We start from the raw sequence: 56,490 nt of genomic DNA on the forward strand, positions 1-56,490 counted from the left end.
AGCCGCCGCCCACGCAGGCCACGACATAGTCGGGCAGCTTGCCGTGGCGGGTCTGGAACTGCTCGCGCGCCTCGCGCCCGACGATGGACTGGAAGTCGCGCACCATCTTCGGAAACGGGTGCGGGCCCACCACCGAGCCGATCGCATAGAGGTAGTTCGTCGGGTCCTTGAGGTATTCCTCAAACGCGCTGTCGACGGCTTCCTTCAACGTTGCCTGGCCAAAGGTCACCGGTACCAGCTTGCAGCCCAGGATGCGCATCTTGGTGACGTTGGGGTGCTCCTTCTCGATATCGACCTGGCCCATGTGGATCTCGCAGGGGATGCCCACCAGCGCGCAGGCCGTTGCCAAGGCCACGCCATGCTGGCCGGCACCGGTCTCGGCGATCACCTTGGTCTTGCCCATGAACTTGGCCAGCAGCGCCTCGCCCAGGCAGTGGTTGATCTTGTGTGCGCCGGTGTGGTTGAGGTCTTCGCGCTTGAGGTAGATCTGCGCGCCGCCCAGCTGCTGCGACAGGCGCCGGGCATGGAAGATGGGGCTGGGGCGGCCCACATAGTCCTGGAACAGATGCTGGAGCTCATCCTGGAAATCCTGGCGCTGCACGATCTGCGCGTAGGCCTCGGCGATATCGTCCATCGCCTTTTTCAGGTGCGGGGGCACCAGCTGGCCGCCGTAGTCACCAAAGAAACCATTGGCATCGGGCATCTCGGCAAAGTTCATCATTGTTGTCATCTGCTCTGTCTCTGTGAACGCAAAGCTTCGTTGATACCACAGCGTCCTTGGCTACAGCTTGCAGGTTTTCCCGGTGCCACAATAGCTGCCATGAAAGCTGACGCCGTTCGTGACATCGCCCTGGCCCATGCCATCGAAACCTCGCCGCCCCATGAGGCCCTGCCCAGCGCTGCGCGCTGCGAGGCCATCACGCAGGAGGTGCTGCACACCTTGGGCAAGCCCGCACTGGGTGGCAAGGCCGGCCAGGCCGCCTTTGCCCAGTTTTTGCAGCTGCGCGCCCAGCGCATCATCCAGGCCAGCCAGTTGCCCGCCGATGTGCGCCAGCTGTGGCAGCATGCCCCGGGCCTGGCGCGCTGGACGCCGCTGGCCATCGGCCTGCTGGCGCTGTGCCTGGGCTTTGCGAGCCACCGCATCACCGATCCGCACCGGGTCGATCTGCTGTCACTGTCGCTGATGGGCATCGTGCTGTGGAACCTGCTGATGTATGCGGTGCTGCTGGTGCGCAGCATGGTGGGCCTGGCGCGGCGCCAGCCCGCCCGGGTGGCGCTCTGGGAGCCGGCCCAGCTGCCCGCTGGCGGCCAAGACACACCCACCGCAACCGCCGACGAACACCCCGGCTGGCTGGCACGCCTGCGCGGCAAGGCCATGCCCGCGCTGCGCGGCAGCGGCCTGCGCAAGATGGCGCTGCGCTTTGAACGCAACTGGTGGCAGGCCAGCGAAGGCGTGCGCAACGCCCAGTGGCTGCAGTGGCTGCACCTGGGTGCGGCGCTGGTGGCAGCCGGCGCACTGGCCTCGCTGTGGCTCACCGGCCTGACCAAGGAATACCAGGTCGGCTGGGAGAGCACCTTCCTGTCGGCCGCGCAGGTGCAGCACTGGCTCAACATCCTGTTCGCCCCCACCCAGTGGCTGCAGTGGACAACGCCGTGGAGCCTGGCCGACATCCAGGCGCTGCAAGGCTGGGTGACCAGCAGCATGCCGGCGCAGTACCAATCGGCAGCGGCCCAGGCGCCGCAGCCCGGTGTACTCAGCGCGCCGGTCACCTATGTGGGCGAGCGCTGGGTCTGGGCCTATACCGCCTTGCTGTGCGCCACCGTGGTGCTACCGCGTTTGCTGCTGGCCCTGTGGCAGGGGCTGCGCGCACGCTGGCGCCGCCAGCACCTGCAGCTGCCGCTGAACCAGGCCTACTTTGCCCGCCTGCAGCGCGACTTTGGCGGCCTGGCCACGCGCCTGGTGCTGCTGCCTTTCAGCATCGATGTGACGCCCGAGCGCCGCGCGGCGATCGGCCACCATGCGATCAGCCTCTATGGCGCTGGCGCCCATGTCGACTGGCTGCCCACCCTGGCCTATGGCGCGGCGCTGCCCGGCATCGATGTGCCCGCAGGCGCGCAGGCAGTGCTACTGGTCAGCCTGTCGGCCACACCAGAGGCCGAGGTACATGGCGAGCTGCTCACCCAGCTGCACAACCGCCACGGCGCCAATGGCCAGCTCTGGCTCTGGGGCAGCGATTTTGCCGCCCGCAATGCCGGCGCCCCCCGCCGCCTGCAGGAGCGCGAAGCGCTGTGGCAGGAGTTTGCCCGCCAGCATGGCATCAACGCCCAGCTGATCACCACCGGCACCTGACGAGATCCGCACGATGACCGAGACCACGAACGACCCCCAGCATTCCGCCGCACTGGCACCCGATGCCGCCGGTGCCGGCGACCAGTCGATTGCCTGGTGCCTGCTGTCGCACACCAATATCGGCAAGACCACCCTGGCCCGCACCCTGGTGGCCGAGGACATTGGCGAAGTGCAGGATGCCGCCCATGTCACCAGCCAATCGCAGCGCTACCTGCTGCAGCGCACCGAGCAAGGCGACGAACTATGGCTCTGGGACACGCCGGGCTTTGGCGATTCGGTGCGGCTCTACAACCGCCTGAAGCAGCAAGGCAACCCGTTGGGCTGGTTTCTGTCCAATGTCTGGGACCGCTGGCGCGACAAGCCCTTCTACATGAGCCAGCGCGCCTTGCAGGCCGCGCGCGACCATGCCGATGTGATGCTCTACCTGGTCAATGCCGCCGAAGACCCGGCCGACGCCGGTTACTGGGCCAGCGAGATGCGCATCCTGCAGTGGATGGACAAGCCCGTGCTGGTGCTGCTCAACCAGATTGGCAGCGACACCAGTGCCGCGCAAACCGCCGCTGATTTGCAGCGCTGGCGCACGGCAACGGCCGAATTTGCCGGCACCGTCCGCTCGGTGCAGGTGCTCGATGCCTTTACCCGCAGCTGGTGGCATGAGAAGCAGGTGATGCAGTCCATCGCACCGCTGCTGCCCGATGCCAAGCAGCCGGCCTACCAGCGCCTGCTGCAGACCCGCGCCGCGCGCCAGCAGCAGCGCGAAGCGGCCAGCCTGAAGGCGCTGGCCGAACAGCTGCTGCTGGCGGCCACCGCGCAAGAGACGGTGCAGGCCAGCGACAACAAGCTCTGGCAGCGCGCCTGGAACAAGGTCAGCGGCTCGGTCGCGCAGGCGATCCGGGGCAGCGGTGCTGAGGGCGCCGAGCTCAGCCCCGAACAAACCGCCGCGATGCAACGGCTGACCCAGTCACTGCAGCAGGCCGACCTGGCCAGCACCCAGGCGCTGCTGGAGCTGCACCAGCTCGACGGCCAGGCAGCCAGCCAGATCCAGCAACAGCTCAAGGACCACCTGAAAACCAGCACACCGCTGGACCCGCAGACGGCCAGCCTCTGGGGTGCGCTTACAGCCGGCGCAGCCACGGGCTTGGGCGCGGACATGGTTGCTGGTGGCATGACCCTGGGCGCAGGTGCGTTGGTGGGCGCCCTGGTGGGTGCCGTCACCTTTGCCGGCGCCGCCTGGAGCGCGAACAAGATGTTCGACCAGCAGGCCCAGCGCTTTCACCTGTCGCCCGAGTACCTCAGCGCCCTGACCGGCCAGCTGCTGCTCAAATACCTGGTGATCTCGCACTTTGGCCGGGGGCGCGGGCGCTACACCAGCCCCAGTGCACCGGCGCAGTGGAGCGAGGCCGTGCAGGCCGCCGTGCAGCTGCGCGCCACCCAGTGGCAGCAGCAGTGGAAGGCGCTGGGCAGCCTGGCGCCTGGCGAAGCACTGAGCGATGAGGCGCGTGCCGCCCACCTGCAGGCGCTGCAGCTGCAGTTGGGTGACTGTCTGCACCAGGCGCTGGACCGTCTTTACCCTGGTATGGATCGACCGGCCGCCAGTGCTAATACAAATATTAAATAAAAACAAGCAATTACAAAATAACCAGTAATAAGGAACATCAATTCGCATTGACCCGGTTGTTTTTTGTGCATGCCCGCCGCAGCATGGAACTGCCATGGCCCTGCGGCCTGGCATACCTACCAACATAACGACAGGAGAGTTTTTATGCGCAACACCTGGAAAGCCTGGATCAGCGGTATCGCCCTGTGCAGCACCGCAGCCGTTTTTGCCCAGACCCCGGCCGCAGGCACGGCCCCGGCCGCCAAACCGGCGCCAGCGGCCAAAACCACCGCAGCGGCGCCTGCCGCCGCACCGGCCGCTGCAGCAGACAAGGCCAAGGCCAAAACCCCCGCTCCTGGTGGCGGTGCCGGCAAGGTCTGGGCCAACACCAACTCCAAGATCTACCACTGCCAAGGTGACCGCCACTACGGCACCACCAAGCAAGGCGAGTACATGACGGTAGCGGATGCCAAGGCCAAGGGCATCCAGGCCGCCAAGGGCAGCAAGGCCTGCAGCAGCTGACCGGTCCCCCAACACACTCCACCCCCGCGCATGCTGGCGGGGCTTTTTTATGCCCCGCGCCGCTGCAGCAGCCACTGCCACCAGCGCTTGCCGTAGCCGGCAATGCCCTGCGGGAACAGCAAGACCAGCAGCAAAATCACCGCGCCCAGGGTGGCGCGCCAGTAGTCGGTGTTGCGCGCCACGGCATCGTGCAGCCAAGTAAAGCTGAAGGCGCCCAGAATCGGGCCGACCAAGGTCTGCACACCGCCCAGCAGCACCATGACCAGGCCATCGACCGACTTGGCCACCGACATCGTCTCCGGCGAGATGCTGCCCTTGGAGAACGCAAACAAGGCGCCTGCCAGCCCGGCCACCGAGGCGGCCAGCACAAAGCCCATCCACTGCACTTTGGCCACCGCAATGCCGATGGCCTCGGCGCGCAGCGGCGCATCGCGGCTGGCGCGCAAGGCATAGCCCAGCGGGGCATAAAGCACCCGCCACAGCGCCAGCACGCCGGCGGTGGCCAGCAGCAGGGTCAGCAGGTAGAACCAGCGCTTGTCCTCCAGCCATGCCGCTGGCCAGACACCGGTCAGGCCATTGCTGCCGCCGGTGACCGAATCCCACTGGAAGGTGGTGGCCCAGATGATCTGCGCAAAGGCCAGGGTCAGCATCGAGAAATACACGCCCGTCAGCCGCACCGCAAACCAGCCCGTCAGCACGCCGCCCAAGGCCGCCAGCAGCGGCGCCAGCAACAGCGCCCACAGCATCGGCAGGCCCGCCGCGTTCAGCAGCAGTGCCGCGCCATAGGCGCCCAGGCCAAAGAAGGCGGCATGGCCAAAGGAATGCAGACCGGCCGGCCCCATCAGAAAATGCAAGCTGGTGGCAAACAGCGCGGCAATGACCAGGTCCACCATCAGCACCAGGGTGTAGGACTGCGCATCCACCGCCCAGGGCAGTGCCAGCAAGGCCAGCAGCACGGCGGCACCCACGGCCTTCAAAGCAGGCGGCGGCGCACGCAGCGGTTGCTCGCGCAGGCCATGGCTGCGGCTGGCCGCCTGCGGTTGGCCCAGCAGCCCCCAGGGGCGCAGCACCAGCACCACGGCCATCACCAGAAAATCAGCAACCAGGGTGAGCTGCGGAAACGCGATATCGATGCCGGCGATCTGCACCACGCCGAGCCAGATGCACAGCGCCTTGACGGTAGACACCAGCAGTGCCGCGACAAAGGCACCGGTGAGCGAGCCCATGCCGCCGACGACCACGACGACAAAGGCGGAGCCGATGGTCTGCAGATCGAGCTCCAGGGTCGCCGGCTCGCGCGGCAGCTGCAGCGCACCACCCAGCCCGGCCAAGGCGGCCCCCAAGGCAAACACGGCCGTGAACAACCAGGCCTGGCGCACGCCCAGCGCGCCGACCATTTCTCGGTCCTGCGTGGCGGCGCGCACCAGCATGCCAAAGCGGCTGCGGTGCAGCAGCAGCCAGGTGGCGCCCAGCACCAGCGGGCCCACCGCGATCAGGAACAGGTCATAGCTCGGAAAGGCGCGGCCCAGAATATCGACCGCACCGCCCAGCCCCGGCGCGCGCGGGCCCAGCAGCTCATCGGGCCCGCACAGCCAGAGCACCGCATCCTTGATCACCAGCACCAGCGCAAAGGTGGCGAGCAGCTGGAACAGCTCGGGCGCCTTGTAGATGCGGCGCAGCAGCAGCACTTCGACCAGGCCGCCCAGCAGCCCGACGGCGATGGCCGACAACGGCAGCGACAGCCAGAAACCCCAGCCACCGCCCAGCGGCGCCATGGCCTCGGCCAGCGCATAGGCCGCATACAGGCCCACCATGTAGAAGGAGCCATGCGCAAAGTTGACGATGCGGCAAACCCCAAAAATCAGCGACAGCCCGGCGGCCACCAGGAACAGCGACGAGGCGCCGGCCAGGCCGTTGAGCAGTTGCACCAGCAGACCGGAAAAACTCATGCGGCATCCTGCGCTTGTGGCCATGCCTGGCCGTCAGGCTGCCCCAGCCAAACGGGCAACCGTGCCCGCAGGCTTGCGGTGCGTGCGGGGGCCAGGCAGCGTTCCATCACCTTATTGCGGGCGCATCTTGCGCACTTCGTCATCGCTGGGCAGGTAGTCCTTGCCATCGCGGTAGACATAGTCCACCAGCTCGCCCTTGCCACCCACGTTCTTGAGCTTGCCCACATAGGCGCCCATGGTGGACTGGTGGTCCTGCGCGCGCCAGGTGATGGGGCCAAAGGGCGACACGACCTGCAGGCCTTCAAAGGCCTTGATCAGCGCCTCAGTGTCGGTGCTGCCGGCCTTCTTGATGCCCTCGGCCAGCGACTTGATGCCGGCATAGCCGACGACCGAGCCTTGGCGCGGGTAGTCCTTGTACCTGGCCTGGTAGGCGTCGAAGAAAGCCTTGTGCTCAGGCGTCTTCAGGCTGTGCACCGGGTAGCCGGTGACGATCCAGCCATTGGGCGTTTCGGCCTTCAAGGTGTCGAGGTACTCGGGCTCGCCGCTCAGCACGCTGACAACCTCCCGCCCCTTGAACAGGCCGCGCGTATTGCCCTCACGCACAAACTTGGTCAGGTCGGTGGCAAACAGCACGTTGAAGATCGCATCGGGCTTGGCATCGGCCAGCGCCTGCACCACGCTGCCGGCATCGACCTTGCCCAGCACCGTGGCCTGCTCGGTGACAAACTCCACATCCGGCTGCGCCGCCTTCATCTTGGCCTTGAAGGTGGCGACCGAGGACTGGCCGTATTCGTAGTTGGGGTAGACCAGGGCCCAGCGCTTTTTCTTCAGCTTGAGCGCCTCTTCGACCAGCATCGACACCTGCATGTAGGTGGAGGGGCGCAGACGGAAGGTGTAGGCATTGCCATTGCTCCAGACCATCTTGTCCGTCAGCGGCTCGGTGGCGAGGTAGAAGAACTTGCGCTGCTTGGCAAAGTCGGTCAGCGCCATGCCGGTGTTCGACAGAAAGCCGCCGGCCAGCACATCGACCTTTTCGCGTGCGATCAGCTCCTCGGCCACGCGCACGGTATCGCCCGGGTTGGCGTTGTCGTCGCGGGTGATCAGCTCCAGCTTCTTGCCGTTCACGCCGCCCGCGCGGTTGACCTCGTCCACCGCCAGCTCCATGCCGCGCTTGTAGGGCTCCAGAAACGCGGGCTGGTTCTTGTAGCTGTTGATCTCACCGATCTTGATCACACCGGCCGCCTGGGCAGCCGAGGCCCCCAGACCAGCGAGCAGCAAGGCGCTGGCAGTGCGCGACAACAGCGGGTAACGGGCAGAAATACGCATGCAAAAGTCTCCAGGTGAGACCGGCCTCGCAGCGGAGGCAGGCGCTGATATTCAGGCCGCTATTGTGACGGCTTCCGCGCGCTGCCAGCACCCTGGGTGGCAAAGGGCAGACAGCATGCGGATGCCAGGGCGGTTTTGACCGCTTGGTGCGACAGGTTTTGGAGATGCCTGCACCGCGTTAATTATCTCGTATTAATTGCTATTCGATTACATGTATTCGTATTTCATCTAATACTAATCTTATTAAGAATTAGCCATCATCGAGTCCTCTCTCCAGACTTTGGACCCGTGGGCATATGGCATTGATTCAGACCTTCATCGCGTTGCTTGGTGATAGCGCAGTTCTCCGCAGCAAGGAGGACCTGGCCGGCCATGTGACCGACTGGCGCGGGCGCTACCAGGGCCAGGCGCAGTGCGTTGTGTTCCCGTCGACGACGGCGCAGGTGGCCGAGGTGGTCAAGCTCTGCCATGCAGCGCAGGTGCCGGTGGTGGCCCAAGGTGGCAACACCAGCCTCTGCGAAGGCGCGATTCCCCGCACGGACCTGCCCGAGACGGTGGTCATCAACCTGGGCCGCATGCGCCAGGTGCGTGCGGTCGATCCGGCCAACAACTCCATGGTGGTCGACGCGGGCTGCGTGCTGCAGACCGTGCAAGAGACCGCCCGCAGCCATGGGCGCCTTTACCCGGTGAGCCTGGGCGCCGAAGGCTCCTGCCAGATCGGCGGCAATATTGCCACCAATGCCGGCGGCACGGGCGTGCTGCGCTACGGCAATACCCGCGAAAACGTGCTGGGCCTTGAAGTGGTGCTGCCCGATGGCCGCATCTGGGAAGGGCTCTACGGCCTGCGCAAGAACAACACCGGTTTTGATCTCAAGCATTTGTTCATTGGCTCCGAAGGCAGCCTGGGCATCATCACCGGCGCCACGCTCAAGCTGCACCCGCTGCCCACCGCGCGTGCGATGGCCTGGCTGGCGGTGGAATCGCCCCAGGCGGCGATCGACATGCTGGCCCGTTTCCAGAGCCGCTGCAGCGCCTCGCTGTCGGCCTTTGAGATGCTCAACGATGTGCAGCTGAACATTGTGCTGAACCATGTGGCCGACCGCCGCGCGCCACTGAGCCCCAGCTACCCCTGGCATGTGCTGGTGGAGCTGACCGATACCTGCGACGAGGCCCTGCTGGCCGCCGCGCTGGAAGAGACCCTGTCGGCCGCCGCCGAAGAGGGCATGCTGCTGGATGCGGCCATCGCCACCAACGGCAAGCAGCAGGCCGACTGGTGGGAGGTGCGCCACAGCGTCTCCGAAGGCAACAAGAAGGCCGGCATCGGCATCAACACCGACCCGGCCGTGCCGCTGTCGGCCATCCCGGCCTTCATCAGCCAGGCCACGGCTGCCGCGCACCGCATTGTGCCGGGCGCGCCCATCATCATCGTCGCCCACCTGGGCGATGGCAATGTGCACTTCATCCCGCAGATGCAGTTTGCGCAGTGGCAGGCGCTCTCGCCCGCCGAGCAGGACCAGCTCTCGCGCCGCGTCAAGCAGGCGGTCAACGAAGTGGCCTGCGCGCTGGCCGGCACCTTCAGCGCCGAGCATGGCATCGGCCAGGTGCTGACCGACGAGATGGCGCTGTTCAAGCCCGCCGTCGAGCTCGATCTGATGCATGCGATCAAGCGCGCCATCGATCCGCAGCAGCGCTTCAACCCCGGGCGCCTGCTGCCGCCCGCTCCCTGATCCCTTCCCTCCCTTGACTTCCCCTGCCTCTTCCTTCGAAAGGACACTTTATGACTGAGATCACTACCTCCCGTCGCACCGCACTGAAGGCGGCCGTGGCTGGCGCAGGCCTGATTGCTGCACCTGCCGTACTGCGCTATGCCCGTGCAACATCCAAGCGTATCGTGGTGCGTGATGACGGCGGTATCTACACCAAGGCCTATGGCGCGGTGTACTACAAGCCTTTCACGCAGAAGACCGGCATCGAAGTGGTGGGGGTGCAGGCAACGGCCGAGCCCGTGGCGCAGATCCGCAGCATGGTCGAGACCAAGAACTACACCTGGGACATGGCCAAGATCAGCCAGCCCGCGATCCTGCTGCTGACCGAAGGCGGCAAGGTGCTGCTGGAAAAGCACGGCCTGGAGAACGACCCCTTCGTCAAGACCATCCCGGCGCAGTACATGTCGCCCTACGGCGTGGGCACCAATGTCTACAGCACCGTGCTGGCCTACCGCGAAGAGGCCTTCAAGGGTCGCGCTGCACCCAAGTCCTGGGCCGATTTCTGGAACGTCAAGGACTTCCCCGGCCGCCGTGGCATCCGCAAGCACCCCTTCGACACGCTGGAGCAGGCCGCGATGGCCTCGGGCGTGCCAGCTGCGCAGCTCTACCCACTGGATCTGGACCGCGCCTTCAAGGCCCTGGATGCGATCAAGCCTAAGGTGGACGTCTGGTGGAACTCCGGTGCCCAGGTCGAGCAGATGCTCAAGTCCGGCGAAGTGGACATGATCGCCACCTGGGTGTCGCGCCCGCAGTCGGCCAATGCCGATGGCGCCAAGATCGGCATCGTCTGGAACCAGAACATCTGGGGCGTGGACAGCTGGTCCATCCTGGCCGGCACGCCCAATGCCGACGCCTGCCGCGAGTTCATCAAGTTCGCGTCCGAGCCCCAGCGCATGGGCTCGCTCAGCCAGTACTTTGCCGCCGGCGTGACCCAGCCCGAGGCCTTCAAGTACATCAAGCCCGAGCTGGCCAAGGACTCGCCCACCTATCCCGACAACATCAAGAACGGCGTGCAGATCGATGCCAAGTACTGGGTGGCCAACCAGGCTGCAGTGATCGAGAAGTTCAACGGCTGGGTGCTGAAGTAAGCACGGCCCGCCACTGATGACGAACCCTGCGGAGCTGCGGCACAGCCTGCCGAGCTCCGCACAGGCACCTCCAGGTTCATTCGTTGCACCGCGGTGCAATGGAGTCCATTGAAATGAAGAACATAAAACTGTCGATTGCGGGTCTGACCAAGCGCTACGGCTCCTTTGTCGCGCTGCACCCCACCAACCTGGAAGTGCCTGAGGGCGAGTTCCTGACCTTGCTGGGCCCCTCGGGCTCGGGCAAGACCACCTTGCTGAGCATGATCGCCGGCCTGTCCGTGCCCGATGGCGGCCAGCTGCTGATCAACGGCAAGGATGTGACCTATGGAGCGCCCTATGAGCGCGACATCGGCATGGTGTTCCAGAACTATGCGCTGTTCCCGCACATGACGATTGCCGAGAACATCGCCTTTCCGCTGAAGATGCGCAAGCTGGACCGCGCCACCGCGATGAAGCGCGCGCTGGAAGCGCTGGAGCTGGTGCACCTGCCCCATGTGGCGCAGCGTTTTCCCAAAGAGCTGTCGGGCGGCCAGCAGCAGCGTATTGCACTGGCGCGCTGCCTGGTCTACAAGCCCTCCATCGTGCTGATGGATGAGCCGCTGGGCGCCCTGGACAAGAAGCTGCGCGAGCACATGCAGCTGGAGATCAAGCGCATCCACCGCGAGGCCGGCACCACCATCGTCTATGTGACCCACGACCAGGAAGAGGCGATGACCATGTCGGACCGCATCTGCCTGATGAACGGCGGCCGCATCGAGCAGCTGGGCTCGCCGGCGGACCTGTACTTCCGCCCGCGCACGCCGTTTGTTGCGGATTTCTTGGGTGAGAGCAATCTGTTCAAGGGCACCGTGGTGTCCAGCCAGGGCGGCCAGGCCCGCGTGGCCTTAAACGGCACCAGCACCGAGCTGCTGGCATCGGCCGACCAGCCGCTCACCACCGGCGCCAAGGTCTGCGTGATGGTACGCCCGCAAAACATGGCGGCCGCCGCTGCGGCCCAAGGCGCCAGCGAACGCTTCAGCGGCCAGCTGCTCGACACGATGATCACCGGCAGCCTCACCAAGCTCTACCTGAAGGCGCCTGCCCTCAGCAGCGAGCCGGTGGTGCTGTCCTTCCCGACCTCCATCGCCAAGCATGACCATGCGCTGGGCAGCACCGTGGACTTTGGCTGGTCCAGCAGCGATGCCGTCGCCGTTCCGGAGCCCGCATGAACAGCGCCGCCACCCCCCGCGCGGCCTGGGTAAGGCCGCTGATGATGGCCGCACCGCTGGTCATGCTGTTTCTGGTGCTGCTGGTCTATCCGGTCGGCCAGTTGCTGCTGCTGAGCATCTACAGCGATGGCAGCTTCAAGTGGAACAACTACAGCCAGCTGTTCAGCTCCTCGGTCTACCTGGACACGATGTGGATCACGTTGAAGATCTCGCTGGTCACGGCGCTGCTGTCCATCGTCGGCGGCTACCCGATTGCCTACCTGGTCTCGTCCTTGCAAAAGGACAAGAAGAGCCGCTGGGTGTTCTGGATTCTGCTGTCCTTCTGGACCAGCTTTCTGGTGCGCGCCTTTGCCTGGATCGTGGTGCTGGGCCGCAACGGCCTGGCCAACCAGCTGCTGCTGGCGCTGGGCCTGCAGGATGCGCCCTCGAACATGCTCTACAGCTTTGGCGCCGTGCTGGTGGGCATGGTCCATGCGCTGATGCCGCTGGCCGTGCTGACCATGCTCTCGGTGATGGAGAACATCGACCGCAACCTGCCGCGCGCCGCGCTCACCTTGGGCGCACGCCCGGGCACGGCCTTCTGGCGTGTGTACTTTCCGCTGTCCATGCCCGGCGTGGCAGCGGGCGCCATCATGGTCTTTGTCACCGCCGTGGGATTCTTCATCGTGCCCCAGCTGCTGGGTGGCCGCAAGGAGACCATGATCACCCAGCTCATCATCGAGCAGGTGATGCAGGTGATGAACTGGGGCTTTGCCGGTGCCATCTCGGTGCTGCTGCTGATCGTGGTGCTGATCGTGTTTGCGATCTATGACAAGGTGCTGGGCCTGTCGACGATGACGGGCGCGCAGTCCGACAAGAGCAACCACAGCAGCGGCTTCATGCGCCAGCTGTCCGAGACGGTGCTGGGCCTGCTGGGCAGCATCAGCGACCGGCTGATTGCGCTGGTGCCTCGCTCGCGCAAACGCGATCTGCAGCAGGGAGATTCCTTCGTGCTGCGCGCCAGCGTGGTGGCCCTGCTGGTGTTCCTGAGCGTGCCTGCGTTGCTGATGATCCCGATCTCGTTCGCCGACAAGTCGGGCCTGAACTGGCCGCCCCAGGGCTTCACCCTGCAGCACTACCAGGACATGCTGGCCTCGCCGCTGTGGATCAACGCCACGGTGCGCAGCTTTGTTGTGGGCTTTTTTGCCGCGCTGGCGGCCATGGCCGTGGGCACGCCGGTGGCCTTTTTGCTGGTGCGCAGCCAGATGCGCGGCAAGGCCTTGCTGCTGGCCTTTGTGCTGTCGCCGCTGATCATCCCGCGCATGATCATTGCCGTGGGCATGTTCTATTTCTTCTCCAAGGTGGGCCTCGTGGGCACCTCGCTGGGCCTGGTGCTGGGGCATACCGTCATCGCCATCCCCTATGTGGTGATGACCATGATGGCCGTGCTGCGCAACTACGACACGCGCCTGGACATGGCTGCCCAGAGCCTGGGCGCGCGCCCCTGGCAGACCTTGCGCTATGTGACCTTCCCGATCATTGCCGCCGGCCTGACCTCGTCCTTCCTGTTTGCCTTTGCCACCTCGTTTGACGAGCTGACCATCTCGCTGTTTGCCTCCGGTGGCCTGAGCTCCACCCTGCCCAAGCAGTTCTGGGATGAAGTGACCCTGCAGATCTCGCCGGTGATCGCCGCCGTCTCGACCTGCCTATTCGCCTTCATCGGCATTTTGATCACCTGTGCGGACTGGCTGCGTCGCCGCTCCGCCGCTTCTTTGAATTGATGAACCATGACTACACGTATCACCTCTGAGCAACTCCGCGGCATCTTCCCTGCACTGGCCACGCCGGTAACCGCCGACGGCCAGATCGACACCCAGGCCGTGCGTGCGCTGCTGGACCACCTGCAAGGCAGCGGCATCAGCGGCACCGTGCCGCTGGGCGGTACCGGCGAATACGGCGCGCTGTCGCGTACCGAACGGGCCCGCATGGTCGCTGCCGTGCGCGAGCACCAGGCCGCCGACCTGCCGGTGCTGGCCGGCGTGCTCGACCCCGGCTACCACGACGCCATTGCCTCCGGCCAGGCGCTGGCCGATGCCGGCGCGGATGCGCTGATGGTGCTGACGCCCTACTACACCACGCCGTCGCAGCAAGGCATTCGCGACTACTTCCTGCGCTATGCGGATGCGTCGCCGCTGCCGGTGGTGATCTACGAGATCCCCTACCGCACCCGCATCTCCATCGCACCCGAAGTGCTGCATGAGCTCTCGCGCCACGAGAACATCATCGGCATGAAGGCCTGCAACACCGACATGTACCACTTCCTCAAGGTGGTCAAGGGCGTGGATGCCAGCTTTGCGGTGCTGAGCGGCGAGGACACCATCTTCCCCGCGCAGATGCTCTGCGGCGCTCAGGGCGGCATCATCGTGACCGCCAACCTGCTGCCCAAGACATGGACACGCATGTACGAACTGCTGAGCAGCGGCAAGACCCAGGAAGCACTGGCACTGCACCAGGAGTTGATTGGCCTGTTGGATCTGGCCTTTGCCGAGACCAACCCCGGCCCGATGAAGTCGGTCTGGGACCTGGTGGGCGTGCAGGCCCCGCACCTGCTGGCCCCGCTGGTCGATTGCAACCCCGAGCTGTCTGCCCGCCTGCGCCAGGTGCTGACGGCCCAGCTGCAGGCCGAGCGCCAACTGGCCTGAGCGAGCACCCGCCATGCTGCCCGCCATCAAAGACTACCGTGCGCTGGCCCGCCGGCGCCTGTCCCGCTTCGCTTTTGACTACCTCGAAGGCGGCGCGGAAGACGGCCGCAGCATGGCCCGCAACCTCGCCTCCTGGGGCGATGTCACCTTCTTGCCGCGCACGATGGTCGATGTCAGCCAGGTGGATACCAGCATTGAGCTGTTTGGCCGCAAGCAGGCCATGCCGGCCTTTGTCGGGCCCACCGGGCTGAACGGCCTGTACTGGCCCCAGGCCGAGCAGGTGCTGGCGCGCGCGGCGCATGCCGCCGGCCTGCCCTTTGTGATGTCGACTGCCTCCACGTCGCTCCTGGAAGATGTGCGCGCCGCCAGCCCGGGCGATCTGTGGCTGCAGCTCTATGTGCAAAAGGACCGCCGCATAGCGCAGAGCATGATGGCCCGCGCGCAGGCAGCAGGCTTCAGCGCGCTGATGCTGACGGTGGACACCATGGTGCATGGCAAGCGCGACCACGATGTGCGCAACGGCTTTCGCATGCCCGTGCCCTGGACGCCCCGGCTGCTGGCCGACCTGCTCAGCCACCCGCGCTGGTGCCTGCGCATGCTGCGCCAGGGCGGCTCGCCGCAGCTGGTCAACCTGGCGCGCAGCGCCGGGGTGGAGAGCAATATCCAGAAGCAGGCCGCCGCGATGAGCCGCGAGATGGACATGGCCCTGCGCTGGGAAGACCTGGCCTGGGTGCGCCGCCACTGGAAGGGGCCCGTCATCGTCAAGGGCCTGCTCAGCGCCGACGATGCCCGGCGCGCGCTGCAGGCCGGCGCCGACGGCATCGTGGTCAGCAACCACGGCGGGCGCCAGCTGGAGTGCGCACCCGCACCGATGGCCCAATTGCCGCAGATTGCCGACGCCGTTCATGGCAAGATGCATATCTTTGTCGATGGCGGGGTGCGCCGAGGCAGTGACATCGCCAAGGCCCGGGCGTTGGGGGCCGATGCCGTCCTGCTGGGGCGTGCGCCCCTGTACGGGCTGGCGTCGCGCGGGCCGCAGGGCGTGGCCGAGGTTCTGGAGATACTGCGCACCGAGCTGGAGACAACCCTCAGATTGCTGGGCGCGCCCCAGGCCACAAGCCTGGACGCGAGCTTCCTGCAAAAACATTAGACAGTGACCCGAGACAGCCGCTTTTTACGATGCCTAAAACCACACACAGCATTGCCGAGCCCGTAGCAAGCGTTGAACCCTCCGCCCGCGAATCCTCGCTGTTTGTGGGCTCCCTGGCCAAGGCCTTTCAGGTGCTGGAGGCCTTTCGCGACACCCACCGCGAGATGTCGCTGGCCGAGATTGCCCGGGCCGCCCAGCTCGACCGCAGCGCCACCCAGCGCATCATCTTTACCCTGGAGAAACTGCGCTACATCCGGCGTCTGCCCGGCTCCAACCAGTACACGCTCGCGCCCGAGGTGCTGCGCCTGTCGTACAACTACCTGCGCTCACAACGCATCGTCGAGCGCGCCTACCCCTACCTGATCGAGATGACCCACACCCTGGGCGAGACCTCGAACCTGCAGGAGATGGATGGCAACGAGGTGGTCTTCATCGCCAAGGTGCCGGGCCGCTACATCTACAACTCAGACTTTGCCGTGGGCTCACGCCTGCCTGCGGCCTATACCGCCTCAGGCCGCGCGATGATGGCCAAGCTGCCGATGGACGAGCGCCTGCGTCTGATCGAATCGACGCCGCTGGTCAAGATCACCGCCCAGACCATGACCGACCCCGAGGAGCTGCTGCGCTGCATCGAAGACGCCGAGCGCGACGGCTATGCGATCGTGCAAAACCAGACCGTGGTGGGCGATATCTCGGTGGCCGCCGCCATCACCGGCCGGGGCGGTGTGCCCATTGGCGCGATCACCATTTCCGCCCCCTCCACGCGCTGGGGCACGGCCAAGGCCGAGGCCGAGCTGCTGCCCCATGTGCTGCTGGCGGCGACCTCGATTTCCAACATCCTGGATAACTTCTAGCCCACTGGTCTTATTGCGTTAGGTCGAAAATAGGCCCCGGAACGCTGAAAAACCCCGCTCACAACGCGCCGATATGTCCATATGACGTTTAAGTTGTATGAATAGTGAACAATAGCGTTTATAGATATACACAAGACTAACTGAGTACTGCACTGCTATGAGCGCCTTTCTCGAAGAACGTGTCCTGTCTGTTCACCACTGGACCGATCGTTTGTTCTCCTTCACGACCACCCGTGATCCCGCGCTGCGTTTCTCCAGCGGCCACTTCACGATGATCGGCCTGAAGGTCGACGGCAAGAACCTGCTGCGCGCCTATTCCATCGCCAGCCCCAACTACGAAGAGCACCTGGAGTTCCTGTCGATCAAGGTCGATGACGGCCCACTCACCAGCAAGCTCCAGCACATCCAGGTGGGTGACACCATCATCGTCGGCAAGAAGCCCACGGGCACCTTGCTGGTCGATTACCTGCTGCCTGGCAAGAACCTGTACCTGATCGGCACCGGCACCGGCCTGGCGCCCTGGCTGTCGGTGGCGCGCGACCCCGAGACCTATGACCACTTCGAGAAGGTTGTCGTCGTGCACGGCGTGCGCCAGGTCCAGGAACTGGCCTACCAGAAGCTGCTGGAAGAAGAGCTGCCCAACCATGAGTTCCTCGGCGAAATCGTCAAGGACAAGCTGGTGTACTACCCCACGGTGACGCGCGAGCCTTTCCGTAACCAGGGCCGTATCTCCAACCAGATCACCGCCGGCACCTTCCCGCAGAACATCGGCCTGCCCGAACTGAACCCGGACACGGACCGCGTGATGCTCTGCGGCAGCCCCGCGATGCTGGCCGAGCTGAAGGAACTGCTAGAAGCCAAGGGCTTCAAGGAAGGCAATACCTCGACGCCAGGCGACTTTGTGGTGGAACGCGCCTTCGTCGAGAAGTAAGCAGCGCCCTGGCCAATGAAAAACGACCCTCGGGTCGTTTTTTGTTGCCTGCAGCGCGGGCGGCTCAGATTAGCTGTTCGGTATAGAAATTGCCACCGTGGTAGAGCAGCGGCGGCACGCCCACCACATGCTGGCAGTGCGCCACCTCGCCGACGAGGATCACATGGTCGCCCGCATCATGGTGCGGGCCGTTGCGGCATTCAAAACTGGCAATGGCGCCGGCGATCAGCGGCACGCCGGTCACGCCCATCTCAAACTCCACGCCCGCCCAGCGGTCGATGCCCTTGCGGCTGAACTGCAAGGCCAGCTCCTTCTGGTGCGCGCCCATCACATTGATCGCGTAGTGGCTGACGCTCTCGAACACCGGCATCGAGGTGGCGGTCTTCATCAGGCTCCACAGCACCAGCGGCGGCGTGAGCGAGGCGGAATTGAAGGAGCTGATCGTCAGCCCGACCTTGTTGCCATCGGGCGCCAGCGCCGTCACCACGGCCACCCCGGTGGCGAACTGGCCCAGCGCATTGCGAAACTCACGTTCGGAAAACGAGGCTGAAGCGGGTGATTGCAGGTGTTCAGGAGGCAGGGAGCGGTTCACGGGGCAGGCAGACGGCAGGGGCAGATGCCATGCCGTCAAAAGCATGGATAAGGGCCATTATCGGCCAGCAGGCGAGGCCCCTGCGGGCGTAGGTGCTTGAAAACAAGGCAGGCGGGCCGCATCTGCGGGGGAAACACACGGCGAGAAGCACACCTATGTCCCTGATTCCCAATTTCGCGATGCTTGGCAGCGGCCCGACGGTGCTGATGCTGCACGATGCCGACACCGACCATCTGGGCTTTGCCCCGCAGGTGGAGTTGCTCGCCAGCCAGGGCTACCGCGCCATCGCCTGGGACATGCCCGGCTACCACGCCAACCCACCGCCCTATGGCGGCTACAGCCTCAAGGCGCTTGCAGCGACGGCCGATGGCCTGCTGGAAGCGCTGAAGATTGGCCGCGCCCATATCGTCGGCCATGGCATGGGCGCCATGGTGGCCGCCGAGCTGGCGCTGCGCCACCCCACCCGCGTGCGCAGCCTGAGCCTGGTGGCCGGCGGCCCGGCGCTGGAGGCGGACAGCCAGCAGCACTGGGTGCAGACGCGCCAGCAACTGCTGGCCCAGTGCCAGCAGCAGGCCAGCACCGAGCCGGTGCAGATGCAGCGCTTTGCCGAGCTGCTGGTGCAGCTGCAATCGGGCCAGCAGGCCTTGCCCGAAGGCCTGCAACTGGCGCGCCATGCGATCACCCAGATCCAGCCGCTGGCCTATGGCCGCATGCTGGAGATGCTGGCCGGCCCCAGCACCCTGGCCGAGCGCCTGCCCCACCTGAGCCAGCGCTGCCTGCTGGTGAGCGGCGGCCAGGATGTCTGCATGCCGCCCCAGCGCATGCAGGCGCTGGCCGACCTGCTGCCCCAGGCCCGGCACGAGAGCCTGGAAGGCATTGGCCACTGGCCCCAGCTGGAGAGCCCCGATGCCTTCGAGGGCCTGCTGCTCGACTTTTTGGCGACCCAGCGGGCCACGGTTCACTAGGAAAAACCCGTAAGCCGGCCGCCTGCGGCGGCGCTTTGCCTCTGCAGGTGGTTGACTCGCCATGCTGGCAATGCAGCCTGCTTGGCGCCACCGGGGCAAAAAACTGGCATGCTATGGGGTTTGGCGTGCAGCCCGTCACTTTGTCCTGGAGCCTCTCCAGGCTGGCGGACGGCCACCATGATCGGCAGCGGCTCCCCCACAGGACGCTGCTGTCCCTGTTGCCAACTGAAGGATTAGTCCCGTGTCCCCCTCTTCCCTGACCTTTGCCGTCACCCCATCGAGCCAGCCACGCAGCGCCCAAGAGCGCGCCAAGATTCTGGACAACCCGGGTTTTGGTCTGCACTTCACCGACCACATGGTATCGGTGCACTGGGACAAAGAGGGCGGCTGGCGCGATGCGGCCGTGACCCCTTACGGCCCGATTGCGCTGGACCCTGCGGCCGCCGTGCTGCACTACGGCCAGGAAATCTTTGAAGGCATCAAGGCCTACCGCCATGCGGACGGTTCGGTCTGGACCTTCCGCCCCCAAGCCAATGCCGAGCGCCTGCAACGCTCCGCCCGCCGCCTGGCCCTGCCTGAGCTGCCGGTCGACATCTTTGTGGAATCGCTCAAGCAGATCATCGCCGTGGACAAGGACTGGGTGCCCAGCGGCAACGAAGCCAGCCTGTACCTGCGCCCCTTCATGATCGGTGACGAAGTCTTCCTGGGCGTACGCAGCGCCCACAAGGCCACCTACTACGTGATCGCCTGCCCAGCAGGCCCTTACTTTGCCAAGGGCGTGGCGCCCGTGGCGATCTGGCTGTCCACCGACTTTGCCCGCGCGGCCAAGGGCGGCACCGGCGCCGCCAAGTGCGGCGGCAACTATGCCGCTTCGCTGCTGCCCCAGCAGCAAGCCCAGGACAACGGCTGCTCGCAGGTGCTGTTCCTCGATCCTGCCGAAGGCAAGTACCTGGAAGAGCTGGGCGGCATGAATGTGTTCCTGGTCTACGGCAAGCAAAACAAGCTGGTCACCCCTGCGCTGTCCGGCAGTATTCTGGAAGGCATCACGCGCGACTCGCTGCTGCAACTGGCGCGCGACCGTGGCATGGTGGTCGAAGAGCGCAAGATCGCTGTTGACGAGTGGAAGCAAGGCGTGGCCTCCGGTGAGATCACCGAAGTGTTTGCCTGCGGTACCGCTGCCGTCATCACCCCCATCGGCCAGCTCAAGGGCGAAGGCTTCTCGGTGGGCGACCTGTCGGCCCCGGCTGGCGAAGTCACGATGGCCCTGCGCAAGGAACTGACCGACATCCAGTACGGCCGCGCCCCTGACCGCCACGGCTGGCTGGTGCGTCTGGACGCCTGATCCGTCCGCGATAAACGCCAAAAGGGCCGCACAGTGTGCGGCCCTTTTTCATGGCGTTGTCCGTTGCCGTTCAGGCGGCGACTGCGGCCCGGCGCTTGCTGTCGCTCTCGAAGCCATAGAAGCCAAAGCGCATGTCCGGCATGCGGCCGCTCACCAGCTCGGCCATGGCCTTGCCGCTGCCGGCGCCATGGGTCCAGCCCAGGGTGCCGTGGCCGGCATTGATCCAGAGCTTGCCGATCTTGGTGCGGCCAATGAACGGGATATTGGTGGGGGTGGCAGGACGCAGGCCGGTCCAGAACTGCGGGTTGCCGCCCTGCTCGGGCAGGCGGGTGTCGCAGACGCCGGGCATCAGCTCCTCGATGCGGCGCGCCAGCATATGGCAGCGGGCCTTGGCCAGCGGGCTGTCCAGCGAGCTGTCAAAACCGTTGAGCTCGATGGTGCCGGCCACGCGCAGCTGGTTGCCCAGGCGGCTCATGGCCAGCTTGTTGCCATCATCGATGCAGCTGACAAAGGGCGCGGCCTCGGGCTTGAGGATCGGCAGAGTGGCGCTGTAGCCCTTGCCGGGGTAGATGGCGACGTTCAGGCCCACGGTACGCAGCAACGGTGCGGTGTAGCTGCCGCAGGCGACGATGACGGCATCGCCCTGCAGGGTTCGGGGGCTGCTGTCTGCGCCCGCTGCGGTGGCGCGCACGGTGACCGAATCGATCGCGCCGCCCGCCACATTCAGCCGCTCGACCCGGTGGTTGTAGAGAAACTGCACACCGCCCTGGGCGCAGAGCTGGGCGAGCTTTTGCGTGAACACGCGGGCGTCGCCGCTTTCATCGCTTTCGGTAAATGTGCCACCCTTGATCTGCGCGGCATAGGGCTTGAAGGCGGGCTCGATCTTCAAAAACTCTTCGGTACTGACCATGCGGCGGTTCACACCGTACTGGCGCATCAGATCGACGGCCATCTGCGCATCCTGCACCGCTTCGTCGCTGGTGAAGAAGTGGGCAATGCCGCGCTCGAGCCGGTTGAACTCGATGCCGGTCTGCGCCACCACGGCCTTCAACGCGCTGTGGCTGTAGGCACCGAGCGCGACGATCTGCTGCACATTGCGGGCAAAGGAGCGGTCATTGCACTCGGCCAGAAACTGGGTGAGCCAGCGCCATTGCTGCGGATCGGCATGGGGGCGCAGCAGCAGCGGTGCCTCCTTGTCGAACATCCACTTGAGCGCCTTCAGCGGGGCATGCTTGTTTGCCCAGGGCTCGCAGTAGCTCACCGAGATCTGCGCGGCATTGGCAAAGCTGGTCTCCAGCGCCGCGTCCGGTTGGCGGTCAACGACGGTGACGTCGTGGCCGAGTTGCAGCAAATGCCAAGCAGTGCTGGTGCCGATGATGCCGGCGCCGAGGATGATGACTTTCATGGCTCTCAGTGTCTGGCATCTTGGCTGTAACATAAAGTGCAATTAAACTTCTTCAAGAATCATCAGTTCTACTAATACTGGAGCCCCATGAGCAACCTGGACCCGGTCGCGCTGGAATGCCTGGCCGCCGTGATTGAAGAAGGCGGTTTCGAGAAGGCCGCTGTGCGACTGAATGTGACGCAATCGGCGGTCTCGCAGCGGCTGCGCGCGCTGGAGGCACAGATCGGCTCGGTGCTGGTGGTGCGAAGCCGTCCGCTGCGCCCGACCGCTGCGGGCCAGTTGCTGCTCAAGCACACCCAGCAGCTGCGGCTGCTGCGCACCGACCTGGAGCAGGAACTGCACAGCCTGCTGCCCCACGCCATGGGCCGCAGCGCGCATGACGAGGCCATCTCGATCGCCATCAATGCCGACAGCATTGCCACCTGGGCGCTGGATGCGCTGCAGGATATCGCGCTGCAGCAGCTGCCGCTGGAGATCATCACCGACGACCAGGACCACACCTTGGAGCTGCTGCGCACCGGGGAGGTGCTGGGCTGTGTCACGACGATGCCCAGAGCCTTGCGCGGCTGCCGCGTGACGGCGCTGGGCGCGATGCACTACATCGCCGTGGCCTCGCCCGCCTTCGCCGAGCAGCATGTGCCCCAGGGGATCAACCGCAGCAATTTCAAGCACCTGCCGTTTCTCAGCTACAACCGCAAGGACGACATGCAGCGCGTGTTTGTTGCCCGCGCGATGGGGCTCAAGACCGTTGGACTGCACCAGCTCTACGTCCCCAACTCCGAAGCCCAGGTGCGCGCCGTGGCCGCCGGCTGGGGCGTGGGCGTGGTGCCCGAGTTGCTCGCCCGCCCCTACTTGGCCGATGGCCGCCTGGTCAATGTGGCCGAGGCCCAGGTGCTGCGCGTTGACCTGTTCTGGCATTGCTGGAACCTGCAGTCCGCCTTGCTGAGCGCACTGAGCGACGCGATGGTGCACAGCGCCAAGGGCAGCCTGGCGCCGCCCACCGCAGCCGCGCGCGCCACCGTCAAGGCATAAAAAAACTGCCTGCACCCTAAGAACCTGTTCAACGTCTCTACGCAGCCGCGTTGGAGTGCAATCGGGATGAGTTCGAAGGGCTGGTGCGCAGCTTGCACCGGGGTGCAAGCAAGGACCAGCGCGAAGAAATCGCCCGATTTCACTCCAACCCGTAGGGACAGTGGCTTTGCGAGCGGTCTGCTTCGTTGCAGCGCTTGCCAATAGCGGGCTATTGGCTGCGCACTGCGCCTCGCATCCCATCTCGCAAAGACACTGTCGCGGCGCGAGGAGATCTTGAACAGGTTCTACAGGATGCAAGCAGTTTCCGGATGACCACCGGTATTCATTGCACCGGTGGTTCCACCCCTCCCTCATTGGTCAAATCTGTTGGTGGTGCAGTATCCACGCCAAGTATTGCTATATGGTGAATAGCAAATGACAGGCTCGTTATCTGATCCTATCCATTTACCGAATCAACAATACCGGCAGCTTGCTCTCCGCCAGCACCTGGGTGGCCACTGAGCCCAGCACCAGCTTGGCCAGTGCACCATGGCCCCGGGTGCCCATGATCAGCAGGTCATAGCCCCCCTTATCGGCTGTCTCGGCAATGGTCTGCGAAATGGGGCCAACCGCACTCTCGGCCACCGCCGTCACCTGGTGCGCAGCCAGAAATTCCTGCACCGGCAGCAGCACCTTCTGCGCCTCTTCGGAGTGGTAGTCGTCCACCAGCGCCTTGCCCAAGGCCTTGGCGGCCCGGGGCGGCAGCAGTGGCTGCACGGTGAGTGCCGTGTAATGGTGGTTGGGCGTCAGCCACTCTGCGTGCGCTGCCAGGTAATCCAGCATCTTTTGGGTGTAAGGGCTGCCGTCAACGGCCAACAAAATACGCATGCCTTAACTCCTTCAACAAGGGGTGAGGGACCCAACACCGGTGCCATGACCAATGCTGGACAGCTAGCCTGGCCAAACCCGCTTCCCCATACTGGCAAGGCGCTTTGGAGGCTTAAATCATGTGTATCAGCTTATAGATTCATCGTCAAACGCACATTGATGTGCATCAGGTCTGGCGAAAAATTTAGGTGGAAACCCTTGGTTTTGCGCTGAGGGCGGGAGCCAAGCACAAGTTCAGGCGGTGCGAGCGCAGCCGCAGAACGTCGCAAAGTCCTGCAGGAATTGCTGGGCCTCGGGGTACACCTCGGCGCCGCTGACGATTTGCAGCACTGATGCCGCGGACTCCTTCATCAGCGGCAACCGAAGAAACAAATCACTGTTGAACTGGGCCGTCACGGTGGACAGCACCCGCCGCAGGTCGGCCAGCATGTCATCCCCCCGGTGGGAGGCATGCACCAGCGCGACCGGTTTCTGGATGATTTCCTCACGCGACACCAGCCAGTCGATGGCATTCTTGAGCCCGCCAGGCAGTGCGCGCACATATTCGGGGCTGGAGATCAGCAAGCCATCGGCGGCCTGCACTTGCTGCACCAAGGCAAGCACTGGCGCCGGGGTCAGCGCCCCTTCCAGGTCGGGCGAGAACACCGGCAGCGCCGCCAGATCGTGGAAGACCTCGATGGCCAGCCCAGCCGGGGCAATGTGCTGCAAGGCCCTCAGCAAGGCGGTATTGGTAGAGGCCGCTCTTGCGCTACCGGAGATGGCGAGTAACTGCATCGTTCGCGTGGGGCTTGGCGGCTGAGCGCTTTACACCGCTACCAAGCAATGCGGGTTGAAAGTCTCCTGCTCGCCCTTGCGCGCATAGCCCAGCGGGTTGGCCACGACCCGGCATTGCCAGGGGCGGCCATCGCTGTGCTGGCCTTTGGCGACGTAGTCGCTGGGCGCATGCAGGTGGCCGTGGATCCAGAGGTCGGCATAGGGCAGCAGGTCATCCAGCACATTGCAAAAGCCGGCGGTGCCCGGGGTCAGCCCATAGCGCGGATCGGCGCTGCGCAGGCTGGGGGCGAAGTGGGTGATGACGACGGTCTTGCCGTCAAAGGGCTCGGCCAGTGCGGCGCGCAGCCATTCCTGGCAGCGCAGCGCTTCGTCGCGCATCTCGGCGGCCAGAAAGGGCTGGCCGTTGCGCACGGTCTGGGCCTTGGTCAGGTAGAAGTTGGCGGCCTTGAAGGCCTTCTCGCGCTGCTTCATCAGCGCGCCCAGCTCGGTCACGCCGTTGTGCAGCGCAATCGCGTCGTAGTCGGACCAGAGTGTGGTGCCGATGAAGCGCACGCCATCGATGACCAGGGTTTCGCAGTCCAGCATGGTGATACCCAGCTTGTTGCAGCTGGCGCGCAGGCGCTGCCGGGCAGTGTCGAAATCCTGGTTGTCGAACTCATGGTTGCCGGGCACCAGGATCACCGGCTCGGGCCAGTGGCCACCCGCCTGCTGCGGGCTGAACTGGCCCAGGCCAAAATCCGCATCGTCCAGCATCGAGCCACTCTGGTAGGAGCCAATGTCGCCAGCCAGGATCAGCAGCTCGGCGCCGGGCGCGGGCTGGGCGCGGAAATGGGGATGGGTCTCCAGGTGCAGGTCGGACAGGATTTGCAGGTGCATGGTCGCCAAGCCTACCATGGGCTTTGGCGGCTTGCAGCCCGCTACATCGGTAATTCCAGGTCAGGAAAAGCCGCCCGGGCCGAGCGCTCCAGCGCATGCAGCATCCACTCCAGCGCCGAGGGTGGAATATGCCCGCTGCGGCTGCGCCAGAGCGCATCCACATGCACGGCCTCCACCCGCAACGGCAGCGGTTGGAAGGCCAGCTGATCGGCAATGCCGGTCGCAGGCACAAAGTGGCGCGGCAACACGGTGATCAAATCGGTGCGCGCCACCACGCGGGCGGCGGTGAAGTACTGGTTCACCGTCAGCACCACGCGGCGCTTGCGGCCGATCGATGCCAGCGCCTCGTCCAGAAAGCCAAAGGGCTGGCCAGAAAAGCTCACCAGCATATGGCGCGCATCGCAGTAGCGCTCCAAAGTCAGCAAGCCCTCACTCAAAGGATGGTCCTTGCGCATCACGCAGATATATTCGCCGTCATAGAGGCGCCGGCTCTCGAAATCCACCAGGTCACCCGATTGGGCGCGGGCCGTCATCTCGGCCAGCACGAAGGGGAAATAACCCACGGCCAGGTCGGCGGTCTCGGCCTCCAGCTCCTCGCGCGGATCACGGGTAGTGAGTGGTTGCACATGTACGGAGACGCCTGGCGCCTCGGTCTCCAGAATGTGCATCAGGCTGGGCAGCAAGGTGGCGGCGGTCGCATCGGCCATGGCCACGACAAAGGCCTGGGTGGCGCGGGCCGGGTCAAAGCGCTCGGGGGCAAAGCTGGCCTGCAGGCGGGCCAGCGATTCACGCACCACCGGCCACAGCGCATTGGCCAGCGGTGTGGGCTCCACGCCCTGGCCGCTGCGCACCAACAGTTCGTCATTCAAGGCTTCGCGCAGGCGCCGCATCGCGTTGCTGACTGCGGGTTGGGTGATGGACAGCTTGTCGGCGGCCCGGGTCAGGCTGCGCTCATTCATCACCTCGTCGAATACACGCAACAGGTTCAGATCGAGATGCCGAAATTGATGGGGCAGCATTTTCAATCCTTTGCGGTGCTGAGCGGCCTGCAATACATCACTGGCATGAATGATACAGATTCAAAAGATAAATTTGAGATGGTCTAGGGTAAACCCTATACTTCGGTCATCGCTTCAAAGAAGCATTAATACCAAAGACATCCATCATGACCAACAGTTTTGTACACACTGACATGGCTACCGAGCACACGGGCGTTCTGCGTGTGGAACGTGCTGCTGAACATCTCAAGACCACCTTCGGCACCAAGGGTGTTGGCGCATCGCTGATGCTGGCCGCCCTGGTTTCCGCCGTGCTGGTGGTTGCTACCCGCCTAGTGGACTCCGTCGCCGGCGGTAGCCACTGGATCGCTGGCTGGGCCCTGCTGTGGGCTGTCGCCTTTGTCGCCATCGCCCTGCTGGCTGCCCCTGCCCGCAACCTGAGCAGCAGCCTGCGCGCCGCACGCCGCAGCTGGGACGAAGGCCACCGCCGCGCCATGGAAGACGACAAGACCTGGCAAGTGGCCCTGCAAGACAGCCGCGTGATGGCTGACCTGAACCGCGCCATGAGCGACGCAGCGGTTTCGTTCTACCACAAGAACTACTGATCAACGCCGGGGTTCCTCCAGAGCCCCAGCGCCGGCAGCCACGATCTGCCTTTTCAAGAGCCACGGCATGCCGTGGCTTTTTTGTTGCTGGCGACCGCAGTCCCTCCTAAGCGGATGCGCGGCTTGGCGTGGCATAACACCTCTGCCCGCGCAAACCGCAGCGCTTGAACAACGATTGGCAAGCGGTTTACCGCCCAGCAAGCTGCTGGCTGTATGCCACAAACCACAGCTCCAACCTTGCACTGCCACGGAGCCCAGGCAGGTCTACCGCAGCCCCGAATCCAAAACAAAACCCCGCATGCCTGAAACATGCGGGGTTTTGCGGTGCGTCGTTGGCTGCATCACTGGTAGAGCTACCAGCGCGCGGGCGAGCGGCCGGTCAAGCAGCGGTCAGGCGCTTTTCGAGGTCGGCCTTGATGTCCAGCAGCGCCTGGGGCAGGCGCTGGGCCAGGTGGTCGAAATGGGCCTGGTGCGACGCCAGCTCTTCGGTCCAGACGGCAGTGTCGATGTTGGTGACGGTCTTGAACTGCTCGGCATTGAAATCCAGGCCGGTCCAGTTGATCTCGGCGTACTGCGGGGCCACGCCAAAGGCGGTCTGCGTACCCTGCACCTGGCCTTCGAGGCGGTCCAGCATCCACTTGAGCACGCGCATGTTCTCACCGTAGCCGGGCCAGACGAACTTGCCAGCGGCATCCTTGCGGAACCAGTTGGTGGTGTAGATCTTGGGCAGCTGCGCGCCAGCGGCTTCGAGCTTGTCGCCCAGGTTCAGCCAGTGGGCGAAGTAATCGCTCATGTTGTAGCCCATGAAAGGCAGCATCGCGAACGGATCGCGGCGCACCACGCCTTGCGCGCCAAAGGCGGCAGCAGTGGTTTCCGAGCCCATGGTGGCGGCCATGTAGACGCCTTCCTTCCAGTTGCGCGCTTCGGTCACCAGCGGCACCGTGGTCGAGCGGCGGCCACCAAAGATGAAGGCATCGATCTTCACGCCCTTGGGGTCGTCCCAGGCTTCGTCGAGGGCCGGGTTGTTGGTGGCAGCCACGGTGAAGCGGGCATTGGGGTGGGCGGCCTTGGCGCCGGTTTCCTTGGCGATCTGGGGCGTCCAGTCCTTGCCTTGCCAGTCGATCAGGTGGTCCGGCAGCTGGCCGCTGTCCTTTTCCATGCCTTCCCACCACACATCGCCGTCGTCGGTCAGCGCGACGTTGGTGAAGATCACGTTCTTGTCCAGGCTGGCCATGCAGTTGGGGTTGGTGTGGTAGTTGGTACCGGGTGCCACGCCAAAGTAGCCGGCTTCGGGGTTGATCGCGCGCAGCGAGCCGTCGGCCTGGGGCTTGATCCAGGCGATATCGTCACCGATGGTGGTGACTTTCCAGCCTTCAAAGCCGGTGGGCGGCACCAGCATCGAGAAATTGGTCTTGCCGCAGGCGCTGGGGAAAGCCGCTGCCACATGGTACTTTTTTCCTTGGGGGTTTTGCACGCCCAGAATCAGCATGTGCTCGGCCAGCCAACCCTGGTCGCGGCCCATGGTCGAGGCAATGCGCAGTGCAAAGCACTTCTTGCCCAGCAGCGCATTGCCGCCGTAGCCCGAACCGTAGGACCAGATTTCGCGCGTCTCGGGGTAGTGCACGATGTACTTGGTCTTGTTGCAAGGCCAGCTGGTGGTGTCCTTCTCGCCGGCTTGCAGGGGCGCGCCGATGGTGTGCACGCACGGCACAAAATCGCCATCGCTGCCGATCACGTCGTACACGGCACGGCCCATGCGGGTCATGATCTTCATGTTGACTGCGACATAGGCGCTGTCGGACAGCTCGATGCCCACGTGGGCAATCGGCGAGCCCAGCGGGCCCATCGAGAACGGCACCACATACATGGTGCGGCCCTTCATACAACCGTCAAACAGCGGCTGTAGAGTCGAACGCATCTGGGCAGGTTCCATCCAGTTGTTGGTGGGGCCGGCGTCCTCTTTCTTGGCCGAGCAGATGTAGGTGCGGTCTTCGACACGTGCCACGTCGGACGGATCGGACCAGGCCAGAAAGCTGCCGGGGCGCTTGGCGGGGTTGAGCTTCTTGAAGGTGCCGGCATCGACCAGTTGCTGGCAGAGGCGGTCGTATTCTTCCTGGCTGCCGTCGCACCAGTAAACGGAATCAGGCTTGCACAGTGCGGCCATATCGGCCACCCAGGCAATGAGCTTGGGGTTCTTGACATAGTCGGGCGCCTGAAGGGCCACACCGGCTTGGACGTTTGCGTTCATCGGAAGCTTTCAAAGTTGTAAACGGTTCATCAAAAACCGCTGCGGCCCGCTCCCTGGCCGGCAACCCATTTTTGAAAAACCGTCTCCACTGCGTCGGACAGGGCGCCATGCCTGTGCGCAAAAATGCCTACGCTGGACTCGCGATTTTAGCAGTCGGACCCCAAAACGGTGATTTTCGGTCACCACATCTATGCATTTGATGCATGACTAAATGCATAACTGTATTGATACCGGTTTCTTTGGCCGCCACCCTGTCGCGCAGGTGGCGCGGGCCTGCAGTAGCCAAAGCGCGCATGCCGCGCGGGGCAGCGCCAGCCATCATCGGCCAGCGGCAGGCGATAAAAAACCCGCCAGCGGCGGGTTCAGCAACAGGCCCTGGGGCGCGGATCGCGCGGCACTCAGGCCATGTAGACGGCAATGAAGGCCAGCAGGAACATCATCAGCGCGCCCACTACGGGGAGCACCACCGGCATCAGCGGAACAATGGCTTCCACGGTATCCACCGGGGGGTGTTCGGTATCGGCGTCGGTGTGCGGGCTGGACATGGGCTCTCTCCAATGCAAAGGCTGCCAAAAAAGCTGAGGACCATTGTAGCCAACGGGCCCCCGACTGCATGCCGGGCAGAAACCCTGAGCCTGGCCAGCGATCAGCCCTCCAGCACCGGATACAGCGACAGCACCAGCAGCGCGGCCATGCACCAGTTGAAGCGCTGCAACGCCCGTGGCGTGCGCAGCGCGCGGCCCACTGCGCTGCCAAACAAGGTCCAGACACTGACGCTGGGGTAGTTCACCAACCCCAGCACCAGCGCGGCAAGCAGCAGATTGGCTGCATAGCCATCGCGCGGGGTGTAGGTCGCCACAATGCCGATGGCCATGATCCAGGCCTTGGGGTTGACCCACTGGAAGGCGGCGGCCTGCCAAAAGCCAAAGGGCTGCGCACCGGCCTGCCCGGCCCCCGCCTGGCCGGAGCGGGCGATCTTCCAGGCCAGCCACAGCAAGTAGGCGGCGCCCAGGTACTTGAGCCAGGTGTAGAGGCGCGGCTCGCGCTCAAAGGCTACGCCCAGGCCCAACCCCACCAGCAGCAGCATGGCCACCACCCCCAGGCTGATGCCCAGCATGTGCGGCACCGTGCGGCGGTAGCCAAAGCTGGCGCCCGAGGCCGTCAGCATCACATTGTTGGGACCTGGCGTGACCGAGCTGACAAAGGCAAACAAAGCCAGAGGCAACACAAAGGCGGAGGTTTCGGGCAGAACGGACATGGCGAGGTGCGAAAAAAGAGAAAAGAAAAGCTGCTGCCATGCTAAGGCCTCAATGCAGTACAGTACCGGTACACTTTATCTGGCCACTTCAAGAATTGGCCTGCTCTTATGACCCAGACACTTTCGCCGGCTGCCGCTATCGCCGATGTCGCTGATACCGCTGCCCCCAGCCCCAGCGCCCCTCCGCTGGCCGCAGCCACCTGGGGATGGCAGCCGGTGCGCACCGGCAGTGCCTCCCTGGTCGAGCAGCTGGTGGCGCATTTCAGCGACCGCATCCGCAACCATGGGCTGCGCGCTGGCATGCGCCTGCCATCGGTGCGGGCGCTGGCCGACCAGGCGGGCGTAAGCCGCGACACCGTTGTGCAGGCCTATGACCGGCTGGCGGCCCAGGGCCTGGTGCAATCACGCCGGGGTGCGGGCTTTTTTGTCTGCGCCCAGCGCGCGCTGGCCGAGGCTGCCGCAGCCCCTGCCGCCAGCCTGGCCCAGGGCGCGGCCTTTGACACTGCCTACCTGCTGCGCGGCATCTTCCGCGAGGATGCCGATGGCTCTGGCCACACCGGCAGCGCCGGTTGCCTGCCGGCCAGCTGGATGGACGAGGGCCTGATCAGCGGCGCGCTGCGCGCCATCCTGAAGCAGGGTATGCGGGCCGAACGCAGCCTGCTGGGCTATGGCCTGCCCCAGGGCCTGGCGCCGCTGCGCCGCCAGATTGCATCCACGTTGCAGGCGCAAGAAGTACCCGCCCACCCCGAGACCCAGCTGATGACGGTGAGTGGCGTCACCCAGGGGCTGGACCTGATCGTGCGCTGCTTTCTGCAGCCGGGCGACACCGTGCTGGTCGAGGACCCGGGCTGGTTCCTGATCTTTGGCCGCCTCAACACCATGGGGGTGAATGTGGTGGGGGTGCCGCGCCTGCCCGGCGGCCCCGATGTGCAGGCGCTGCAGGCACTGGCCGCACAGCACCAGCCCAAGCTCTTCATCCTGAACACCGCCGTGCACAACCCCACCGGGCTGAGCCTGTCGGCCGGTGTGGCCCATGAGGTGCTGCGCATTGCCGAGCGGCATGATTTTCTGCTGGTCGAGGACGACACCTATTCCGAGTACCTGGGCAATATGCCCTTGCGCCTGGCGGCCATGGACCGGCTGCAGCGCGTGCTGCTGGTGGGCGGCTATTCCAAAACGCTGTCAGGCGGCTTGCGCGTGGGCTATGTGGCGGCGCGGCCTGAATACATCCACCAGCTGACCGATCTGAAGCTGCTGGGCGGCCTCACCTCCGCCCTGCCCAGCGAGCAGATCGTGCACCGCATCCTGGCCGATGGCAGCTACCGCAAGCATGTGGACCGGCTGCGCGAGCGGGTGGACAAGGCACGCCACCGTTGCCTGCGCCAGCTCGAAGCGCTGGGCTGCCACGCCGTGCATGAACCGGTCGCCGGCACCTTTGCCTGGGTGGACTGCGGCATGGATTCGGAACTGCTGGCGCGCCAGGCCAGCGAACATGGCTTGCTGCTGGCACCCGGCGTGCTGTTTTCGCCGCGCCAGGCCCCGTCAAGCTTGCTGCGCATATCGGTAGCGATGGCCGAGCAGCCGGCCGCCTGGCGCACCCTGGCCCTGCTGCTGGAGCGCCACCGGGGCACTTGATCAGGCCCCTGTGCGACCGCGCCCCTCGGTCAGCAGCACAGCGGCCTGCACCCGCGATGACAGGCCCAGCTTGCGCAGAATGTGCTGCACATGGATCTTCACCGTGGTCTCGGCAATGGCCAGGCTGCGCGCAATCTCCTTGTTGCTGGCACCGGCAGCGATCTCGCGCAGGATCTCCAGCTCACGCGGCGACAGCTGCTCCAACGGGTCAGCCGGTTCGGGCACCGCAGCGGGTGCCACAACTGGCTCTACCGGGCGGGTCTGCAAGGCGTTCACCAGCTTGTCCGTCATCTCCATGCTCACCGTCGATTGGCCACGCAAGGCGCGCTCGATGGCGGCCACCAGCACCTCACTGTCCGCCGTCTTCAGCAGATAGCCATGGGCGCCGCGCTGCAAGGCCAGCGCCAAGGTGTCGGCATCCTCGCTGGCGGTGAGCATCAGCACCCGCGCAGCGGGCGCGGCGTCGCGCAGGCCGGGCAGCAGGTCCACGCCACTCACGCCCGGCATATGGTGGTCCAGCAGCACCACATCGGGCTGCAGCTGCGCGGCGTGGCGCAAGGCCTCACCGGCATCGCCCGCTTCTGCCACCACCTGCAACTGCGGCTGGGCGGCCAGTAGCGCGATCACACCGCGACGGAAAAGCGGGTGGTCGTCCACAACGAGCAGCCGAATCGATGCGACAGGGAGCGTAGGCGTTGGTGCTGCATTCATGCGGGGCTCCTGAGCGTAAGCGGTGCAGCGGCCACGGGCTGCAGTAGTGGCAGGCTCAAGCGCACACAAGTGCCTGCACCCGCAACGGACTCGATCTCCAAGCGGGCACCAATGCCTGCCGCACGTTCGCGCATGATGCGCAGGCCCACATGGGTTTCGTCCAGTGCCGGGGCGGTTTGCGCCATGCCCTGGCCATCGTCGCGCACCTCCACCGCCCACTGTGGGCCTTGCTCCACCTCCACCCACACCTGGCTGGCCTGCGCATGCTTGCGCACATTGGATAGCGCCTCCTGCACCACGTGCAGCACCTGCACCTGTACATCGGGCGGCAGCGCCATGCCTTCGCCGGCGATCTGCAGATGCGCGGGCAGCCCGGTCTGGTGTTCGAACTTGGTCAAGGTGGTGCGCAGCGCAGGCACGATGTCCTCGGCGTTGGTGCGGGTGCGAAAGTGCAGCAGCAGCTCACGCACATCGGACAGGCTCTCGCGGATGCCGGTATCGAGTTCGGCCAGGGTTGCCTGCACGCGTGCGCCATCGGGCGGCACCCGCGCTATATCGCGGCGCAACAGCCCCGCCTGTATCTTCAAAAACGCCAGGCTCTGCGCGATGGAATCATGCAGCTCGCGCGCCAGCAGGCCGCGCTCATCGGCCACCGCTGCCTCGCGCTGCAAGGCATCGGCGCGCAGGCCCTCCATGCCACCGGCCAGGTGGCTGGCCAGTGCATCGAGCAGTGCTCGGTCATCCGGCGCCAACGTGGTCGCATCGCGAAAGAACAGGTCTACCTCGCCCACCATGCGCTCATGCAGGCGCACCGGCACGCTCAGCACGCTGACAAAGCCTGCCCGGCGGCACTGCCCGGCATCCACCCGGCTGGCCCCTGCAGGCACGCCGCTGCGCCAGTCCTGCAATGCCACCAGCTGGGTCTGCGCCTGGGCCTGGGGCTGGCCGCAAAAGCAGTCACCGGTGGGCACGCAGTGCTCGGCAGCCACCATCTCCTCGGGCAGCCCTTCGGAGGCAAGCAGCACATAGCGGCGGTTGTCCTCATCCGACCAGCGCAGCGCCACCGCATCGGCCTGCGCGGTCTTGCGCATCTGGGCCGCAAAGCCCTGGGCCAGCACCGGCAGCGAATCGGCCTGCGCCACCAGGGCGGCACCGTCATAGAGCACCGCCAAACGGGCACGCTCGGCCTGCAGGTGTTCGGTCTTTTGCTGCACGCGGCGCTCCAGGCTGGCATACAGATCCTGCAGGCGCAGGGCCATGCGGTTGAAGCCCCGGGCCACCGCGCCAAACTCATCGCCACCATCGGCCTGCACGCGCACCGACAGGTCACCCGCCTCCACCTGGGCCAGGGCTGTCTGCAGCCGCGCCAGCGGCCCAAACACCAGCAGCTGCGCCGCATACATCAGCGCCAGCGCGGCGGCAATGGCCAGCGCCATCATCACAAACTGGGCCGTGTTGAGCCAGGTCGTCCAGCGCGCGAGCTGCTGCTCGATGCGGCCCACCAGGTGGTCCACCTCGCCCACAAAGCTCTGCGCCTGCTGGGCCGTGACCTCGGCCTGCACCGCATGGCTGCCGCCCATCGGTTGCTGCCAGGCCGCACGCACCCGCTGCCAGCGCTGCTGCACGGCCGCCAAGGCCGCACGCGAGGCTGCATCGCGCGGCACCGACAACGGCCGAGCGGCATCGCCCTTTTCCAGCAAGGCCAGGCTGGTGTCGAGCTGGCCGATCAGCAGAGCCAGCCGCTGCGGGCTCGCATCCGGCAAGGCCTGCGCCAGCTGCCAGGTCTGCATGCGCATGCGCCCCGCTTCGTTCACGGCCGCAGCGCCGCCTTCGAGCGACCAGGTCAGCCGCAGGGTCAGCCCAATCGCGACCAGCGCCATCAGCAGCAGCGCGCAGCCAATCGCACCGATCTTGACGGCCAGCGGCCGCTGCCGTGCGTGCTGTTGCTCTGCCTTCATGGCCCCACCTCCGGGTAACGCACACCGCGCCGCTGCGCCATCTCGCGCCCCATGGCTGCTTGCACGGGTGGCTCCAACGTCGTTTGTGCGCTGGGATAGGCCTGCGTCTCTTCTGCGGCGATATGGCGCGTATACACCGCTGCAAAATCCGCCCAGCGGCGCCGTGCCGCTACCAGCGCGGTGCCCGCCGGGGCATGCCCAGCCTGCACCGCCTGCAGATCCGCCCGAATCGCCGGCCACAGCGCCTCCATCTGCCGGTGTTCGGCCTGCAGCTGGTCTGCCAGCGCCCGTTGCCCAGCAGCCCGCAGCGCGGGCAGCACATGCAGCTCTTCATCCTGGTGGTGCAAGGGCGAAGCCAGGTCAAAGTAGCGCTGCACATCGGCCGCCGCATCGCGCGCCTGGCCCTGCGCATCGTCGCCGCCCTGCTCGGCCAGGTAAGCACCCAGGCGGCCCAGCAGATCCAGGCTGCGCGCCACCCGGCCATGGCAGGCCTGCAGCATGCCAAACGGCTCGTCAAAGCCTGCTGTGGGTGGGGTGTTCAGGAGCTGTTTCACAGCCTCCATTTTCGCTGCCCATCGCTGGCCGTGCGTTGCGGTGTACGCCAAGCATGATCCAGGTCAAATCTTGCTGCCTGGCACAGGCGCACAGTGGCGCGGTACCGCTACATCTTTGCCCTGTTAGCTCTTTATGGCCAAACGTTTTCCTATCCATCCTGCGCATCCTGAGCGGACTTGCTGGGGGTGTGACCGTTATTGCGCTGCTTCGTCCATGGCTTGTGGCAATGGGTCGGAGCGGTCGGCGCATCCGGTGGAGTTGTTTGGGCCCGATTGGGCGGAATGGGATCCTTTGGCTTCTCAGCCTGCTGAGGGTGATGGTCTGCCAGGGCAGTCCTGATGTTCCGGGCGGAGGTCGGATTGTGCGATGGTCGGCATTCCATCGCTCTTGGCGATGCAGGCCCCTGCTTTGGCCTTCAGGCCGGAGGCCGGTTTTCGCCCGGCAGGCGACTCACTTTCTTGCTCGTGCAAGAAAGTAAGCAAAGAAACACGCCCCTGCTATCCGTGACCCCAGCGCCTGCGGCACTGGGGCAACCTGCGATGCTCGACCCAGGGGCGTGCCGCATAACTCACTGCGCGCCAAGGCGCTCCGTTCAAACAGATGCGGCAAGCATGACGACGAAGGCGTGTGTCCTTCGGCACACACCCGCCCCTGGGTCTGTGCTTCTCGGCACGGCTAGAAGGGTGTTTGACAACCTGCATGCCATCGCTGCGCTCGGCATGGTGGGGTGACGGCATCCCCCCTTCTGTATGCGCCTGTGATGGGGCGTTTGCGGGCTGGCATGCGCGCCCAAGCGCGCATGCTTCGTGAACTGACTCGCCGTGGCTGTCTGAACGGAGCGCCTTGGCGCGTAGTGAGTTCCACGGCGCAGCCCGCAAACGTCTCAGCACAGGTTGCCCCGCAGCGCAGCGGAGGGGTCGCAGACAGCAGGGGCGCACTTCTTTTGCTTACTTTTCTTTGGTCCGGCACACCGGTGCGAGCAAGAAAAGTGAGTCGGCCGCCGGACGAAATCCGGCCTCTGTCCTTCAACTACGAAACATCGTGAAAACTGTTGAGACCATCAAACTTCAGGACTAGACAAAATAGAACGGTGGTCAACACTCTGCACACCATCGCTATTAGCCATGCAGGCTCCTGCTTTGGCCTTCAGGCCGGAGGCCGGTTTTCGCCCGGCAGGCGACTCACTTTCTTGCTCGTGCAAGAAAGTAAGCAAAGAAACACGCCCCTGCTATCCGTGTCCCCAGTGCCTGCGGCACTGGGGCAACCTGCGATGCTCGACCCAGGGGCGTGCCGCATAACTCACTGCGCGCCAAGGCGCTCCGTTCAAACAGATGCGGCAAGCATGACGACGAAGGCGTGTGTCCTTCGGCACACGCCCGCCCCTGGGTCTGTGCTTCTCGGCACGGCTAGAAGGGTGTTTGACAACCTGCATGCCATCGCTGCGCTCGGCATGGTGGGGTGACGGCATCCCCCCTTCTGTATGCGCCTGTGGTGAGGCGTTTGCGGGCTGGCATGCGCGCCCAAGCGCGCATGCTTCGTGAACTGACTCGCCGTGGCTGTCTGAACGGAGCGCCTTGGCGCGTAGTGAGTTCCACGGCGCAGCCCGCAAACGTCTCAGCACAGGTTGCCCCGCAGCGCAGCGGAGGGGTCGCAGACAGCAGGGGCGCACTTCTTTTGCTTACTTTTCTTGTGCGAGCAAGAAAAGTGAGTCGGCCGCCGGACGAAATCCGGCCTCTGTCCTTCGTCAGAAAAATGGAGATAAAACGGCTGCTGAGTCCGTCAGCATCTCTTAGTTGGCGGCTCCCTGCCTCTATCGTTAGAACGAACAAGACTGCCAGACCGATAGCAGAGCAAACAAACAAACAAACAAAAAAGCTACTGCACCAAAGGCGTCTCCGCCCCCTCCAAATCCACCCCCACCACCCGCGCCCGCCCAGCCAACACCCGCAAATACTGCGACAACCCCGTCGCAAAACTCTGCTGCCGCAACTGCTGCAACACAGCGGCCCGCACCTGCTCATAAGGCGGCACCGTGCCCGCCTCACGCTCCTGCACCTCCACCACATGCAGACCAAAACGGCTGTGCACCAAGCGCGGCAACACCCCCACCTCGGCATGGCCGAAAAGCTCGCGGGCAAATTCGGGGGCGCAGTCTTCGATGCGCAGCCAGCCCAGCTGGCCACCCTGCGCGCCGCTGGGGCAGTTGCTGCTGGCGCTGGCAGCGGCGGCAAAGCGGTCGCCAGCGGCCTGCTCTTGCGGAGTGGCGCTGCGCACATCCAGCAGGCAGGCCTCGGCGCGCTGGCGCAAGGCGTGGATGTCGACACCCGGCGTCACGGCGAAGAGCACATGGCGTGCGCGTACGCGCTCGCCCCGGGCGTAGCGGGCTGCGTGGGCCTGGTAGTGGCGGCGGCCGGCGTTGTCGTCGGGCTCGGGCAGTTGCAGCTCGGCGTCCAGCAGCTGCTCGATGGCGCTGCCGGCCGCTTCGCTGATGGCGCCCGCGCTGGGCACGGGGTCGTCCGCCGCCAGCAGGCCCTGGGCCTGGGCGGCCTGGCGCAGCAGCTCGGTGCAAGCGCGCTGGCGCAGCTCCATCGGGTCCAGCAGCTCATCGGCATCGCACAGCGCAATGCCGTTGACCTGGGCAGCGGCCAGCACATCGCGCGGGGCGCCGAGTGGGGCCTCGATGCGGGGCAGGCTGGGGGCGGCGGGGCTGTCCTGGCAGCTGCAGGCTGCGCTGCCACAGCCACCGGTGGGGGTGTGCAGGTCGGCGTTCATGGGCGGCCTCCTTGCTGTTTGTTGGGCAGGTTCAGGCGGCGCGCACGCACCAGCTGGTAGGGCCGTGCCAGGTAGGCGACCGAGGCCAGACCACTCCAGACATGCACCAGGCGGCTGAAGGGGAAGAGCAGGAAGATCGTCATGCCCAGCACCATGTGCACCTTGAACTGCCAGTCCAGCCCCACCAGGCCTGCCGCGTCGGGGCGGAAGGTGACGATGCGCTGGGCCCAGTCGGCCAGCACCAGCATCGCGTGGGCATCGACCCGGTGCGAGAACGAGGCGGGTAAGGTGGCCAGGCCCAGCACCAACTGCACCCACAGGATGATGAGGATGGCCAGGTCAGTGCGGTGGCTGGTGCGGCGGATGCGCGGATCAGCAATGCGGCGGTGCAGCAGCAGGCTCAGGCCGATAAAGCAGACCAGGCCGGCAGTACCGCCGGAGATGATGGCCAGCATCTGCTTTTGCGGTGCGGTGATCAGCCACTCATACATGAAGTGTGGCGTGAGCAGGCCCACCGTGTGGCCGAACAGCAAGAACAGAATACCGATATGGAACAGGTTGCTGCCCCAGCGCAGCTGGCCGGCGCGCAGCATCTGCGAGGAATCGCTCTTCCAGGTGTACTGGTCGCGGTCAAAGCGCGCCAGGCTGCCCATCAGAAAGACGGCCAGGCAGATGTAGGGATAGACGTTAAACAGGAAGTTGTGCAATGCAATGGGCATGGCGGTCTCCTCGGGGTTCAGCGGGCCGCGCCAGCGGGTGGCTGGCGCCGCGTGATGTGGATGGGTTGGGCGCTGCCCGGTGCGGCCTGGCCCTGGCTGTTGCAGCCGCCAAAGGCAGCGGGCTCTTCCCAGCTTGCGTCCAGCGGCTCGTCGGCGGGCAGCGGTGCAGCGGGGGTGTCGGCCACCACCGGCTGGCCGGCCAGGTCGAGCACGGCCGACACGACGGCGGCGTAGTCGCTGTGCCGGCGGCTCAGTGCAGCGGCGATGGATTGCAGGATGTGCGCAAACTCACCGATGAAGGCGCGCGCCTCCAAGGTCGGCTGGGTGGAGGCGAACTCCAGCAGCACCGTCATGTGGTCGGGCAGCTCGGCGGGGTCCAGCAGCAGGCCGGCCTGCTCATAGGTCTGGACCAAGTCCACCATCGCCGGGCCCCGGTCGCGTGAGTCGCCATGCACATGCTCGAACAGGTGCAGCGCAGTGCCACGGCCCCGGTCAAACAGGTCCACATAGATGGCTTCGGCATCCATGCCTTCGGCCAGCAGGCGGTCCATCAATGCGTCCAGCTCGCTGCGGCGCACATGGCCCAAGGCGTTCTCGGCATTGAGCGCCGTGTGGATGTCCACCAGATGGCCGCGCATCTCGGCGTCGGGGTAGCGCAGCAGGTGGGCCAGTGCGCGCAAGGTAAAGCTGATGCTGTCTTTCATGTCGTCTCTCCTCACAGGCTGGCCTGGATCGGGATGGTGCGTTTTTTCTCGCTGCCGAACAGGCTGGTGTCGGTCACGCCTTCGCTGCAACCGTTGCCAAACGAGAAGCCGCAGCCGCCGCGCACATTGAAGGCGTTCTCGGCGTATTCGCGGTGCGTGGTGGGGATCACAAAGCGGTCTTCGTAATTGGCAATGGCCATGATCCGGTACATCTCCTCGGCCTCGGCCACCGTCAACTCGGCTTGCTGCAGAGCGGCCTCATTAGGCACACCATCGACATGCTTGCCGCGCTGGTAGGCGCGCATGGCCAGCATGCGCTCCAGCGCACGCACCACCGGCACCGTGTCGCCTGCGGTGAGCAGGTTGGCCAGGTACTTGACGGGGATGCGCAGCTGGTTCACATCGGGCAGCTCGCCATTGGCGCTCACATGGCCGGCCTGGGCGGCGGCGGTGATGGGCGACAGCGGCGGCACATACCAGACCATCGGCAAGGTGCGGTACTCAGGGTGCAGCGGCAGGGCCACCTGCCAGTCCACCGCCATCTTGTAGACGGGGCTGTTGCGGGCCGCGATCAGCCAGGCCTCGGGGATGCCATCGGCCCGCGCCTGGGCGATCACCGCCGGGTCGTTGGGGTCGAGGAAGATGTCGAGCTGGGCCTGGTACAGGTCCTTGTCCTGGGTGACACTGGCCGCTTCTTCAATGCGGTCTGCGTCATACAGCAGCACACCCAGATAGCGGATGCGGCCAACGCAGGTTTCGGAGCAGACCGTGGGCTGGCCCGCCTCGATGCGCGGGTAGCAGAAGATGCACTTCTCGGCCTTGCCGCTTTTCCAGTTGTAGTAGATCTTCTTGTAGGGGCAGCCCGAGACGCACATGCGCCAGCCACGGCATTTGTCCTGGTCGATCAGCACAATGCCGTCTTCCTCGCGCTTGTAGATCGAGCCGCTGGGGCAGCTGGCCACGCAGGCGGGGTTGAGGCAGTGCTCGCACAGGCGCGGCAGGTACATCATGAAGGTGTTCTCGAACTGGCCGTAGATGTCCTTTTGCACCTCGTCGAAGTTCACGTCCTTGCTGCGCTTGCTGAACTCGCCGCCCAGGATCTCTTCCCAGTTCGGGCCCCAGACGATCTTGTCCATGCGCTGGCCGGTGATCAGGCTGCGCGGCCGGGCCGTGGGCGCGGCCTTCATCTCCTTGGCGGTTTGCAGGTGCTCGTAGTCGAAGGTAAAGGGCTCGTAGTAGTCGTCGATCTCGGGCAGATTGGGGTTGGCGAAGATCTTCATCAACAGCTGCCATTTGCCGCCCTGGCGTGGCGCGATGGAGCCATCGGCCTTGCGGACCCAGCCACCGTTCCAGCGGTCCTGGTTTTCCCATTCCTTGGGGTAGCCGATGCCCGGTTTGGTCTCGACGTTGTTGAACCAGGCGTACTCGACGCCGGGGCGGTTGGTCCAGACGTTCTTGCAGGTGACGCTGCAGGTATGGCAGCCGATGCATTTGTCCAGGTTCAGGACCATGCCGATTTGTGCGCGAACCTTCATGTTGGGTTCTCCGTGGGGGTTGTTGTGGGGGTCGGTGCGAAAAGCATGACCAGGGCCGAGGCGGCCTCCTGGGCATGCACAGCGTGGGGCTCGCCCGCGGCGATATGGCAGAAGTCACCCGGCGCCATGGCCAGCTGGCGGCCCATGGTCTCGAAGAGGAAACGACCTTCGATGCACTGGATCACCATGCGCTCGGGCACCTGGTGGCTGTGAAGGCGCTGGCCGGCCTGCAGCACCAGGCGGAAGATCTGCAGACCGGGATCGCGCACCAAGGTGTACGAGCTCGCCTCGCCCAGCGCGGCCGCCAGGGGCCGCGCCGAGAAGATGGCGCCAGCAGGGGTGTGGATCAGTGCCATGGCGGGAACTCCTTCTGCGCGGCGCTCAGGGGTTCTCGCCCTGGGCCTGGTAGGCGGCGGCCAGGTGGTCATCGCGCGGCGTGTCCAGCCAGTCCACCTTGGCCATCTTGCGCACCACGACGAACTCATCGCGGTTGGTGCCGATGGTGCCGTAGTAGTTGAAGCCGTAGCTGTACTGCGCGTAGCCGCCGATCATGTGCGTGGGTTTGAGCACGATCCGCGTGACCGAGTTGTGGATACCGCCGCGCACGCCAGTGATCTCGCTGCCGGGCGTGTTGATGATCTTCTCCTGCGCGTGGTACATCATCACCATGCCGGGCTTGACCCGCTGGCTGACGACCGCCCGCACGGCCACTGCGCCGTTGAGGTTGAACATCTCCATCCAGTCGTTGTCCTCGATGCCGGCGCGCTGGGCGTCCTCCTCGCTGATCCAGGCCACCGGCCCGCCCCGGTTGAGCGTGAGCATCAACAGGTTGTCGGTATAGGTGCTGTGGATACCCCATTTCTGGTGCGGCGTGATGAAGTTCAGCTGGATCTCGGGGTGGCCATTGGGCTTGATGCCCTGCATGCCGGCCGTGGCCTTCATGTCCACCGGCGGACGGTAGCTGGAGAAGCCCTCGCCAAAGGCCACCATCCAGGGGTGGTCCTGGTAGAACTGCTGGCGGCCGGTGAGGGTGCGCCATGGAATCAGCTCATGCACATTGGTGTAGCCGGCGTTGTAGCTGACCGTCTCGCTCTCGATACCGCTCCAGGTGGGCGAGCTGATGATCTTGCGCGGCTGCGCCTGGATGTCGCGGTAGCGGATCTTCTCGTCCTCGCGGTAGATCGCCAAGTGCTTGTGCTCGCGGCCGGTGAACTTCTCCAGTGCCTCCCAGGCCTTCACCGCCACATGGCCGTTGGTCTCGGGGGCCAGCTGCAGGATGACTTCGCAGGCATCGATGTCGCTGACGATGCGCGGGCGCCCTTCGGTCACGCCGGGCTCGGTGGTCAGGCCATTCAACTGGCCCAGCTGCTCGACCTCGGTGCCGGTCTGCCAGCCAATGCCCTTGCCGCCATTGCCCAGCTTGTCCATCAGCGGGCCCAGTGCGGTAAAGCGCTTGTAGGTGTTGGGGTAGTCACGCTCCACCACGGTGACCTGCGGCGCGGTCTTGCCGGGGATCAGCTCGCACTCGCCCTTTTTCCACTCGGCCACGCCATAGGGCTGGGCCAGCTCGGCAGGGGTGTCGTGCATCAGCGGGGTCAGCACGGTGTCGCGCTCCACGCCCAGGTGGCCTACGCAGACCTCGCTGAAGGACTTGGCAAAGCCCTTGTAGATTTCCCAGTCCGAGCGCGATTCCCACACCGGATCGACCGCTGCCGACAGCGGGTGGATGAAGGGATGCATGTCGCTGGTGTTGAGGTCGTTCTTCTCGTACCAGCTGGCCGTGGGCAGCACGATGTCCGAGTACAGACAGGTGGTGCTCATGCGGAAGTCCAGGGTGACCAGCAGATCGAGCTTGCCCTGGGGCGCATCGGCATGCCAGGTCACCTCTTCGGGCTTGGCGTCATCCGGGCCCAGGTCCTTGCCCTGCACGCCGTTGTCGGTGCCCAGCAGGTGCTTGCAGAAGTACTCATGGCCCTTGCCGCTGGAGCCCAGCAGGTTGCTGCGCCAGACAAACAGGTTGCGCGGCCAGTTTTCGGGCGCATCGGGGTCTTCGCAGCTCATCGTCAGGCTGCCGCTTTGCAGGCCCTGGGCCACATAGTCGCGCGGCGCCAGGTTGGCGGCATCGGCGGCGGCCGCTATCGACAAGGGGTTGGTCTTGAGCTGCGGCGCGCTGGGCAGCCAGCCCATGCGCTCGGCGCGCACGTTGTAGTCGATCATGCTGCCGCCATACTGGCTGCGGTCGGCCAGCGGGCTGACGATCTCTTCAAGGCCGAGCTTCTCGTAGCGCCACTGGTCGGTGTGGGCGTAGAAGAAGCTGGTCGAGTTCTGCTGGCGTGGTGGGCGTGCCCAGTCCAGTGCAAAGGCCAGCGCGGTCCAGCCGGTCTGTGGGCGCAGCTTTTCCTGGCCCACATAGTGCGACCAGCCGCCGCCGCTTTGGCCCACGCAGCCGCAGAGCATCAGCAGGTTGATGACCCCCCGGTAGTTCATGTCGCAGTGGTACCAGTGGTTCATCGCCGCGCCGATGATGACCATGGACTTGCCCTTGGTCTTGTCGGCATTGGCGGCAAACTCGCGCGCCACCATCGTGATCTGCTCGCGCGGCACGCCGGTGATGCTCTCGGCCCAGGCGGGCGTGTAGGCGGCATCGTCGTCATAGCTGGCAGCGCCGCTGCCCAGCCCCCGGTTGATGCCGTATTGCGCGGCCTGCAGGTCGAACACGGTGGCCACCAGGGCCTCGTGGTATTCGCCATCGCTGCCCAGGCGCAGGCGCACGGCCGGCACCTTGGCGCGGCTCACATCGCCTTGCTGTTCGTTGGCGGTGAAGTGCGGCGTGGCAATGCCGCCAAAGTACGGAAAGCCCACATCCACAATCTCATGGGCCTGGCTGCCGTCTTCCAGCACCGAGAGCTTGAGGGTGACCTCGTCGCCATGGCGCGCTTCCTTGGACTCCAGGTTCCACTTGCCCGCGTCGTCGCGGCCCTCGGCACCCCAGCGAAAGCCGATGGAGCCATGGGGCAGCACGGCACGGCCCTGGCTGTCAAAGGCCATGGTCTTCCACTCGGGGTTGTTGTCCTGGCCGAGCTTGCCGTTGAAATCGTTGGCGCGCAGGTAGCGGCCGGGCACCTGCACCACGCTGCCATCGGCCAGGGTCTTGCTCTCGAGCAGCACCAGCATCGGCAGGTCAGTGAAGCGGCGTGCGTAGTCGTCAAAGTATTCGCTGCGCTTGTCGAAGTAGAACTCCTTGAACGCCACATGGCCCATGGCCATCGCCAGCGCCGCATCGGTGCCCTGCTTGGGGTGCAGCCAGACATCGGAGAGCTTGGCCACCTCGCTGTAGTCGGGGGTAACGGCCACAGTCTTGGCGCCCTTGTAGCGCACCTCGGTGAAGAAGTGGGCATCGGGCGTGCGCGTCTGCGGCACGTTCGAGCCCCAGGCGATGATGTAGCTGCTGTTGTACCAGTCGGCCGATTCGGGCACGTCGGTCTGCTCGCCCCAGACCTGGGGGCTGGCCGGCGGCAGGTCGCAGTACCAGTCGTAAAAGCTCATGCAGACGCCGCCGATCAGGCTCAGGTAGCGGCTGCCGGCCGCGTAGCTGACCATGCTCATCGCCGGGATCGGCGAGAAGCCGATGATGCGGTCCGGCCCGTGCTGCTTGATGGTGTAGACATTGGCAGCGGCCACCAGCTGGTTGACCTCGTCCCAGGTGGAGCGCACAAAGCCGCCCAGGCCACGCACCTGCTGGTAGTCGCGGCGTGCAGCATCGTCCTGCGCAATCAAGGCCCAGGCATCGACCGGCGTCCTGGCGACCTTGAGCGCTGCGCGCCAGCGCTCCAGCAAGCGACCGCGCACCATTGGGTACTTGACCCGGTTGGCGCTGTACAGATACCAGCTGTAGCTGGCGCCCCGGGCGCAGCCACGCGGCTCATGGTTGGGCATGTCCCAGCGGGTGCGCGGGTAGTCGGTCTGCTGGGTTTCCCAGGTGACGATGCCGCCTTTGACATAGATCTTCCAGGAGCAGGAGCCCGTGCAGTTGACGCCATGCGTGCTGCGCACGATCTTGTCATGCGCCCAGCGGGCGCGGTAGGCGTCTTCCCAGGTGCGGTCTTCGCCGGTGGTGCGGCCGTGGCCGCCGGCAAAACTCTCCTTGGGCAGGCGAAAGTGGGTGAGTCGGTCGAGGAAATGGCTCATAACAGTTCTCTTTCTCGTGGGGTCCAGGTCCGGAGACCTTTAGCAGGGCATCGCGGCGTTGCGGCGGGCATAGCACCACCAGGTCACCACGGCGCACAGCAGATAGAAGGCAGAAAAGACCCACAGCGCGGCCTCGGGCCCGCCGGTGGATGCGATCGAGCTGCCATAGCTCTTGGGAATGAAAAAGCCCCCGTAGGCGCCCAGCGCACCGGCAAAGCCGACGGCGGCGGCGCCCAGCACATTGCCTTCCTTGAGGGCGGCGGCCTGCGAGGCCGCATCCTTGCCGGCGCCTTGTGTGGCCAGCTGGTTGAAGATCACGGGGATCATGCGGAAGGTCGATCCGTTGCCGATGCCGGTGGTGACAAACAGCACCAGGAACATCAGAAAGAAGCCGGTGAAGCTGCCCGCCTGCGGCCCCAAGGCCAGCGCGTAGCTGCCCGTGCCCTTGGGCAGAAACCACAGCACGCCCAGCACGGCCAGCGCCATCACCAGAAAGTTCCAGAACGTGACCACGCCGCCACCGACCTTGTCGGCCAGCCAGCCACCAAAGGGGCGCACCAGCGCGCCCACCAGCGGGCCCAGCCAGGCGTAGGCCAGCGGATTGACCTCGGGGAACAGGCCCTTGATGAGCAGCGGAAAGCCGGCGGCAAAGCCGATGAAGGAGCCAAAGGTGCCCAGGTAGAGCACACACATGATCCAGTTGTGGGGCTGCACAAAGATGGCAGCCTGCGCGGCCACCGAGGCCTTGGCATCGGCCACGTCATTCATCGTGAACCAGGCCACCACCGAGGTCAGCGCAATCCAGGGCACCCAGATGAAGGCGGCGTTCTGCATCCAGACCTTGACCTGCACACCGCCCTGGGTGATGGTTTGCGGCTCACCGCCAAAGATACCCAGCAGGCCCACGGTGACGACGATGGGGCTCAGGAACTGCACCACCGACACGCCCAGGTTGCCCAGGCCGGCATTCACGCCCAGCGCCGAGCCCTTGCGGTCCTTGGGAAAGAAGTAGCTGATGTTGGCCATGCTGGAGCTGAAATTGCCCCCGCCCAGGCCGCACAGCAGGGCCAGGATCAGCATAGTCGGGTATGGCGTGGCGGGGTCCTGCACGGCAATGCCGATGCCGATCGCAGGGATCAGCAGGCTGGCAGTGGAGATCGCCGTCCAGCGCCGGCCGCCCACCAGCGGCACCATGAAGGAGTAGAAGATGCGCAAGGTGGCACCTGACAGCGCAGGCGCGGCCGCCAGCCAGAACAGCTGGTTGGTGGAGTACTGAAAGCCCAGGCCCGGCAGGCTGACGGCCACCACGCTCCAGACCTGCCAGACGGCAAAGGCCAGGAACAGGGCCGGCACGGAGATCCAGAGGTTGAGCTTGGCGATGGCCTCGCCTTCCTTCTCCCAGAAGGCCTTGTCTTCCGGGGTCCAGATCTTCAAGGTGCTGCCGCGGCGCGGCGCAGAGGGGGTGTTGGTTTTCATGGAGAGTCTTTCCAGGGGAAATCGATGGCGGCTGTCAGGCCTTGCGGCCAGCGGCAGCGCCCATCACATCGGTGCGGCGCACCTCGGTCCAGTACATCCAGATCAGCGAGACCCAGACCACGCCATAGAGCAGCATGAAAGCGCTGGAGCGCACGCCCGTCAGATCGAGCAGCAGGCCGAACAGGATGGGCAGCACAAAGCCGCCCAGGCCACCGGCCAGGCCCACGATGCCGCTGATGGCACCGATGTTGTCGGGGTAGTCGTTGCCGATGTACTTGAAGACGCTGGCCTTGCCAAACGCAAAGGCCACGCCCAGCACGCCCATCAGCGCGGTGAAGCTGTAGACGTTCAGGCCCAGGTGGAAGGTCTTGGGGCCGTTGACGGTGGCAATGGTGAAATCGGTCTGCGGGTAGCTGAGCAGGAACAGGCAGATCCAGCTCACCCACATCACCCACCAGGTGACCTTGTGGGCGCCGTATTTGTCGGACAGCACACCGCCAATGGCGCGCAGCACGCCGCCGGGCAGCGAGAAGCAGGCCGCCAGCAAGGCAGCCACCCGGATGTCCAGGCCGTACTCGCCCACGTAGTACTGCACCATCCACAGCGCCAGCGCCACATAGCCGCCAAAGACGATGCTGTAGTACTGGCAGTACTTGAGCACGCGCGGGTCCTTCAAGGCCTGCAGCTGGTCGACAAAGCGGACATTGCTGGCCACCAGGTGGCGCGGGTCGTGCGCGCTGAACAGCCAGAACAGCACCACGGTGCCAGCCAGAATGGCCGCATAGACCTGGGGCACCAGTGCCCAGCCGCCCGCCACCAACAGGACCGGGGCCAGAAACTTGTTGACGGCCGAGCCCGAGTTGCCCGCGCCATAGACGCCCATGGCCATGCCCTGGCGCTGCTGGGGGAACCAGCGCGCCACATAGGGCGTGCCCACCGAGAACGAGCCCCCCGCCAGGCCGACAAACAGGCCGATGACGAGAAACTGCCAGTACTGCGTGGCGTATGCCATGAGCCAGACGGCCGGCACGGTGACCGCCATCAACAGGGTCATCACGTTGCGGCCGCCAAAGCGGTCCGTCCAGATGCCCAGCGGCACCCGCACCAGCGAGCCCGAGAGCACTGGCATGGCGGTGAGCAGGCCGAACTCGGTCGCGTTCAGGCCCAGTTGCTGCTTGAGCGGGATGCCGATGACGCCGAACATCATCCACACCATGAAGCAGACGGTGAAGGCCAGGGTGCTGACGGCGAGCACGCTCCAGGCCTGGCGCGAGACAGCGGGAGGGGCAGTGGCGGAATCCATGGTGGGGCAGATGTTGTTGGTCTACCCCTACTGTCCTGCGCCAGCGCGCAGCGCACCATCCACCGGTTAGCGCATCAGGCCGCGCCGGAAGAACGATGGCCTGCGCCCTGCCATCGTTCTGAAGAACTACGCCGCCACTTTTCTCGGCAGCGCCTGATGTGCATCAAACCGGCCCTGCGGCCGGGCCGGCATGATGCCCGGTTGCTCAGGCCAGATCGACCTGCATGCCGACGGCGCGCAGCTTGTCCACCACCTCGTCGATGTGCGCCTTGCTGCGGGTCTGCAGCACGATGTCGATCTCGGTGTTCTGCGCGGCCAGCTTGGTGAAGGCACGCTGGTGGTGCACCTCTTCGATGTTGGCCCCCGCCTCGGCCACGATGGCGGTGATGCGTGCGAGCATGCCGGGCACATCGCGCGAGCTGATGCGCAGGCGCGCCAGCCGGCCCGAGCGCACCATGCCGCGCTGGATGATGGAGGCCAGCAGCAGCGGATCGATATTGCCGCCCGACAGCACCAGGCCCACCTTCTGGCCCCGGAAGCGCTCGGGGTAGCGCAGCAGCGCCGCCAGGCCCACCGAGCCAGCCCCTTCAACCAGGGTCTTTTCAATCTCCAGCAGCATCAGCACGGCCTGCTCGATATCGCTCTCTTCGACCAGCACCAGGTCATCGACGGTGCGGGCCACGATCTCGCGGGTGATCATGCCGGCCGTGGCCACGGCAATGCCTTCGGCCATCGTCGATACGCCGACGGGCAGATCCTGGTGCTGCACCGCATTGACCATGCTGGGAAAACGCGAGGTCTGCACGCCCACCACCTGGATGCCGGGCTTGACGGCCTTGGCCGCCGTGGCCATGCCGGCGATCAGGCCACCGCCGCCCACGGCCACCAGCAAGGTGTCCAGATCGGGCTGGTCTTCCAGCATCTCCAGCGCCAAGGTGCCCTGGCCGGCTGCAATGTCGGCATCGTCAAAGGGGTGCACAAACACCAGCTTTTGCGCGTCGGCCATCGCATAGGCATGGGCGCGGGCCTCTTCCAGGGTGTCGCCATGCAGCACCACCTCGGCACCAAAGCTGCGCGTGCGCTCGACCTTGACGCCCGGCGTGAAGCGCGGCATCACGATCACCGCCCGCACACCCAGCTGCTGCGCATGGTAGGCCACGCCCTGGGCATGGTTGCCCGCGCTCATCGCAATCACGCCCCGTGCGCGCTGCTCAGCATCGAGCTGCATCAGCTTGTTGCAGGCACCGCGCTCCTTGAAGGCCGCCGTGAACTGCAGGTTCTCGAACTTGAGGTAGACCTTGGCGCCCACGATCTGGGACAGGGTGTGGGAGTACAGGCAGGGTGTGCGTTCGACCTTGCCTTGGATGCGCTGCGCGGCATTGCGGATGTCTTGGATGCTGAGCATGGGATGACTCGCTGAAGGGATGGGGTGCCGCCCGGCCAGGGGCTGGCTGTTGTCATGGAATGTCTCGTCGTCTCGATGGCTAGCGCGGCGTTCAGTCGGCGCTGGGCGGCTGGTAGACATGGTCAAAAAAGGCCTGCTCCAGCGCTACGGCGCGGCTGAAATAATCGGCCGCCTCGGCGCGTGCATCGGGGTCGATGCTCTCGCCCATGCGGTCGAGCTCAGCGCGCAGCCAGCCCACAAAATCGCGGAAGAAGTCGTTGGCATGCAGGCTGATCCATTCTGCATGCACAAAGCGTGGCGGCAAGGTCTGGCCGGGCTGGTCAAAGCCATCCAGGTACAGGCCTTCGGCCACGCAGAGCACGGCCAGGCAGTTGGCGTACTTCTGGCTGCGCGCAGCCTGCCCCATCAGCGCCTGGAACTGCACGGTCGGCAGCGTCAGCGGCGGCGTCTCGCGCTCCTGCGCGGGCACCTGCAGCTCGTCCAAGCTGCGCTGGAAATAGGTGTTCTCGTCGCTGGTGATCATCGCCGCAAACTGCGCCAGCCGCACGCGCGGCGCAAAGCTGTCGGCACTGGCGATGGCCGCGCCCAGCAGCGCCACGAACTGGTTGATGAACTGGTAGTCCTGCACCAGGTAGCGGCGCAGCACCGCATCGTCCAGGCTGCCGGCCCGCATCTCGTCAATGAAGCGGTGGTGGATGCAGGCATCCCAAACGGGCTGGTTCAGCGCTTGGAGCGCATCGGAAAAACGGTCGGTCATGGTGGGCGGCAGAGGCTGCAACGGCGAAGAGGGCCATTGTGCCGCAACAGCCTTGTGCCTGCGCACCGCCCCTGTGATGCGCTATGATTTTTGCGTATCCCCCTCCGTTACCGAAAGACGAGCATGACCTCTGCCATCGACCGCCGCCACGTCGGCGCCCGCCTGTCCGAAACCGCCATCCACAACGGTACCGTCTACCTGGCCGGCCAGATCCCCGAGAACAACCCCGGGGCCGATATCGTCACCCAGACCCAGGAAGTGCTGGGCCATATCGACCGCCTGCTGGGCGAGGCCGGATCGAGCAAGGCCAGCATCCTGCAGTGCCAGATCTACCTGACCGACATCACCGAGATCGGCCAGATGAACAGCGTCTGGGACGCCTGGGTGGCCCCCGGCCATACGCCGCCCCGCGCCACCGTGCAGGCCACCTTGGGCAATCCCGATTACAAGATCGAAGTGGTGGTGGTCGCCGCCGTCGAAAAGGCCTGATCGCCCCCGCACGGCCCTGCCCGGGGCCGTTGCAAAATGCTACATTCCTTGCATACAAAGCCTGTTTTGCATCTTGCATGGCAGGCTTTTTGCTTCTGTCTCCCAGGTCGCACAAGTCGGTGAACACTCACGGGTAATCCCTGTTCACTGGATGCTCTGTGCTTGGGTACATTTTTGCATACAAGAAATTTATAACTTGTATACAAACTCAAAAGGAATGCGTATGCGTCGCTTTGTCAGATCGCTGTTCGGGCAGGTGGTGGTGGCTCTCATCATCGGGGTCATCGTCGGCCTGATGGCGCCGGAATGGGCCGTCAAACTCAAGCCTTTGGGCGATGGTTTCATCAAGCTCATCAAGATGATCATCCCGGTGCTGGTGTTCTGCGTGGTGGTGCATGGCATTGCCGGGGCGGGCGACCTCAAGCGCGTGGGCCGGGTCGGCGTCAAGGCGCTGATCTACTTCGAGGTGCTCACCACCATTGCACTGGTTCTGGGCCTGGTGCTGGCCTTTGTGTTCCAACCTGGTGCAGGCATGAACGTGGACCCGAGCAAGCTCGATGCCTCGGCAATGAGCGCTTACGCCAGCAATGCCGACAAGCTGACCAGCGGCGGCACGGTCGACTTCCTGATGAAGCTGATCCCCACCACCGTGGTGCAGGCCTTTGCCACCGGCGATGTGCTGCAGGTGCTGCTGTTTGCCGTGCTGTTTGGCTGCGGCCTGACGATGCTGGGCGAGCGCGGCGCGCCGGTCAGCCTGTTGATCGACACCCTCTCGCATGTGCTGTTCAAGGTGATGGGCATCATCATCAAGCTGGCGCCGCTGGGCGTGCTGGGCGCGATCGCCTTTACCGTCGGCCAGTACGGCGTGGGCTCGCTCAAGCAGCTGGGCATGCTGGTGCTGCTGTTCTATGTGGCGGTCGCCTTCTTCGTGTTTGTCGTGCTGGGTTTTGCGATGCGCGTCTCGGGCTTCAGCCTGATCAAGCTGCTGCGCTACCTGCGTGAAGAGCTGATGGTCGTCTTCGCCACCACCTCGTCCGACAGCGTGCTGCCCCAGATCATGGCCAAGCTGCGCCACCTGGGCATCCGCGACTCCACCGTCGGCCTGGTGATCCCCACCGGCTACTCCTTCAACCTGGATGCGTTCTCGATCTACATCACGTTGGCAGCGGTCTTCATCGCACAGGCCACCAACACGCCGATCTCGATGACCGATCTGCTGACCATCCTGGCCATTGCGCTGGTCACCTCCAAGGGCGCGCATGGCGTGCCGGGCTCGGCGATCGTGGTGCTGGCCGCCACCTTGCATGCCATCCCCGCGATCCCGGCGATTGGCCTGGTGCTGGTGCTGTCGGTGGACTGGTTCATGGGCATTGCCCGTGCGCTGGGCAACCTGATCGGCAACTGCGTGGCAACCGTGGCGATTGCGTCGTGGGAGGGCGATATCGACCGCGAACGGGCCCATAAGGTGCTCAATGGTGAGAAGCTGCCGCAAGACACGGCACAATCGGAGCTGTCCACACCCCACGCCTGAGCCCATGACTGCTGTCAGCCCCACCACCATCGCCGAACGCGTCGTCGAAGCCATCCTCGCGCAAAAGCTGTCGCCGGGAGAGCGCCTGGGAGAGCAGGCGCTGGCAGACAACTTCTCGGTCAGCCGCACCTTGGTGCGTGAGGCGCTGATGCAGCTGCAGGCGCGCGGCTTTGTGCAGGTGCAGCCGCGCCGGGGCTGGTATGTGGTGCAGCCCAGTGCCGAGGAGGCGCGCGACGCCTTTGCCGCCCGCCGCATCATCGAGGCCGGCATTCTGGAGACCTCGGGCCGGCCGATGCAGCAGGTGATCCGCCAGCTGCGCCTGCATATCGATGAGGAGCAGCGCGCGATCCAGGGGGCCGATGCCGCCACGCGCGCCTTTCTGCTGGCCGATTTCCATGTCTGCCTGGCCGAGAACATGGGCCACCGCCTGCTGGCCGATACCCTGCGCGACCTGACCGCCCGCACCACGCTGGCCGCGACGCTCTACCAGTCCGACCACAGCGCCGAGCAGTCCTGCGCCGACCACGCCAGCATTGTCGAAGCACTGGAGCGCGGCGACGCCGAGCAGGCCCGCGCGCTGATGCTGGCCCATATCGGCAATGTGGAAGAGGCGCTGGAGACCACGCCCCCGCCCCCGGAGACCGCGCCCGGCGAGCGACTGCGTGCCACCTTGAGCCCCGTGCAACGCTGATGCCCGAGCCACGCATGCGGCCGCGCAAGAGCGGCGGGCCGGTCAGATTCCTCAAGCCCTCCAGGCCCGCCGCCCCGGCCGGTCCGCCACGGCTCTTGGGTTTTCACAAGCCCTATGGCGTCGTCAGCCAGTTCACACCCGAGGGGCGCTGGCAAGGCCTCAAGGACTTTATCGATGTGCCCGGCGTCTATGTCGCGGGCCGGCTGGATGGCGACAGCGAAGGCCTGCTGCTGCTGACCAATGATGGCCAGCTGCAGGCCCGCATTACCGACCCGCGCCACAAGATGGCCAAGACCTACTGGGTGCAGGTCGAAGGCATCCCCGACGCCGCGGCCTTGCAGCAGCTGCGCGATGGCGTCAACCTGAAAGACGGCAGGACCCTGCCCGCCCAGGTGCGCATGCTCGACCCGCAGCCCGCGATGTGGCCACGCCACCCGCCGATCCGCGTGCGCCAGAGCGTGCCCGATTGCTGGATCGAGCTCATCATCCGCGAAGGCCGCAACCGCCAGGTGCGGCGCATGACGGCCGCCGTCGGTCATCCCACCCTGCGCCTGGTGCGCATGGCCATTGGCCCCTACACGCTCGATGGCCTGGAGCCCGGGCAGTGGACGGATCTGGCGCTGTAAAAAGCCGCCGCGCCCAGCATCAATGCGCCAGCAGCGGCAATTCGTTCAAAGCCTCTTGCCCCGAGGGCAAGGCCACCGCCTGCCAGCCGCCGCGCTGGGGCCAGGGCCGGTAGTGCGCCGGCGGCAATAGCTCTACCTGCAGGATCTGCCCTTGCAACTGCGCGCCCAGCGCCTGCAAGGCCTGGCTGCGCTGCTGCGCGCAGGCCTGCATCTGTGCCCACTGCGCGCGCCGCGCGGCCGCGCTGAGGGCCGCTATCGCACTGGGGGCTGGCAGGCATTGCGCCGCCACCAACCAGCGCAGGGCGCTGGGGTCACCCGCGCCCAGCTGCTGCAGTTGCTGCGCATAGCGCTGCAGCCCCTCCGGGTCCAGGCGGCCTGCCAATTGGATGTCGAGCACATCGCCTTGCAGCCGGTAGCGCGCCGGCAGGGCGGCGGTCCAGTGGCTGGTGCCGTGGCGGCTGCGCATGCTGGCACGGATGCGGCGGCTGCCTTGCACCAGCAAGGGCTGCACCAGCTCCAGCAAGGCGGCATCGCGCAGGCGCGCCTGCTCGGGGTGGCTGGCGGGCGCCAGCTGGATCCGCAGCGGCTGGCTGTCATACCCGCGCCATTGCAGGCCCCAGGCCTGCAGCCCGGCCCGGTCTGGCGCCAGCAGGCCGATTGCCAGCATGGCCGGCACAAAGGCGATCGCCGCCCAGACCCACCATTCGGGCGACATGCGGCGCGCATTCCAGGCCTGGCCCTGGCGCAACAGCGACCAGCCGGTGCTCAGCTGCCCCAGCAGCCACACGGCCACCAGCACCACCAGGGCGCCAGCCAGGCCTGTGCCCATCTGCACCATCTCGGCCGGGTGCAGGCTGTCGGGCAGCAGGAACAACACCATCCAGCCGCAGGCCGTGGCCACCAGGGCTGCCAGCATCGCGTAAAACGGCAGCCACACCGGCGTGCGCAGCCGCCCGTCCTCCATCAGCAAGCCTGGATCGCGCAGCGCACGCCGCCCTTCCAGCATCCAGCCGATACGGCCCACTTGCGACAGCAGCACAAACACCAGCCCGCCTGCGGCCACTGCGATCAGCAGCGGCAGCCACAGCCAGAACAGCAGCACGCCCAGCGCCAGCAAGACCAGCCCGCCCAGCAGCAGCAGCGCCACATGGCCGCGCTGCTGCTTTCGCTTGTTTTTCCCGCCCATTCGTCTCTGCACTCCCCTTGTCTCCCATCTCCATTGGCCTTCAACATTCTTGTGCAAGAATGGCCTTTCGCACCCGTAAATCCTTCAAGACCAGCTATGGTTTTGGGAGTATATGAAGCTGAGGGGATGGACACGGCTGCCATACCCCCGTTCTAAGAACCTGTTCAAAGGAGACCCCATGCGCCCCTTGCTCAGCCTCTGCCTTGGCCTGGCCTTTCAACTGACGCAGCCCGCTGCCCACGCACAGAACATGACCACGCTCGCCCTGCACCAGGCAGCGGCTGCCAACAACGGCAGCCGCATCCAGCAACTGCTGCAAAACGGAGGCGCCAGCGCCATCGATGCGCGCGATGCCCAGGGCCGCACGCCGCTGCTGGTGGCCACACAGAGCAACCAGGTAGCAGCGGCCAAGGCCTTGATCGAGGCCGGTGCCGATGTGAATGCCAAGGACAACATCGAAGACAGTCCCTACCTCTATGCCGGCGCACGCGGCCACCAGGAGATCCTGCAGATGACCCTGGCCCATGGCGCCGACCTGCGCAGCACCAACCGCTATGGCGGCACCGCGCTGATCCCGGCGGCCGAGCGTGGCCATGTCGAGACGGTGCGCACCCTCATCAACGCCGGCGTCGATGTCAACCATGTCAACCGCCTGGGCTGGACGGCGCTGATGGAGGCCATCATCCTCAGCGATGGCGGCCCGCGCCACCAGCAGATCCTGCAAATGCTGATCGATGCCAAGGCCGATGTGAACCTGGCCGACAAAGACGGCGTGACGCCGCTGGCCCATGCCCGCCAGCGCGGCTACAGCGCGATGGTGGAGACGCTGACGGCCGCTGGCGCGCGCTGAGGCAGCCCAGCCCAGCGTGCGTTGGTGGGACGGTAGCCATGTCTGCTTTATGTAATAAAACAATAAAAACTGGCTTTTTTATAACCGTTGCTATATAGTGGATCGCTTGGAGATGCCGTGCCCCATGGGCCAGCCTCTCTTTACCGCAGCTGGCCAGTAGTGCTACAGCCGCGTTCCTGGCGACATTCGCCTGGTTGGTCTGTAGAGCAGCAGACAACCGATGACCTCCCCGCTCACACAGGCGGCCACAGCCTGTGCCCCTGATTGATCCCCATTTCCAAGACTTTTATTGCCATCGGGAAGTACGTCGTTTCCCCCTCGACCCACCCGGCCCCCAACGGACGCTTCGGCGCGTCCTTCTCCGTTCAGCGATCCGGAGGCAACGGCAGCTATTGCCGCGTGTTCCGCTTCGACAAGACATTCGCCACTGCAGAAGCAGCACGCATCTTTGCCGTGACCCAGGGCTGGCTCCAATCGTCGATGCCCAAGCCTCCCGTCTGTTGATGGCCCGGTAGCAACCCCTCCATTCCCCCCTTTGCGATGCAACGCCGATCCCGGCGCTTGCATTCCACCCCTGCGCTGCGTGGCGCAACCTCTTTGAGAAAGGCTCTGACATGAGCAACAAAATCTATGTGGGCAACCTGCCCTACTCGGTGACCGATTCCAACCTCCACGACAACTTCTCCGAATTCGGCGCCGTGAACTCGGCCAAGGTCATGATGGACCGCGAAACCGGCCGCTCCAAGGGCTTTGGCTTTGTCGAAATGGCCTCTGCCGAAGTGGCCCAGGCGGCGATCAATGCTCTCAATGGCATGTCGGTGGACGGACGCCAGATCGTCGTCAACCTGGCCCGCCCGCGTGAAGCATCCCGTGGCGCCGGTGGTGGTGGCTATGGCGATTCCGGCTATCGCTCCAGCGGCCGCTCCGATGTGGGCTATGGCAATGGCGGCTACGGCGGTGGCCGTAACTGAGCGCATCGCATCCTTAAGACCCGGCTGCCCTAGCCGGCGCCCTT

Annotated in this window: 50 protein-coding genes (1 of these 50 only partly in view); 24 read left to right on the forward strand and 26 right to left on the reverse strand. The window is 65.3% G+C overall.

Features of this window, described 5'->3' with window-relative positions; genetic code table 11:
* Positions 1–730 carry the 5' portion of a tryptophan synthase subunit beta gene (gene trpB / locus LPW39_RS08740; RefSeq protein ID WP_230773577.1) on the reverse strand. Its footprint begins 479 nt before the window's first position, so 730 of the gene's 1,209 nt are visible here — the first part of the coding sequence; it begins with the start codon at positions 728–730; its stop codon lies beyond the left edge, outside the window.
* A 90-nt stretch (positions 731–820) separates the two neighbouring features.
* On the opposite strand from trpB, the gene LPW39_RS08745 reads away from it, so the two are divergent.
* The 3 genes from LPW39_RS08745 (at position 821) to LPW39_RS08755 (ending at position 4,469) form a co-directional block, all read left to right on the forward strand.
* Positions 821–2,350, forward strand: coding sequence for a DUF2868 domain-containing protein (locus LPW39_RS08745; RefSeq protein ID WP_230773579.1), 1,530 nt, complete (start codon positions 821–823; stop codon positions 2,348–2,350).
* Positions 2,351–2,363: 13 nt separating this feature from the next.
* Positions 2,364–3,968 carry a DUF3482 domain-containing protein gene (locus LPW39_RS08750; RefSeq protein WP_230773581.1) on the forward strand — a complete coding sequence of 535 codons (1,605 nt, stop codon included), beginning with the start codon at positions 2,364–2,366 and terminating at the stop codon, positions 3,966–3,968.
* A gap of 144 nt (positions 3,969–4,112) precedes the next feature.
* Entirely contained in the window at positions 4,113–4,469 is a 357-nt protein-coding gene (locus LPW39_RS08755; protein ID WP_230773583.1) for a signal protein, read from the forward strand.
* A 47-nt stretch (positions 4,470–4,516) separates the two neighbouring features.
* Here the strand turns inward: LPW39_RS08755 and LPW39_RS08760 are convergent, their stop codons facing one another.
* The gene (locus LPW39_RS08760) at positions 4,517–6,418 is read right to left on the reverse strand and encodes an ABC transporter permease (protein WP_230773585.1); all 1,902 of its coding nucleotides are present in this window, start codon (positions 6,416–6,418) and stop codon (positions 4,517–4,519) included.
* A 111-nt stretch (positions 6,419–6,529) separates the two neighbouring features.
* Positions 6,530–7,744 (reverse strand): ABC transporter substrate-binding protein, encoded by a 1,215-nt coding sequence (locus LPW39_RS08765; RefSeq protein ID WP_230773595.1) that lies wholly within the window; start codon positions 7,742–7,744, stop codon positions 6,530–6,532.
* Between the two features lie 296 nt (positions 7,745–8,040).
* Between LPW39_RS08765 and LPW39_RS08770 the strand changes: the two genes are divergently transcribed.
* From LPW39_RS08770 to LPW39_RS08805, 8 genes are all read left to right on the forward strand, one after another.
* Positions 8,041–9,471: an FAD-binding oxidoreductase gene (locus LPW39_RS08770; RefSeq protein ID WP_230773603.1), complete on the forward strand. Its 1,431-nt coding sequence runs from the start codon at positions 8,041–8,043 to the stop codon at positions 9,469–9,471.
* Between the two features lie 50 nt (positions 9,472–9,521).
* Positions 9,522–10,598: an ABC transporter substrate-binding protein gene (locus LPW39_RS08775; RefSeq protein ID WP_230773612.1), complete on the forward strand. Its 1,077-nt coding sequence runs from the start codon at positions 9,522–9,524 to the stop codon at positions 10,596–10,598.
* Between the two features lie 113 nt (positions 10,599–10,711).
* The gene (locus LPW39_RS08780) at positions 10,712–11,806 is read left to right on the forward strand and encodes an ABC transporter ATP-binding protein (RefSeq protein WP_230773616.1); all 1,095 of its coding nucleotides are present in this window, start codon (positions 10,712–10,714) and stop codon (positions 11,804–11,806) included.
* A complete protein-coding gene (locus LPW39_RS08785; RefSeq protein ID WP_230773619.1) occupies positions 11,803–13,566 on the forward strand; it encodes an ABC transporter permease subunit in 1,764 nt (587 codons plus the stop codon). Before LPW39_RS08780 ends, LPW39_RS08785 begins: the two co-directional genes overlap by 4 nt.
* Before the next feature lie 6 nt (positions 13,567–13,572).
* Complete coding sequence (gene dapA, locus LPW39_RS08790) at positions 13,573–14,487, forward strand: 4-hydroxy-tetrahydrodipicolinate synthase (protein ID WP_230773624.1); 915 nt, start codon at positions 13,573–13,575, stop codon at positions 14,485–14,487.
* Positions 14,488–14,500: 13 nt separating this feature from the next.
* Positions 14,501–15,637 (forward strand): alpha-hydroxy acid oxidase, encoded by a 1,137-nt coding sequence (locus tag LPW39_RS08795; RefSeq protein ID WP_230773631.1) that lies wholly within the window; start codon positions 14,501–14,503, stop codon positions 15,635–15,637.
* 29 nt (positions 15,638–15,666) lie between these two features.
* The gene (locus LPW39_RS08800; RefSeq protein WP_230773633.1) at positions 15,667–16,491 is read left to right on the forward strand and encodes an IclR family transcriptional regulator; all 825 of its coding nucleotides are present in this window, start codon (positions 15,667–15,669) and stop codon (positions 16,489–16,491) included.
* A 157-nt stretch (positions 16,492–16,648) separates the two neighbouring features.
* Positions 16,649–17,422, forward strand: coding sequence for a ferredoxin--NADP reductase (locus LPW39_RS08805; protein ID WP_230773638.1), 774 nt, complete (start codon positions 16,649–16,651; stop codon positions 17,420–17,422).
* Between the two features lie 64 nt (positions 17,423–17,486).
* Here the strand turns inward: LPW39_RS08805 and LPW39_RS08810 are convergent, their stop codons facing one another.
* Entirely contained in the window at positions 17,487–18,014 is a 528-nt protein-coding gene (locus tag LPW39_RS08810; protein ID WP_230773643.1) for a flavin reductase family protein, read from the reverse strand.
* A 155-nt stretch (positions 18,015–18,169) separates the two neighbouring features.
* On the opposite strand from LPW39_RS08810, the gene LPW39_RS08815 reads away from it, so the two are divergent.
* Both LPW39_RS08815 and LPW39_RS08820 read left to right on the forward strand, forming a co-directional pair.
* On the forward strand, positions 18,170–18,979 hold the full coding sequence (locus LPW39_RS08815; RefSeq protein WP_230773649.1) for an alpha/beta fold hydrolase: 810 nt from the start codon (positions 18,170–18,172) through the stop codon (positions 18,977–18,979).
* Between the two features lie 241 nt (positions 18,980–19,220).
* Positions 19,221–20,321, forward strand: coding sequence for a branched-chain amino acid aminotransferase (locus LPW39_RS08820; protein WP_230773657.1), 1,101 nt, complete (start codon positions 19,221–19,223; stop codon positions 20,319–20,321).
* A gap of 70 nt (positions 20,322–20,391) precedes the next feature.
* Here LPW39_RS08820 and LPW39_RS08825 read toward each other — a convergent pair whose 3' ends face one another.
* Positions 20,392–21,759, reverse strand: coding sequence for a D-amino acid dehydrogenase (locus LPW39_RS08825; RefSeq protein WP_269075802.1), 1,368 nt, complete (start codon positions 21,757–21,759; stop codon positions 20,392–20,394).
* A gap of 54 nt (positions 21,760–21,813) precedes the next feature.
* Between LPW39_RS08825 and LPW39_RS08830 the strand changes: the two genes are divergently transcribed.
* Entirely contained in the window at positions 21,814–22,758 is a 945-nt protein-coding gene (locus LPW39_RS08830) for a LysR family transcriptional regulator ArgP (RefSeq protein WP_230773667.1), read from the forward strand.
* 444 nt (positions 22,759–23,202) lie between these two features.
* On the opposite strand, the gene LPW39_RS08835 is transcribed toward LPW39_RS08830, so the two are convergent.
* The 4 genes from LPW39_RS08835 to LPW39_RS08850 all read right to left on the reverse strand — a co-directional run bounded on the left by LPW39_RS08835 (position 23,203) and on the right by LPW39_RS08850 (position 26,294).
* Positions 23,203–23,625 (reverse strand): universal stress protein, encoded by a 423-nt coding sequence (locus tag LPW39_RS08835; RefSeq protein WP_230773669.1) that lies wholly within the window; start codon positions 23,623–23,625, stop codon positions 23,203–23,205.
* Positions 23,626–23,859: 234 nt separating this feature from the next.
* On the reverse strand, positions 23,860–24,399 hold the full coding sequence (locus LPW39_RS08840; protein WP_230773672.1) for an NADPH-dependent FMN reductase: 540 nt from the start codon (positions 24,397–24,399) through the stop codon (positions 23,860–23,862).
* A gap of 30 nt (positions 24,400–24,429) precedes the next feature.
* Positions 24,430–25,275: a metallophosphoesterase gene (locus LPW39_RS08845; protein ID WP_230773676.1), complete on the reverse strand. Its 846-nt coding sequence runs from the start codon at positions 25,273–25,275 to the stop codon at positions 24,430–24,432.
* Positions 25,276–25,316: 41 nt separating this feature from the next.
* On the reverse strand, positions 25,317–26,294 hold the full coding sequence (locus LPW39_RS08850) for a LysR family transcriptional regulator (protein WP_230773678.1): 978 nt from the start codon (positions 26,292–26,294) through the stop codon (positions 25,317–25,319).
* 146 nt (positions 26,295–26,440) lie between these two features.
* Here LPW39_RS08850 and LPW39_RS08855 point away from each other — a divergent pair, with 146 nt between their 5' ends.
* Positions 26,441–26,878 (forward strand): hypothetical protein, encoded by a 438-nt coding sequence (locus LPW39_RS08855; RefSeq protein WP_133856769.1) that lies wholly within the window; start codon positions 26,441–26,443, stop codon positions 26,876–26,878.
* Between the two features lie 379 nt (positions 26,879–27,257).
* Here the strand turns inward: LPW39_RS08855 and LPW39_RS08860 are convergent, their stop codons facing one another.
* The 3 genes from LPW39_RS08860 to LPW39_RS08870 form a co-directional block, all read right to left on the reverse strand.
* Entirely contained in the window at positions 27,258–29,126 is a 1,869-nt protein-coding gene (locus tag LPW39_RS08860) for a phosphoenolpyruvate carboxykinase (GTP) (protein ID WP_230773681.1), read from the reverse strand.
* Positions 29,127–29,524: 398 nt separating this feature from the next.
* Positions 29,525–29,671 carry a hypothetical protein gene (locus tag LPW39_RS08865; RefSeq protein ID WP_230773683.1) on the reverse strand — a complete coding sequence of 49 codons (147 nt, stop codon included), beginning with the start codon at positions 29,669–29,671 and terminating at the stop codon, positions 29,525–29,527.
* Positions 29,672–29,772: 101 nt separating this feature from the next.
* Positions 29,773–30,384 carry a LysE family translocator gene (locus LPW39_RS08870; RefSeq protein WP_133856767.1) on the reverse strand — a complete coding sequence of 204 codons (612 nt, stop codon included), beginning with the start codon at positions 30,382–30,384 and terminating at the stop codon, positions 29,773–29,775.
* Between the two features lie 108 nt (positions 30,385–30,492).
* On the opposite strand from LPW39_RS08870, the gene LPW39_RS08875 reads away from it, so the two are divergent.
* Entirely contained in the window at positions 30,493–32,019 is a 1,527-nt protein-coding gene (locus tag LPW39_RS08875) for an aminotransferase-like domain-containing protein (RefSeq protein WP_230773689.1), read from the forward strand.
* Here LPW39_RS08875 and LPW39_RS08880 read toward each other — a convergent pair whose 3' ends face one another.
* The 3 genes from LPW39_RS08880 to LPW39_RS08890 are packed head-to-tail and all read right to left on the reverse strand — an operon-like array spanning position 32,020 to position 35,242.
* Positions 32,020–32,730 (reverse strand): response regulator, encoded by a 711-nt coding sequence (locus tag LPW39_RS08880; protein WP_230773695.1) that lies wholly within the window; start codon positions 32,728–32,730, stop codon positions 32,020–32,022.
* Positions 32,727–34,688, reverse strand: a complete 1,962-nt coding sequence (locus LPW39_RS08885) for a type IV pili methyl-accepting chemotaxis transducer N-terminal domain-containing protein (RefSeq protein ID WP_230773700.1) — start codon at positions 34,686–34,688, stop codon at positions 32,727–32,729. Before LPW39_RS08885 ends, LPW39_RS08880 begins: the two co-directional genes overlap by 4 nt.
* Positions 34,685–35,242 carry a hemerythrin domain-containing protein gene (locus LPW39_RS08890; RefSeq protein ID WP_230773701.1) on the reverse strand — a complete coding sequence of 186 codons (558 nt, stop codon included), beginning with the start codon at positions 35,240–35,242 and terminating at the stop codon, positions 34,685–34,687. Before LPW39_RS08890 ends, LPW39_RS08885 begins: the two co-directional genes overlap by 4 nt.
* Positions 35,243–35,375: 133 nt before the next feature.
* On the opposite strand from LPW39_RS08890, the gene LPW39_RS08895 reads away from it, so the two are divergent.
* Positions 35,376–35,582 (forward strand): DUF3079 domain-containing protein, encoded by a 207-nt coding sequence (locus tag LPW39_RS08895; RefSeq protein WP_230773705.1) that lies wholly within the window; start codon positions 35,376–35,378, stop codon positions 35,580–35,582.
* A gap of 1,536 nt (positions 35,583–37,118) precedes the next feature.
* On the opposite strand, the gene LPW39_RS08900 is transcribed toward LPW39_RS08895, so the two are convergent.
* From LPW39_RS08900 to LPW39_RS08945, 10 genes are all read right to left on the reverse strand, one after another.
* The gene (locus tag LPW39_RS08900) at positions 37,119–38,015 is read right to left on the reverse strand and encodes a peptidylprolyl isomerase (protein WP_230773707.1); all 897 of its coding nucleotides are present in this window, start codon (positions 38,013–38,015) and stop codon (positions 37,119–37,121) included.
* Positions 38,012–38,734: a respiratory nitrate reductase subunit gamma gene (narI, locus tag LPW39_RS08905; protein WP_133856760.1), complete on the reverse strand. Its 723-nt coding sequence runs from the start codon at positions 38,732–38,734 to the stop codon at positions 38,012–38,014. The genes LPW39_RS08900 and narI overlap by 4 nt, the downstream gene beginning before the upstream one ends.
* A gap of 17 nt (positions 38,735–38,751) precedes the next feature.
* Entirely contained in the window at positions 38,752–39,438 is a 687-nt protein-coding gene (gene narJ / locus LPW39_RS08910) for a nitrate reductase molybdenum cofactor assembly chaperone (protein WP_230773712.1), read from the reverse strand.
* An 11-nt stretch (positions 39,439–39,449) separates the two neighbouring features.
* The gene (gene narH, locus LPW39_RS08915) at positions 39,450–40,973 is read right to left on the reverse strand and encodes a nitrate reductase subunit beta (protein ID WP_230773718.1); all 1,524 of its coding nucleotides are present in this window, start codon (positions 40,971–40,973) and stop codon (positions 39,450–39,452) included.
* Positions 40,970–41,329 carry a cupin domain-containing protein gene (locus LPW39_RS08920; RefSeq protein WP_230773723.1) on the reverse strand — a complete coding sequence of 120 codons (360 nt, stop codon included), beginning with the start codon at positions 41,327–41,329 and terminating at the stop codon, positions 40,970–40,972. Before LPW39_RS08920 ends, narH begins: the two co-directional genes overlap by 4 nt.
* A 25-nt stretch (positions 41,330–41,354) precedes the next feature.
* The gene (locus LPW39_RS08925; RefSeq protein WP_230773728.1) at positions 41,355–45,161 is read right to left on the reverse strand and encodes a nitrate reductase subunit alpha; all 3,807 of its coding nucleotides are present in this window, start codon (positions 45,159–45,161) and stop codon (positions 41,355–41,357) included.
* Positions 45,162–45,200: 39 nt separating this feature from the next.
* Positions 45,201–46,637 carry an MFS transporter gene (locus tag LPW39_RS08930; protein WP_230773730.1) on the reverse strand — a complete coding sequence of 479 codons (1,437 nt, stop codon included), beginning with the start codon at positions 46,635–46,637 and terminating at the stop codon, positions 45,201–45,203.
* Positions 46,638–46,671: 34 nt separating this feature from the next.
* Entirely contained in the window at positions 46,672–47,940 is a 1,269-nt protein-coding gene (locus LPW39_RS08935) for an MFS transporter (RefSeq protein WP_230773731.1), read from the reverse strand.
* Between the two features lie 205 nt (positions 47,941–48,145).
* Positions 48,146–49,345, reverse strand: a complete 1,200-nt coding sequence (locus LPW39_RS08940) for a threonine ammonia-lyase (protein ID WP_230773737.1) — start codon at positions 49,343–49,345, stop codon at positions 48,146–48,148.
* Positions 49,346–49,436: 91 nt separating this feature from the next.
* Complete coding sequence (locus tag LPW39_RS08945) at positions 49,437–50,102, reverse strand: TenA family protein (RefSeq protein WP_230773738.1); 666 nt, start codon at positions 50,100–50,102, stop codon at positions 49,437–49,439.
* A gap of 123 nt (positions 50,103–50,225) precedes the next feature.
* On the opposite strand from LPW39_RS08945, the gene LPW39_RS08950 reads away from it, so the two are divergent.
* The 4 genes from LPW39_RS08950 (at position 50,226) to LPW39_RS08965 (ending at position 53,439) form a co-directional block, all read left to right on the forward strand.
* Positions 50,226–50,591 carry a RidA family protein gene (locus LPW39_RS08950; RefSeq protein WP_230773740.1) on the forward strand — a complete coding sequence of 122 codons (366 nt, stop codon included), beginning with the start codon at positions 50,226–50,228 and terminating at the stop codon, positions 50,589–50,591.
* A gap of 223 nt (positions 50,592–50,814) precedes the next feature.
* Positions 50,815–52,122, forward strand: a complete 1,308-nt coding sequence (locus LPW39_RS08955) for a C4-dicarboxylate transporter DctA (protein WP_230773741.1) — start codon at positions 50,815–50,817, stop codon at positions 52,120–52,122.
* Between the two features lie 4 nt (positions 52,123–52,126).
* On the forward strand, positions 52,127–52,813 hold the full coding sequence (locus tag LPW39_RS08960; protein WP_133856750.1) for a GntR family transcriptional regulator: 687 nt from the start codon (positions 52,127–52,129) through the stop codon (positions 52,811–52,813).
* The gene (locus LPW39_RS08965; protein WP_407928817.1) at positions 52,813–53,439 is read left to right on the forward strand and encodes a pseudouridine synthase; all 627 of its coding nucleotides are present in this window, start codon (positions 52,813–52,815) and stop codon (positions 53,437–53,439) included. The genes LPW39_RS08960 and LPW39_RS08965 overlap by 1 nt, the downstream gene beginning before the upstream one ends.
* 19 nt (positions 53,440–53,458) lie before the next feature.
* On the opposite strand, the gene LPW39_RS08970 is transcribed toward LPW39_RS08965, so the two are convergent.
* Positions 53,459–54,625: a hypothetical protein gene (locus LPW39_RS08970; RefSeq protein ID WP_230773742.1), complete on the reverse strand. Its 1,167-nt coding sequence runs from the start codon at positions 54,623–54,625 to the stop codon at positions 53,459–53,461.
* Between the two features lie 178 nt (positions 54,626–54,803).
* Between LPW39_RS08970 and LPW39_RS08975 the strand changes: the two genes are divergently transcribed.
* The 3 genes from LPW39_RS08975 to LPW39_RS08985 all read left to right on the forward strand — a co-directional run bounded on the left by LPW39_RS08975 (position 54,804) and on the right by LPW39_RS08985 (position 56,446).
* A complete protein-coding gene (locus LPW39_RS08975) occupies positions 54,804–55,475 on the forward strand; it encodes an ankyrin repeat domain-containing protein (protein WP_407928818.1) in 672 nt (223 codons plus the stop codon).
* 294 nt (positions 55,476–55,769) lie between these two features.
* Positions 55,770–55,979, forward strand: coding sequence for a hypothetical protein (locus tag LPW39_RS08980; protein ID WP_230774304.1), 210 nt, complete (start codon positions 55,770–55,772; stop codon positions 55,977–55,979).
* Positions 55,980–56,089: 110 nt separating this feature from the next.
* The gene (locus LPW39_RS08985) at positions 56,090–56,446 is read left to right on the forward strand and encodes an RNA recognition motif domain-containing protein (protein ID WP_230773743.1); all 357 of its coding nucleotides are present in this window, start codon (positions 56,090–56,092) and stop codon (positions 56,444–56,446) included.
* The last annotated feature ends 44 nt before the right edge of the window (positions 56,447–56,490 follow it).

The organism is Comamonas koreensis (assembly GCF_021026195.1).
GTDB lineage: Bacteria > Pseudomonadota > Gammaproteobacteria > Burkholderiales > Burkholderiaceae_C > Comamonas > Comamonas koreensis.

Excerpts from the sequence above, each read along its gene's own strand:
- LPW39_RS08745 (WP_230773579.1), top strand. The coding sequence starts at position 821 with ATGAAAGCTGACGCCGTTCGTGACATCGCCCTGGCCCATGCCATCGAA.
- LPW39_RS08750 (WP_230773581.1), top strand. The coding sequence starts at position 2,364 with ATGACCGAGACCACGAACGACCCCCAGCATTCCGCCGCACTGGCACCC.
- LPW39_RS08755 (WP_230773583.1), top strand. The coding sequence starts at position 4,113 with ATGCGCAACACCTGGAAAGCCTGGATCAGCGGTATCGCCCTGTGCAGC.
- LPW39_RS08760 (WP_230773585.1), bottom strand. The coding sequence starts at position 6,418 with ATGAGTTTTTCCGGTCTGCTGGTGCAACTGCTCAACGGCCTGGCCGGC.
- LPW39_RS08765 (WP_230773595.1), bottom strand. The coding sequence starts at position 7,744 with ATGCGTATTTCTGCCCGTTACCCGCTGTTGTCGCGCACTGCCAGCGCC.
- LPW39_RS08770 (WP_230773603.1), top strand. The coding sequence starts at position 8,041 with ATGGCATTGATTCAGACCTTCATCGCGTTGCTTGGTGATAGCGCAGTT.
- LPW39_RS08775 (WP_230773612.1), top strand. The coding sequence starts at position 9,522 with ATGACTGAGATCACTACCTCCCGTCGCACCGCACTGAAGGCGGCCGTG.
- LPW39_RS08780 (WP_230773616.1), top strand. The coding sequence starts at position 10,712 with ATGAAGAACATAAAACTGTCGATTGCGGGTCTGACCAAGCGCTACGGC.
- LPW39_RS08785 (WP_230773619.1), top strand. The coding sequence starts at position 11,803 with ATGAACAGCGCCGCCACCCCCCGCGCGGCCTGGGTAAGGCCGCTGATG.
- dapA (WP_230773624.1), top strand. The coding sequence starts at position 13,573 with ATGACTACACGTATCACCTCTGAGCAACTCCGCGGCATCTTCCCTGCA.
- LPW39_RS08795 (WP_230773631.1), top strand. The coding sequence starts at position 14,501 with ATGCTGCCCGCCATCAAAGACTACCGTGCGCTGGCCCGCCGGCGCCTG.
- LPW39_RS08800 (WP_230773633.1), top strand. The coding sequence starts at position 15,667 with ATGCCTAAAACCACACACAGCATTGCCGAGCCCGTAGCAAGCGTTGAA.
- LPW39_RS08805 (WP_230773638.1), top strand. The coding sequence starts at position 16,649 with ATGAGCGCCTTTCTCGAAGAACGTGTCCTGTCTGTTCACCACTGGACC.
- LPW39_RS08815 (WP_230773649.1), top strand. The coding sequence starts at position 18,170 with ATGTCCCTGATTCCCAATTTCGCGATGCTTGGCAGCGGCCCGACGGTG.
- LPW39_RS08825 (WP_269075802.1), bottom strand. The coding sequence starts at position 21,759 with ATGTTACAGCCAAGATGCCAGACACTGAGAGCCATGAAAGTCATCATC.
- LPW39_RS08830 (WP_230773667.1), top strand. The coding sequence starts at position 21,814 with ATGAGCAACCTGGACCCGGTCGCGCTGGAATGCCTGGCCGCCGTGATT.
- LPW39_RS08835 (WP_230773669.1), bottom strand. The coding sequence starts at position 23,625 with ATGCGTATTTTGTTGGCCGTTGACGGCAGCCCTTACACCCAAAAGATG.
- LPW39_RS08840 (WP_230773672.1), bottom strand. The coding sequence starts at position 24,399 with ATGCAGTTACTCGCCATCTCCGGTAGCGCAAGAGCGGCCTCTACCAAT.
- LPW39_RS08845 (WP_230773676.1), bottom strand. The coding sequence starts at position 25,275 with ATGCACCTGCAAATCCTGTCCGACCTGCACCTGGAGACCCATCCCCAT.
- LPW39_RS08850 (WP_230773678.1), bottom strand. The coding sequence starts at position 26,294 with ATGCTGCCCCATCAATTTCGGCATCTCGATCTGAACCTGTTGCGTGTA.
- LPW39_RS08855 (WP_133856769.1), top strand. The coding sequence starts at position 26,441 with ATGACCAACAGTTTTGTACACACTGACATGGCTACCGAGCACACGGGC.
- LPW39_RS08860 (WP_230773681.1), bottom strand. The coding sequence starts at position 29,126 with ATGAACGCAAACGTCCAAGCCGGTGTGGCCCTTCAGGCGCCCGACTAT.
- LPW39_RS08865 (WP_230773683.1), bottom strand. The coding sequence starts at position 29,671 with ATGTCCAGCCCGCACACCGACGCCGATACCGAACACCCCCCGGTGGAT.
- LPW39_RS08870 (WP_133856767.1), bottom strand. The coding sequence starts at position 30,384 with ATGTCCGTTCTGCCCGAAACCTCCGCCTTTGTGTTGCCTCTGGCTTTG.
- LPW39_RS08875 (WP_230773689.1), top strand. The coding sequence starts at position 30,493 with ATGACCCAGACACTTTCGCCGGCTGCCGCTATCGCCGATGTCGCTGAT.
- LPW39_RS08880 (WP_230773695.1), bottom strand. The coding sequence starts at position 32,730 with ATGAATGCAGCACCAACGCCTACGCTCCCTGTCGCATCGATTCGGCTG.
- LPW39_RS08885 (WP_230773700.1), bottom strand. The coding sequence starts at position 34,688 with ATGAAGGCAGAGCAACAGCACGCACGGCAGCGGCCGCTGGCCGTCAAG.
- LPW39_RS08895 (WP_230773705.1), top strand. The coding sequence starts at position 35,376 with ATGGCCAAACGTTTTCCTATCCATCCTGCGCATCCTGAGCGGACTTGC.
- LPW39_RS08900 (WP_230773707.1), bottom strand. The coding sequence starts at position 38,015 with ATGAACGCCGACCTGCACACCCCCACCGGTGGCTGTGGCAGCGCAGCC.
- narI (WP_133856760.1), bottom strand. The coding sequence starts at position 38,734 with ATGCCCATTGCATTGCACAACTTCCTGTTTAACGTCTATCCCTACATC.
- narJ (WP_230773712.1), bottom strand. The coding sequence starts at position 39,438 with ATGAAAGACAGCATCAGCTTTACCTTGCGCGCACTGGCCCACCTGCTG.
- narH (WP_230773718.1), bottom strand. The coding sequence starts at position 40,973 with ATGAAGGTTCGCGCACAAATCGGCATGGTCCTGAACCTGGACAAATGC.
- LPW39_RS08920 (WP_230773723.1), bottom strand. The coding sequence starts at position 41,329 with ATGGCACTGATCCACACCCCTGCTGGCGCCATCTTCTCGGCGCGGCCC.
- LPW39_RS08925 (WP_230773728.1), bottom strand. The coding sequence starts at position 45,161 with ATGAGCCATTTCCTCGACCGACTCACCCACTTTCGCCTGCCCAAGGAG.
- LPW39_RS08930 (WP_230773730.1), bottom strand. The coding sequence starts at position 46,637 with ATGAAAACCAACACCCCCTCTGCGCCGCGCCGCGGCAGCACCTTGAAG.
- LPW39_RS08935 (WP_230773731.1), bottom strand. The coding sequence starts at position 47,940 with ATGGATTCCGCCACTGCCCCTCCCGCTGTCTCGCGCCAGGCCTGGAGC.
- LPW39_RS08940 (WP_230773737.1), bottom strand. The coding sequence starts at position 49,345 with ATGCTCAGCATCCAAGACATCCGCAATGCCGCGCAGCGCATCCAAGGC.
- LPW39_RS08945 (WP_230773738.1), bottom strand. The coding sequence starts at position 50,102 with ATGACCGACCGTTTTTCCGATGCGCTCCAAGCGCTGAACCAGCCCGTT.
- LPW39_RS08950 (WP_230773740.1), top strand. The coding sequence starts at position 50,226 with ATGACCTCTGCCATCGACCGCCGCCACGTCGGCGCCCGCCTGTCCGAA.
- LPW39_RS08955 (WP_230773741.1), top strand. The coding sequence starts at position 50,815 with ATGCGTCGCTTTGTCAGATCGCTGTTCGGGCAGGTGGTGGTGGCTCTC.
- LPW39_RS08960 (WP_133856750.1), top strand. The coding sequence starts at position 52,127 with ATGACTGCTGTCAGCCCCACCACCATCGCCGAACGCGTCGTCGAAGCC.
- LPW39_RS08965 (WP_407928817.1), top strand. The coding sequence starts at position 52,813 with ATGCCCGAGCCACGCATGCGGCCGCGCAAGAGCGGCGGGCCGGTCAGA.
- LPW39_RS08970 (WP_230773742.1), bottom strand. The coding sequence starts at position 54,625 with ATGGGCGGGAAAAACAAGCGAAAGCAGCAGCGCGGCCATGTGGCGCTG.
- LPW39_RS08975 (WP_407928818.1), top strand. The coding sequence starts at position 54,804 with ATGCGCCCCTTGCTCAGCCTCTGCCTTGGCCTGGCCTTTCAACTGACG.
- LPW39_RS08985 (WP_230773743.1), top strand. The coding sequence starts at position 56,090 with ATGAGCAACAAAATCTATGTGGGCAACCTGCCCTACTCGGTGACCGAT.